Source organism: Flavobacterium piscinae, assembly GCF_004122145.1.
Classification (GTDB): Bacteria; Bacteroidota; Bacteroidia; order Flavobacteriales; family Flavobacteriaceae; genus Flavobacterium; species Flavobacterium piscinae.
The window spans coordinates 115,343-173,013 of the sequence record NZ_SBKQ01000002.1; the positions used below are offsets into that span (position 1 = coordinate 115,343).

At 34.2% G+C, this 57,671-nt stretch carries 46 protein-coding genes (2 of these 46 running past the window's edge); 24 read left to right on the plus strand and 22 right to left on the minus strand.

Annotated features, from left to right (window positions below; translation table 11 throughout):
• The 3 genes in view from fusA to rpsL are tightly spaced (at most 23 nt apart) and all read right to left on the minus strand, a layout consistent with a single transcriptional unit that may run on beyond the window.
• Positions 1-411 carry the start of an elongation factor G gene (fusA, locus tag EQG68_RS02055; protein WP_129463122.1) on the minus strand. 1,746 nt of this gene lie to the left of the window's left edge, so only the first 411 of its 2,157 coding nucleotides appear in the window; its start codon is at positions 409-411; its stop codon lies off the left edge, out of view.
• 11 nt (positions 412-422) lie between these two features.
• On the minus strand, positions 423-899 hold the full coding sequence (gene rpsG, locus EQG68_RS02060; protein WP_129463123.1) for a 30S ribosomal protein S7: 477 nt from the start codon (positions 897-899) through the stop codon (positions 423-425).
• Between the two features lie 23 nt (positions 900-922).
• Positions 923-1,327, minus strand: a complete 405-nt coding sequence (gene rpsL, locus EQG68_RS02065; RefSeq protein WP_129463124.1) for a 30S ribosomal protein S12 — start codon at positions 1,325-1,327, stop codon at positions 923-925.
• Positions 1,328-1,813: 486 nt separating this feature from the next.
• Between rpsL and EQG68_RS02070 the strand changes: the two genes are divergently transcribed.
• The 5 genes from EQG68_RS02070 (at position 1,814) to rlmB (ending at position 10,110) form a co-directional block, all read left to right on the plus strand.
• The gene (locus EQG68_RS02070; RefSeq protein ID WP_246011608.1) at positions 1,814-3,325 is read left to right on the plus strand and encodes a BamA/TamA family outer membrane protein; all 1,512 of its coding nucleotides are present in this window, start codon (positions 1,814-1,816) and stop codon (positions 3,323-3,325) included.
• Between the two features lie 148 nt (positions 3,326-3,473).
• A complete protein-coding gene (locus EQG68_RS02075; protein ID WP_129463125.1) occupies positions 3,474-6,665 on the plus strand; it encodes a SusC/RagA family TonB-linked outer membrane protein in 3,192 nt (1,063 codons plus the stop codon).
• An 11-nt stretch (positions 6,666-6,676) separates the two neighbouring features.
• Complete coding sequence (locus tag EQG68_RS02080) at positions 6,677-8,332, plus strand: SusD/RagB family nutrient-binding outer membrane lipoprotein (RefSeq protein WP_129463126.1); 1,656 nt, start codon at positions 6,677-6,679, stop codon at positions 8,330-8,332.
• 8 nt (positions 8,333-8,340) lie between these two features.
• A complete protein-coding gene (locus tag EQG68_RS02085) occupies positions 8,341-9,312 on the plus strand; it encodes a hypothetical protein (RefSeq protein ID WP_129463127.1) in 972 nt (323 codons plus the stop codon).
• 63 nt (positions 9,313-9,375) lie between these two features.
• On the plus strand, positions 9,376-10,110 hold the full coding sequence (gene rlmB, locus EQG68_RS02090) for a 23S rRNA (guanosine(2251)-2'-O)-methyltransferase RlmB (RefSeq protein ID WP_129463128.1): 735 nt from the start codon (positions 9,376-9,378) through the stop codon (positions 10,108-10,110).
• A 5-nt stretch (positions 10,111-10,115) separates the two neighbouring features.
• On the opposite strand, the gene EQG68_RS02095 is transcribed toward rlmB, so the two are convergent.
• The gene (locus EQG68_RS02095) at positions 10,116-10,871 is read right to left on the minus strand and encodes a rhomboid family intramembrane serine protease (RefSeq protein WP_129463129.1); all 756 of its coding nucleotides are present in this window, start codon (positions 10,869-10,871) and stop codon (positions 10,116-10,118) included.
• Positions 10,872-10,945: 74 nt separating this feature from the next.
• Between EQG68_RS02095 and EQG68_RS02100 the strand changes: the two genes are divergently transcribed.
• Entirely contained in the window at positions 10,946-12,223 is a 1,278-nt protein-coding gene (locus tag EQG68_RS02100; RefSeq protein WP_129463130.1) for a replication-associated recombination protein A, read from the plus strand.
• Here the strand turns inward: EQG68_RS02100 and EQG68_RS02105 are convergent.
• The 7 genes from EQG68_RS02105 to radC form a co-directional block, all read right to left on the minus strand.
• Positions 12,220-12,957 (minus strand): hypothetical protein, encoded by a 738-nt coding sequence (locus EQG68_RS02105; RefSeq protein WP_129463131.1) that lies wholly within the window; start codon positions 12,955-12,957, stop codon positions 12,220-12,222. The two genes, EQG68_RS02100 and EQG68_RS02105, sit on opposite strands and share 4 nt — an antisense overlap.
• A gap of 17 nt (positions 12,958-12,974) precedes the next feature.
• Positions 12,975-13,667: a YjjG family noncanonical pyrimidine nucleotidase gene (locus EQG68_RS02110; RefSeq protein ID WP_129463132.1), complete on the minus strand. Its 693-nt coding sequence runs from the start codon at positions 13,665-13,667 to the stop codon at positions 12,975-12,977.
• Positions 13,668-13,803: 136 nt separating this feature from the next.
• On the minus strand, positions 13,804-14,376 hold the full coding sequence (locus EQG68_RS02115) for a hypothetical protein (protein WP_246011610.1): 573 nt from the start codon (positions 14,374-14,376) through the stop codon (positions 13,804-13,806).
• On the minus strand, positions 14,369-15,745 hold the full coding sequence (locus EQG68_RS02120) for an ABC transporter permease (protein WP_129463133.1): 1,377 nt from the start codon (positions 15,743-15,745) through the stop codon (positions 14,369-14,371). Before EQG68_RS02120 ends, EQG68_RS02115 begins: the two co-directional genes overlap by 8 nt.
• Positions 15,746-16,375: an ABC transporter ATP-binding protein gene (locus EQG68_RS02125; protein ID WP_129463134.1), complete on the minus strand. Its 630-nt coding sequence runs from the start codon at positions 16,373-16,375 to the stop codon at positions 15,746-15,748.
• A 71-nt stretch (positions 16,376-16,446) separates the two neighbouring features.
• The gene (locus tag EQG68_RS02130; RefSeq protein ID WP_129463135.1) at positions 16,447-17,007 is read right to left on the minus strand and encodes a PepSY-associated TM helix domain-containing protein; all 561 of its coding nucleotides are present in this window, start codon (positions 17,005-17,007) and stop codon (positions 16,447-16,449) included.
• A gap of 15 nt (positions 17,008-17,022) precedes the next feature.
• Entirely contained in the window at positions 17,023-17,718 is a 696-nt protein-coding gene (gene radC, locus EQG68_RS02135; RefSeq protein ID WP_129463136.1) for a RadC family protein, read from the minus strand.
• A gap of 97 nt (positions 17,719-17,815) precedes the next feature.
• Between radC and EQG68_RS02140 the strand changes: the two genes are divergently transcribed.
• The 3 genes from EQG68_RS02140 to EQG68_RS02150 all read left to right on the plus strand — a co-directional run bounded on the left by EQG68_RS02140 (position 17,816) and on the right by EQG68_RS02150 (position 22,380).
• Positions 17,816-18,550, plus strand: coding sequence for an outer membrane lipoprotein-sorting protein (locus EQG68_RS02140; protein ID WP_129463137.1), 735 nt, complete (start codon positions 17,816-17,818; stop codon positions 18,548-18,550).
• 69 nt (positions 18,551-18,619) lie between these two features.
• A complete protein-coding gene (locus EQG68_RS02145) occupies positions 18,620-21,700 on the plus strand; it encodes a WD40/YVTN/BNR-like repeat-containing protein (RefSeq protein WP_129463138.1) in 3,081 nt (1,026 codons plus the stop codon).
• A gap of 101 nt (positions 21,701-21,801) precedes the next feature.
• Complete coding sequence (locus EQG68_RS02150; protein ID WP_129463139.1) at positions 21,802-22,380, plus strand: DUF1287 domain-containing protein; 579 nt, start codon at positions 21,802-21,804, stop codon at positions 22,378-22,380.
• Between the two features lie 91 nt (positions 22,381-22,471).
• Here EQG68_RS02150 and EQG68_RS02155 read toward each other — a convergent pair whose 3' ends face one another.
• The gene (locus tag EQG68_RS02155) at positions 22,472-23,827 is read right to left on the minus strand and encodes a UDP-N-acetylmuramate--L-alanine ligase (RefSeq protein WP_129463140.1); all 1,356 of its coding nucleotides are present in this window, start codon (positions 23,825-23,827) and stop codon (positions 22,472-22,474) included.
• A gap of 66 nt (positions 23,828-23,893) precedes the next feature.
• A complete protein-coding gene (locus tag EQG68_RS02160) occupies positions 23,894-24,580 on the minus strand; it encodes a tetratricopeptide repeat protein (RefSeq protein WP_129463141.1) in 687 nt (228 codons plus the stop codon).
• A 140-nt stretch (positions 24,581-24,720) separates the two neighbouring features.
• Between EQG68_RS02160 and EQG68_RS02165 the strand changes: the two genes are divergently transcribed.
• Positions 24,721-31,245 (plus strand): alpha-2-macroglobulin family protein, encoded by a 6,525-nt coding sequence (locus EQG68_RS02165; RefSeq protein ID WP_129463142.1) that lies wholly within the window; start codon positions 24,721-24,723, stop codon positions 31,243-31,245.
• 72 nt (positions 31,246-31,317) lie between these two features.
• Here the strand turns inward: EQG68_RS02165 and EQG68_RS02170 are convergent, their stop codons facing one another.
• From EQG68_RS02170 to hpt, 5 genes are all read right to left on the minus strand, one after another.
• Positions 31,318-33,465, minus strand: coding sequence for a S46 family peptidase (locus tag EQG68_RS02170; protein WP_129463143.1), 2,148 nt, complete (start codon positions 33,463-33,465; stop codon positions 31,318-31,320).
• Between the two features lie 165 nt (positions 33,466-33,630).
• Positions 33,631-34,635: a GTPase ObgE gene (gene obgE, locus EQG68_RS02175; RefSeq protein ID WP_129463144.1), complete on the minus strand. Its 1,005-nt coding sequence runs from the start codon at positions 34,633-34,635 to the stop codon at positions 33,631-33,633.
• Positions 34,636-34,722: 87 nt separating this feature from the next.
• Positions 34,723-35,946, minus strand: a complete 1,224-nt coding sequence (locus tag EQG68_RS02180) for a hemolysin family protein (RefSeq protein ID WP_246011620.1) — start codon at positions 35,944-35,946, stop codon at positions 34,723-34,725.
• Between the two features lie 168 nt (positions 35,947-36,114).
• The gene (locus tag EQG68_RS02185; protein ID WP_129463146.1) at positions 36,115-36,690 is read right to left on the minus strand and encodes an adenylate kinase; all 576 of its coding nucleotides are present in this window, start codon (positions 36,688-36,690) and stop codon (positions 36,115-36,117) included.
• Positions 36,691-36,782: 92 nt separating this feature from the next.
• Positions 36,783-37,313, minus strand: coding sequence for a hypoxanthine phosphoribosyltransferase (gene hpt, locus EQG68_RS02190; RefSeq protein ID WP_129463147.1), 531 nt, complete (start codon positions 37,311-37,313; stop codon positions 36,783-36,785).
• 93 nt (positions 37,314-37,406) lie between these two features.
• Between hpt and EQG68_RS02195 the strand changes: the two genes are divergently transcribed.
• The 4 genes from EQG68_RS02195 (at position 37,407) to EQG68_RS02210 (ending at position 41,818) form a co-directional block, all read left to right on the plus strand.
• On the plus strand, positions 37,407-37,952 hold the full coding sequence (locus tag EQG68_RS02195) for a hypothetical protein (protein ID WP_129463148.1): 546 nt from the start codon (positions 37,407-37,409) through the stop codon (positions 37,950-37,952).
• Between the two features lie 48 nt (positions 37,953-38,000).
• Positions 38,001-39,152: a 5-(carboxyamino)imidazole ribonucleotide synthase gene (locus tag EQG68_RS02200; RefSeq protein WP_129463149.1), complete on the plus strand. Its 1,152-nt coding sequence runs from the start codon at positions 38,001-38,003 to the stop codon at positions 39,150-39,152.
• A 60-nt stretch (positions 39,153-39,212) separates the two neighbouring features.
• Positions 39,213-39,698 (plus strand): 5-(carboxyamino)imidazole ribonucleotide mutase, encoded by a 486-nt coding sequence (gene purE / locus EQG68_RS02205; RefSeq protein WP_129463150.1) that lies wholly within the window; start codon positions 39,213-39,215, stop codon positions 39,696-39,698.
• A gap of 95 nt (positions 39,699-39,793) precedes the next feature.
• Positions 39,794-41,818 carry a M3 family metallopeptidase gene (locus EQG68_RS02210; protein WP_129463151.1) on the plus strand — a complete coding sequence of 675 codons (2,025 nt, stop codon included), beginning with the start codon at positions 39,794-39,796 and terminating at the stop codon, positions 41,816-41,818.
• A gap of 41 nt (positions 41,819-41,859) precedes the next feature.
• On the opposite strand, the gene EQG68_RS02215 is transcribed toward EQG68_RS02210, so the two are convergent.
• Positions 41,860-42,378, minus strand: coding sequence for a DUF3575 domain-containing protein (locus tag EQG68_RS02215; RefSeq protein ID WP_129463152.1), 519 nt, complete (start codon positions 42,376-42,378; stop codon positions 41,860-41,862).
• A 419-nt stretch (positions 42,379-42,797) separates the two neighbouring features.
• Here EQG68_RS02215 and EQG68_RS02220 point away from each other — a divergent pair, with 419 nt between their 5' ends.
• From EQG68_RS02220 to EQG68_RS02230, 3 genes are read left to right on the plus strand one after another with little or no spacing between them, the layout of a single operon-like run.
• The gene (locus EQG68_RS02220; protein WP_129463153.1) at positions 42,798-43,301 is read left to right on the plus strand and encodes a GbsR/MarR family transcriptional regulator; all 504 of its coding nucleotides are present in this window, start codon (positions 42,798-42,800) and stop codon (positions 43,299-43,301) included.
• Positions 43,302-43,355: 54 nt separating this feature from the next.
• The gene (locus EQG68_RS02225) at positions 43,356-43,697 is read left to right on the plus strand and encodes a hypothetical protein (RefSeq protein WP_129463154.1); all 342 of its coding nucleotides are present in this window, start codon (positions 43,356-43,358) and stop codon (positions 43,695-43,697) included.
• Positions 43,670-44,107, plus strand: a complete 438-nt coding sequence (locus tag EQG68_RS02230) for a hypothetical protein (RefSeq protein ID WP_129463155.1) — start codon at positions 43,670-43,672, stop codon at positions 44,105-44,107. Before EQG68_RS02225 ends, EQG68_RS02230 begins: the two co-directional genes overlap by 28 nt.
• A 6-nt stretch (positions 44,108-44,113) precedes the next feature.
• Here EQG68_RS02230 and EQG68_RS02235 read toward each other — a convergent pair whose 3' ends face one another.
• Together EQG68_RS02235 and EQG68_RS02240 are read right to left on the minus strand one after the other, a co-directional pair.
• Positions 44,114-44,884: a hypothetical protein gene (locus tag EQG68_RS02235; RefSeq protein ID WP_129463156.1), complete on the minus strand. Its 771-nt coding sequence runs from the start codon at positions 44,882-44,884 to the stop codon at positions 44,114-44,116.
• 109 nt (positions 44,885-44,993) lie between these two features.
• Positions 44,994-48,341 (minus strand): CotH kinase family protein, encoded by a 3,348-nt coding sequence (locus EQG68_RS02240; protein ID WP_129463157.1) that lies wholly within the window; start codon positions 48,339-48,341, stop codon positions 44,994-44,996.
• Positions 48,342-48,609: 268 nt separating this feature from the next.
• Here EQG68_RS02240 and gcvP point away from each other — a divergent pair, with 268 nt between their 5' ends.
• From gcvP to EQG68_RS02275, 7 genes are all read left to right on the plus strand, one after another.
• Positions 48,610-51,453 (plus strand): aminomethyl-transferring glycine dehydrogenase, encoded by a 2,844-nt coding sequence (gcvP, locus tag EQG68_RS02245; protein ID WP_129463158.1) that lies wholly within the window; start codon positions 48,610-48,612, stop codon positions 51,451-51,453.
• Between the two features lie 47 nt (positions 51,454-51,500).
• Positions 51,501-51,902 (plus strand): group III truncated hemoglobin, encoded by a 402-nt coding sequence (locus tag EQG68_RS02250; RefSeq protein WP_246011612.1) that lies wholly within the window; start codon positions 51,501-51,503, stop codon positions 51,900-51,902.
• Between the two features lie 127 nt (positions 51,903-52,029).
• The gene (locus tag EQG68_RS02255; protein WP_129463159.1) at positions 52,030-53,088 is read left to right on the plus strand and encodes a 3-oxoacyl-ACP synthase III family protein; all 1,059 of its coding nucleotides are present in this window, start codon (positions 52,030-52,032) and stop codon (positions 53,086-53,088) included.
• A 202-nt stretch (positions 53,089-53,290) separates the two neighbouring features.
• On the plus strand, positions 53,291-53,812 hold the full coding sequence (locus EQG68_RS02260) for a class I SAM-dependent methyltransferase (protein ID WP_129463160.1): 522 nt from the start codon (positions 53,291-53,293) through the stop codon (positions 53,810-53,812).
• A gap of 29 nt (positions 53,813-53,841) precedes the next feature.
• Positions 53,842-54,690, plus strand: coding sequence for a glycosyltransferase (locus EQG68_RS02265; RefSeq protein ID WP_129463161.1), 849 nt, complete (start codon positions 53,842-53,844; stop codon positions 54,688-54,690).
• Between the two features lie 82 nt (positions 54,691-54,772).
• A complete protein-coding gene (locus EQG68_RS02270; RefSeq protein ID WP_129463162.1) occupies positions 54,773-55,516 on the plus strand; it encodes an MlaE family ABC transporter permease in 744 nt (247 codons plus the stop codon).
• Positions 55,513-56,277 (plus strand): ABC transporter ATP-binding protein, encoded by a 765-nt coding sequence (locus EQG68_RS02275; RefSeq protein WP_129463163.1) that lies wholly within the window; start codon positions 55,513-55,515, stop codon positions 56,275-56,277. The genes EQG68_RS02270 and EQG68_RS02275 overlap by 4 nt, the downstream gene beginning before the upstream one ends.
• 2 nt (positions 56,278-56,279) lie before the next feature.
• Here the strand turns inward: EQG68_RS02275 and EQG68_RS02280 are convergent, their stop codons facing one another.
• Positions 56,280-57,671: the 3' portion of a T9SS type B sorting domain-containing protein gene (locus tag EQG68_RS02280; RefSeq protein ID WP_129463164.1), read on the minus strand. Its footprint extends 2,088 nt past the window's final position; 1,392 of the gene's 3,480 nt are visible here — the last part of the coding sequence; its start codon lies off the right edge, out of view; the stop codon is at positions 56,280-56,282.

Here is a 57,671-nt window from a genome sequence, read left to right on the forward strand (position 1 = left end):
ATATTGATCAGCAAGTCTCCAGTTCGTTTCAGATTGTGGCTCAACACCATCCACTGCACTAAACAAGAAAACTAATCCGTCAAGTACACGTAACGAACGATTTACCTCAACGGTAAAATCCACGTGTCCGGGAGTATCAATAATGTTAAAGTGATACGGTTTTGATTCCGCAGTTGGTTTTCCTTGATTGGTTGGAAAATTCCACTCACAAGTAGTAGCAGCAGACGTAATGGTAATACCTCTTTCTTGCTCTTGTGCCATCCAGTCCATAGTTGCAGCACCGTCATGCACCTCACCAATCTTATGTGACTTTCCTGTATAAAATAGAATACGCTCCGTTGTGGTAGTTTTACCCGCATCAATGTGTGCAGCGATTCCGATATTTCTTGTGTATTTTAAATCTCTAGCCATTTCTTTATGAATTAAAATCTAAAGTGAGAGAACGCTTTGTTAGCTTCAGCCATTTTGTGCGTATCCATTCTTTTCTTAACTGCTGCTCCTTCTTCTTTAGCTGCTGCTAAAATTTCTGAAGCTAATTTAGCTGCCATTGATTTTTCGTTTCTTCTTCTTGCATAAAGAATCATCCATTTGATAGCATAGGAAATTTTTCTATCCGGACGAATTTGCATTGGAATTTGGAATGTAGCTCCACCCACTCTGCGTGAACGAACCTCTACGTGAGGCATTACATTTGTTAATGCGTCTTTCCATACTTCTAAAGCAGATTTTTCAGCATCTTGCTTTTTTGTTTCTACTATTTCTAAAGCATCATAGAATACTTTGAAAGCGGTAGATTTTTTACCATCCCACATTAAGTTGTTTACAAAACGTGTTACCAATTGATCATTAAATTTTGGATCCGGTAAAAGAGGTCTCTTTTTAGCCTGTCTTTTTCTCATGTCTTTTCTTTAAAAGTTTCTAATTACTTTTTCTTTGCGGGTGCTGCTGGTTGACCTGGTTTTGGACGTTTTGCACCATATTTTGAACGACGTTGCGTACGACCTGCTACTCCAGCAGTATCTAACGCACCACGTACGATATGGTATCTAACACCTGGTAAATCTTTTACCCTTCCACCTCTAACTAATACTATCGAGTGCTCTTGTAGATTGTGTCCTTCTCCCGGAATGTATGCATTTACCTCGTTTCCGTTTGTTAAACGAACCCTTGCCACCTTTCTCATTGCTGAGTTTGGTTTTTTAGGAGTCGTTGTGTAAACACGAGTACACACACCTCTACGTTGAGGACAAGAATCTAAAGCAGCCGATTTACTCTTCTTAGTTATTTGGGCTCTCCCTGTTCTTACTAATTGTTGAATTGTTGGCATAATTAATACTAAAAATTTCTATGTTTTTAAAATTACCCTATTTTAAGGGGTTGCAAATGTAGTAATATTTTTTGGTAAAACAAATCATAATTTATTTATTTTGTTTGAGTTGGGTTTTTTTTGAGTGACTGTGGTGTTGAGTGGCTGAATAGCTTAGTTTTTTGGATGGAAATTGGATGATTGGTGATGGAAGTTTTGAAATTGATTTACAATTGACTTTTGAAATTGATATTTACCAAAGCACTGCCCTTTTTGTTTTGGAAAGCAGGAAAAAGCCTCTTATACCATTTCTAATTTTTTTACGTTACTTTTATCGAAATTAAATTGGCATTGAAAAGGTTTTTGTTTATTCACTTGTTTTTTTTGTTTTTCTGTTTCGGAAAGGCTCAAAATATCTATTTAAATATCAAAGGCTCAACAAATGAAGAAACAAAAAAAATAGACTCGATTGGATATGGTAAACGATTTGTAAATGCAAAGGGCTTGATGGATGAAACTAGACTATTTAGCAAAAAACTTTTTGAATCGGGTTTTTTAGAAAGTGAAAATAAAAGTAATAAAAAAGTAAATGATTCTACTTTTTTGTTTGAATTTCGGTTAGGTAAAAGAACTTCACATATACATATATATATAGGTGAAGAAATAATGGTCTTTTTGAATGATGATTTTAAGGTGGATAATGAATTAATAAAGCTTCCTATTGAAAATGTGGAATTTTTTATGTCAGGGATTTTGAAACGATTGGAAGCAACTGGTTTTTCGTTGGCTCAATTGAAATTAGAAAATTTTAGATCACAAGAAAGTCTGCTTTTTGCCGATTTGATGATTAAATCAAACAAACAACGATCTTTAAATGATATTGTGATAGATGGCTTTGAGAAATTTCCTGAAAGTCATCGAAATAACTTAAAAAAAATGTATGCCAAACAGACATTTAACCAATCGAATTTAGAAAAGTTATATAAAACGGTGGAAGGATTTCGGTTTGTGAGGCAAACGAAGTATCCTGAAATTTTGTTTACACAAGATTCTACCAAAGTATATGTTTACTTAGAAAAAGCAAAGGCCAACCGATTTGATGGTTTTGTAGGCTTTAACAACGACGAAGGTGGAAAAATAAATTTTAATGGTTATGTTGATTTACTTTTGCATAATCTCTTAAATTCCGGAGAACAGTTTTCTATATTTTGGAAAAGCGATGGCAATGAACAAACTACTTTTAATGCGGGTTTGCAAATACCCTATCTGTTTAAAAGTTCGTTGGGATTAAAAACAGAATTACAGATTTTTAAACAGGATAGTACTTTTCAAAACACCCGCACTTCGATTGATTTGGGATATCTTTTCACCTACAACACAAGGGCATATTTAGGCTATCAATCCACCGAGTCAAGTGATATTCAAAACACCAATTCGAGTTTTATTAGTGATTTTAAAAATTCTTTTGTAACCGGACAATTTGAATATACTGATTTTAAAACCGATGATTTTTTGTTTCCGGAAAAAACAGCATTACACCTAAAAGTTGGCTTTGGTAGTCGGGATTCAAAAACTGATTCACAGAGTCAACTATTTGGACAATTAGAACTTAGACACAATGTTTATTTGAATGCAAGAAATATTGTGCATCTCAAATCGCAAAGTTATTACCTCAAAAGTGATGCTTATATTGTAAATGAATTACATCGTTTTGGTGGAATAAATTCTATTCGTGGTTTTAATGAAAATAGTTTACAAGGAAATATATTTTCTTCCATTTTAACGGAATACCGTTATGTTCTTACATCCGGAATATATATCCATTCCATCATTGATTACGGATATTACCAAGACAAAACAACCAATTTTAGTGATTCTATATTGGGGTTGGGTTTTGGTTTTGGACTACTAACCAAAAACGGACTTTTTAATTTGGTTTATGCTAATGGAAGTGTGGGAAATCAAGAAATTAAACTTTCCAATTCGATTGTGCATATTAGTTTTAAGACTAATTTCTAACTAATAAACATCACACACTCTAAACAATTAATTCATTATCAATACATTGAATAATGTATTGATTATTTATGAACATTTTAACAAAAATACTTGTTTGTTTAACATTAATTTATGATTTTTGAAATAACTAACTCAAATTATAAAATTAATGAAACCAAAGAAAAAATTAAAATTAGTTTTTCTGCTAATTTTTCTTGTACAGCTCAGTTTTGGACAAGAAATTACGGTTACAGGAAATGTAACTGACGAAAGCGGACTTCCACTACCCGGTGTTAGTGTTTTTGTAAAAAACACTACAAATGGTACTGAAACCAACTTTGACGGCAATTTTAGCATTAACACGAAAGCAGGTGAAATACTTGTTTTTAGTTATGTTGGCATGTTAAAACAAGAAATTGTTGCCAGTAATAAGAAACTCAATGTAAAAATGACTGAGGATACTGAGGTGCTTGAAGGCGTTGTTGTAACAGCTCTTGGGATAAAAAGAGAAAAACAAGCCGTCGGTTATGCCATTAGTGAGGTTAAATCGGAAGCACTTGAACAACGTTCAGAAGGTGATATTGGGCGGGTCTTAAATGGTAAAGCCTCGGGAGTTTTAATCAATCAAACTAGTGGTTTATCCGGCTCCGGAACAAACATTGTAATTAGAGGATTAAATAGTATAACCGGTTCCAATCAACCGCTATTTATTGTTGATGGAGTACAATTTAGTAGTGACACCAATACTAATGGCGATTTTGTGGATGGAAATAGTGGATCTAGCCGATTTTTAGATTTAGACCCAAACAATATTGAAAGCGTAAATGTTTTAAAAGGATTAGCTGCAGCCACTTTATATGGAAGTCTAGGTAGAAATGGAGTCATTTTAATTACAACCAAAAGTAGTAGCACAAATAAAGGCCCTAAAAAAAATGAAGTAACCATTACACAATCTTACTTTAACAATGAAATTGCTTCACTTCCTGATTATCAAAATAAATTTGGTAATGGTTTTGATCAATCATACGGACTTTTCTTCAGTAACTGGGGACCGGGATTTTATCAAGATGGACTTGGGGGATGGGGTGACCCGAATTCAGGTATTGCCTCTGATGCAACTATAGCTCATCCCTATGACAGAGCTTCATTAGCTGATGCTTTTCCTGAATTTTCAGGAGCTAGATTACCATGGAAACCTTATGACAACGTGAAAGATTTTTTCAGAACCGGTCATGTCTCTAATACTTCTGTAAACTTTAGTGGAACTTCTGATGATGGAAAAGTTTCATATAATGCCAACTATGGGCATTTAAATGATATTGGTTTTACTCCGGGGAATGAATTAACCAGAAACAATATTGGAATTGGAGGTCGAGCTATCCTTTCAAACAAATTCACAATAAGTGGTACATTTAATTATTCCAGAACAGATTTTATAACTCCGCCAGTAGCCGCTAGTCAGGGCTCGGGAGTTGTAGGTGATGGTTCTTCAATTTTTGGTGATGTTTTCTACACACCTAGAAGTATTGACTTGATGGGAATGCCATTTCAAAATCCATTAACAGGTGGGTCTGTATATTACAGAAGTGATAATGGTATTCAAAATCCAAGATGGACAGCGGCTAATTCCTATTCAAAACAAATTACCAATCGTGTATTTGGGAATACTGCCATACAATACAGCTTTAATGAAAATTTAAATTTGATTTACAGAGTTGGATTAGACTTTTACACAGAAAGAAACGAAGTAGCACAAAACAGAGGAGGTGTAACCGGAAATCCGCTTGGTTCATATCGTACATTTGATAATAACAGAACTATTTGGGACCACAACTTAGTTTTGAATGGAGATTACGATTTAACTGAAAAAATTGGAATGACATTTAACCTTGGTGCAACTTCAAATAGAAGAACATACGATAGACAAGGTGTTAATAGTGAAAACCAATTGGTTTTTGGGGTGCTAAGACATTTCAACTTTACAGAACAATCACCAATTCAATTTTATGAAGAACAAAATATTATTGGATTATATGGTCAAGCTGAAATAGATTACAATAATTATGTATATCTTACACTTGCAGGTAGAAATGATTGGGTTTCAAACTTAATAAATAATTCTATTTTCTATCCTAGTGCCAGTTTATCATTTATTCCAACCAAGGCTTTTAATGGAATAACTTCTGATAATGGATTAAACTTTTTAAAATTAAGAGCTGGTTATGGAACTTCTGCGGGATTTCCAGAAGGATATCCTACCTCTAGTATTTTAAGATTAAATTCTAGAACTTTCTTGAACGGTTCTGAACCTGTACCTGGTATTACTTCTGCAACAGAATTGGGGAATCCGGATTTAAAACCGGAACGTTATGATGAAGTGGAAATAGGGTTTGAAACAAAATTCCTAAAAAATCGAGTTTCTTTAGATGTGTCTTATTATAACAGAAATACTAAAAACTTAATTACTGACAGACCTCTACCAGCTTCAACTGGTTTCTTGTTTACACAAACAAATATTGGTCGTGTACAAGGAACTGGATATGAAATTGACTTAGGTATAGATTTAGTTAAAAATGATAATTCGGGAGGTTTTAATTGGTCAATTAACGGAAACTTTACCCAAAACGAAACAGAAGTTAAAGAGCTTACGAGTGATTCTCAAATTATTGTTTACTCCGGTTTCACAAATTTAGGAAATGCGGCTATTGTTGGTCAACCACTTGGAGTAATCGTAGGAAATGCAATTCAACGTGATGAAAATGGAAACTATGTGGTGAATAGTATAGGAAATTATATTGAAGATCCAAACTTATCAGTTTTAGGTGACCCTAATCCGGATTGGGTTTTAAACGTTGGAAACACTATTAAATACAAAAATTTTAATTTTAATTTCTTAATTAGTTATGTTCATGGAGGCGATATTTATTCAGAAACTATTGCAACTTTATTAGGTAGAGGATTGACAACAGATACTGAAAACCGATTAAATACATTTATTTTACCCGGTGTTAATGAAAGTGGCGGGGTAAACGATTTTCAAATCAATGCTTCAGGTTATTATTTTGATAATTTGTTTTCTGGTCCTGATGAAATGAGAATTTTTGATGCATCGGTAATTAGACTTCAAGAAATTTCATTAGGCTATGAAATTCCTAAAAAATGGTTAGAAAAAACATTTTTTGGAGGTTTAAGTTTTACTTTATCTGGAAACAACTTATGGTATGAAGCCATCAACACACCAAAAGGTGTAAATTTTGACCCGAACGTAGCCGGAACCGGAGTTGGTAACGGTAGAGGTTTTGATTACTTAAATGGCCCAAGTTCACGCAGATATGGATTTAGTGTAAAAGCTTCTTTTTAAAAAAATATAATATGAAAAAAATAATAAAAATTTCAAGTGCAATTCTGGCTGTATTTACACTTTTAATAAGTTGTGAAAGTACAGAATTGGATATCATAGATAACCCAAATGGTTTGTCTCCTGAACAATCAGATCCTAACTTTTTGCTTAATGCAGTTCAACTGAATTTTGCAGATGTAGTTCAACGCTACGGTACGACAGCAGGAGAAGTTAGTCGCATTCATTACATGTTTGGCAGAAATTATTTTGCTGCCTATGACCCTTCTTCTTTTGACACAAGATGGGAAGATACTTATCAAGGAACTATTAAAAACATTAGACTTTTAAATCAAGTGACTGTAGACAATGGCTTAACGAAACATACAGGAATGGGACAGGTTTTCGAAGCCTATTTAATGGTAACATTAGTCGACTTTTTTGGAGATGTTCCATATAGTGAAGCGTTTGATATTACAAATTTAAATCCCGCAACTGATTCTGGAGAATCAATATATAATAATGCATTAGGATTATTAGACCAAGCCATTGTAAATTTTGAAACAGATGCACCGGCTGAACCAACCTTTGATTTTTATTATCAAAAAGATTGGTCAAAATGGATTAAACTAGCGAATTCATTAAAACTTAAAATCTATATGCAAAGAAGATTAGTCGATCCTTCCGCAATTTCATCTTTTGAAAGCATAATTGCAGAAGGAAATTATATGACAAATGTTGAGGATGACTTCCAATTCACTTGGGGAACAAACAACACCAATCCAGATACAAGACATCCAATCTATGCGGCAAACTATACGCCTACAGGCGCAGCAGGAGCAAGTGGATATATGTCTAATTGGTTGATGAATCAAATGAAAAACACCAAAAGTGTTGTAGACCCAAGAATGCGATTCTACTTTTATAGACAAGTGAGCGATGTTCCAGTAAGTGAACAGGACTTACGTTGTACAGTTGAACCGATACCAGCTCATTATGCTGCCGGCAATCATGTTTATTGTAGAATTGAAAATAATGAAGGATACTGGGGAAGAGATCATGGAAATGATGAAGGTTTACCTCCTGATGGAACAAAGAAAACAGCTTATGGTCTATACCCGGTTGGTGGAAGATTTGATGATAATTCTTTTGAACAAACTGATTTAAATTTAGGTGCTAAAGGAAATGGAATAACACCAATATTTTTAAGTTCTACCGTTGATTTTCTTAGAGCTGAAGCTGCTTTATTTGGTGGCTCTGGTGACGCAAAATCGTTTGTATTAGCCGGGGTACAAAAATCTATTTCGAAAGTTAGGGCTTTTATTTCTAGAGATATAGACGCAAATACTTCCTTTGTACCAGGTCCAACTGTTGATGTAGCTTATTTAAATGAAGTGGGCACTTTAATGGATAATGCTGTAGGGAATGAACAAAAATTGAATGTTATTGCTAAAGAATTCTTTGTAACTTTGTTTGGAAACGGAATTGATGGTTATAATTTCTATAGAAGAACAGGTGCTCCTACAGACATTCAGCCAAATATTGATCCTAATCCGGGAGATTACATTCGTTCGTTTTTCTATCCCGCTAGTGAAGCAAACACAAATACAAATGTGACACAAAAAGATAATGTAACAACCAGAGTTTTCTGGGATACTAATCCAACTACTGGATTTCCGGTAGGTAACTAAAAAATAAAATGAAAAATAAAGTATTAAAAATAAGTGTTGTTGGGTTACTGACATTCTTTATCGGATGTAGTGATAGTGATAACTCAATAGATGGTATTCTAGACGAAACCACTAGTGGTGCCGTGCTACGAACAATTGATTTGGTGAGCAGTGAAATTGCTCTTGGAGATGATGATGCCGCTTTTACAGTAATTCTTGAAGCACAAGATCGATTAAACGGTGGATTAATGGAAAAAGTCGAAGTGTATGCCAGTTTTAAAGATAATACCGATGACGGTATTGATTATGGTGTAGAAGAAACATTTCTTTACGATTTATTACCAAGTGATTTTGCAACCGGACCAATCGGATTACCCAGAATAACTGTAAATATTTCTCTTGCACAATTACTTCAAGCCTTAAGTGTTCAAGATGGTGAGTTTAATGGTGGAGATCAATTTGAAGTTCGCTTCAAATATTTAACAACAGATGGAAGAACTTTTAGTTGGGAAAACTCAAGTGCGAACATAGTAGGAGGAGCATATTATCGATCTCCTTTCCGATATAATGTTAATGTAACCTGTCCATTTGAATCTAGTTTAGCTGGTACGCATAGTTATGTAACAACCAATATGTCAATTCCAGGTTCAAGTCCTTGTGGAGGAACAGTAAGTGGAACTGTTACATGGTTTGATACAGATGAAGACGGTAATCCATTACCTGAGGGAACCTACAGAATAACCGACTATTCCTTTGGTCTTTTCGAATCATCTTGCTGGTTTGATGATCCTGCCTATGACGATGGTGCAGCTGTAAAATGGTTTTGTAAAAATCTTTTAACACTAGGCTCTGATCAATATGGAGAAACTTGGACTTATGAAATTGTAAGTGTAAATGGAGCTCAAATGACTATTAATTTTGCTAGTACCTACAACGAAACCGGAACAACTGTTTTAACGCGTGAAGGAAACGAACCCTGGCCGGCAATTTTCCAAGATTAAAAAACTATTGTTTTTATTTATAAACCACTCCTTTAAAGAGTGGTTTTTTTATACCTTTACCTCATGGAAAAAGACAATCAAATTTTTGGAATTAGAGCGATCATCGAAGCCATTCAAGCAGGGAAAGAAATCGATAAAGTGTTCTTGCAAAAAGACATTCAAGGCGACTTGATGCGTGAATTAATGAAAGTGATGAAATCACACAAAGTGAATTTTACTTATGTTCCTCTTGAAAAATTAAACCGTCTTACATCCAAAAATCATCAAGGTGCCGTGGCAACAATTGCACCGGTAAACTTTTATGATTTAGAAAATTTAATTTCCAATGTATTGGAAAGTGGAAAGACTCCCCTTTTTTTAATTTTAGACCAATTGTCAGATGCCCGTAATTTTGGTGCCATCATCCGAACAGCAGAATGCACCGGCGTTGACGGAATCATTATTGGTAAACAAGGTGCTGCTCCCGTGAACGGAGACACCGTAAAGACAAGTGCCGGTGCCGTTTTCAATGTACCGATTTGTAAAGTGGAACACATTAAAGATGCCATTTTTTACCTGCAAGGTTCCGGAATCAAAACGATTGCCGCTACCGAAAAAACGGATGATTCAATTTATGATTTAGCATTAAATGAACCTTTGGCAATCATTTTGGGAAGTGAAGACCGCGGCATCAATCCCTCTGTTTTGAAAATTGTAGATGAAAAAGCGAAACTACCTATGTTTGGAACCATTGCTTCGTTGAATGTTTCTGTGGCTTGTGGAGCTTTTTTGTATGAAGTGGTAAGACAAAGAAGATAATTTATTTACTCCTTTTCATTCTCAGGTTTAAATTCATAAAACACATTTTCATCAATCTTGAAAAAAGAATAATCTACCTCTAATTCTTCAGGTTTTGGTGTGTTGACGAAATTTCCTTGCTCATCAAAGTGTTTCATGAACGGATCATTTTCGGGATTGAAATCAGGTTTTTCCCATTCATATCGAATTGGCTTTTTGTATTTTTCGGCTTTATATAAAAGTGAAAATAAAAATCCGGTGATGAATCCGGCCAAATGACCTTCCCATGAAATTCCGTTTTCAACTTCCGGAAAAATGTACCAGACCATTCCTCCATAAAGCATCACAATTACTAATGACAAAGCAACTAGTCGATAATACTGGGTTTGAATTCCTTTGAAAAAGATGAAACTGACCAAAACATAAATCAGTCCACTCGCACCTATATGATAACTCTCTCTTCCTATCATCCACGTCCCAATTCCGGAAAATAAAATCCCAAATACTAAAACTTGGAGTGAAACTTCACGGTAGAAATACCTCAAAACGGCTATTAAAAACAACAGTGGAATCGAATTATTATACAAATGTTTGATGTCTCCATGCAAAAAAGGACTCAAAATTATACCTTTCAATCCGTTTACTGTTCTGGGCAAAATTCCATAACTGCTTAAATCAATTTTAAACCTGACTTCTACCCAAAAAACAATCCACAAAGCCAATACAAAAAACAAGGGCCATGCGATGACGGAAGTTGAAAAAATAAAGGAGTTTTGTTTCATAGTTATACTTATTATCAAAAACACATCCAAAACGAAAATAGTGCTTTTTTGTCAGAAATGAGTATTTTTACACCATGGAAGCACCACTTGCCGAACGCATCCGGCCACAGAATTTATCGGAATACATTAGTCAATTGCACTTGGTTGGCGAACAAGGTTCGTTGACGCATCAAATTGCGAAAGGAATCATTCCGAGTTTAATTTTGTGGGGACCACCTGGCACCGGAAAAACGACCTTGGCACAAATTATGGCTCAGGAAAGTAAACGTCCATTTTTTACGTTAAGTGCCATTAATTCGGGGGTAAAAGACATTCGCGAAGTGATAGACAAAGCCAAAACAAGCGGAGGGTTATTCACTGCCAAAAACCCAATTTTGTTTATTGATGAGATTCATCGCTTTAGCAAATCTCAACAAGATTCTTTATTAGCCGCTGTTGAAAAAGGATGGATTACGTTGATTGGTGCCACCACAGAAAATCCGAGTTTTGAAGTGATTCCGGCATTATTGTCAAGATGTCAGGTATATGTGCTAAATGCTTTCTCAAAAGACGATTTAGAACAATTGTTACACCGAGCGATTGAACAAGACGAGATTTTAAAAACAAAAAACATCACCTTAACGGAAACCGAAGCCCTACTCCGGCTTTCCGGTGGTGACGGAAGAAAATTGCTGAATATTTTCGAATTAATCGTGAATGCAACGGAAGAAGATGCCATTGAAATCACGAATGAAAAAGTGATGCAATTGGTTCAAAAGAACACCGTTTTATATGACAAAACAGGTGAACAACATTATGATATTGTTTCTGCCTTTATCAAATCTATCCGCGGAAGCGATCCAAATGGAGCGGTGTATTGGTTAGCTCGCATGATTGAAGGTGGAGAAGATGTAAAATTCATTGCCCGAAGAATGCTCATTTTAGCTAGTGAAGACATTGGTAATGCAAATCCAACTGCGTTGATCATGGCAAACAATACCTTTCAGGCAGTAACCACCATCGGCTATCCCGAAAGTAGAATTTTATTAAGTCAATGTGCGATTTATTTGGCGACATCTGCCAAAAGTAACGCGAGTTATTTAGCCATTGGAAAAGCCCAACAAATCGTCAAACAGACCGGCGATTTACCTGTTCCATTACACTTGCGAAATGCTCCAACCAAATTGATGAAAGAATTAGGTTATGGTGATGAATATAAAAATGCTCACGATTTTGAAAATAATTTTGTGGAACAGGAATTTTTACCAAACGAAATTCAGAATACTTCATTTTATGAGCCTGGTAATAATGCTCGTGAAAAAGAGTTACGGAATTTTTTAAAAAATAGGTGGAAGGATAAATATGGATATTAAAACTTAATTTCTATTTTTTCTGAAACCACTTTTTCATTTTCTTGGTATTCAAAAAACCAATTCCCATCTTTTAATGAAACAACACCATTTTGATTGCCTTTTTGAGCTAAGAACATTGTTGGACTATCTGTTTTGAATAATTTAAACACTACTTTTGGAGTGGAATCCACCAATTGAAATCCGTTTGAAGTTGGCTGAGCAAATAATAATTTTGAATAATCAGATGTTTCAAAAACCGGTTCAGGAACAGTTGAAATAGGTTTTTCAGCAGTTGAAAAAGATATTGGAGTTTGATCTACAACTTTGGCACCATTGTATTTATAATTTAAATCAAACAAAAAAGTAAATGCATTTTGTAATGCCTCTTGATAAGCCTTTTTATATTCTTTTTCTTTTGTTTTACCGTCTGGACTTTGATAAATAATTTTACCAAAACAATCTTTAAAAACAACATTTAATTTTGTCCAAAACAAATGTTTCCCTTTTACTAAATCAACATTAAGCACTGCACAACGGTTATCACCAACTTCTTTGGGAATATCTGAATTTTCATAAAACGCAAAAAATCCCATTTTTTCCAAATTAAACTTTGTTATGGTGTTTAACCTGTATTGGTTTTCCGTATCAAAATCGGCAAATCTTGTGGGAACCATTACATATTGATAATCATTTAAGTTTTGAGCAACTAGTTGAAAAGCACCCAATATTAAAAATATAAAAACAAATTTTTTCATCTTCAAAATAAATAAAGTTAAAGATAATTCTTTAAGTGTAATAAATTATTTACTTGCGGAAAATTATTTTCAACCGGAATATTAAATTCGTTAAAGAAAATAGCGTCCATTCCGACATTTAATGCACCTTCAATGTCAGCTTCCCAACTATCACCGATCATCACTGATTTTTCCTTATTTGTTTTGGCTAGTTGTAAAGCGTGATTAAAAATAATCGGATTTGGTTTTTTAACACCCGCACTTTCAGAATTAGTGATTGTTTTGAAATACTTTAAGAGGTTAGAATTTCTCATTTTACCATCTTGTACAGACTGAAAACCATTTGTGATGATATGTAAATTATAATTAGGATATAAATAGTCTAATATTTCTGTAGCACCATCATACAAATGATTAAATTTTGGTAAATATTGAATATATTCCTGAGAAAGTAAATGAATAAGATCATCCTTCACAGATTTATTCATTAAATCAAAAACCTCTCTTAAACGTTGGTAACGAAGTTCTTCTTGAGAAATTTTTTCTTCACGATACAATTTCCAAAACTTCAAATTTGTAGGAATATAATACTCCAAGAAATGTTCTAAGTCCAATTCTAACTCATGCTTTTTAAAAATCGTTTCAAATGCTAACGCAGAATTTTTTTCAAAATCCCATAAGGTGTGATCTAAATCGAAAAAAATGTCGGATTTATGTTGAAAGGGTTTCATCTTGTGGTAATTGTGAAAGGTTTATCAATACTATTATTCAACTTCGTAGGAGATTGCTTCGCCAGTTCGCTAAAGCTCGTGTCCTATTTCGACTTCGTCATCTTTCGGAATGACAAAAAAACGAAAAAACTAAGTTTTATTTTCCGCCTTTCACAATCACGGCATTTTCAATGTGATAAATCCAATCGTTCACATCATTATCATTGTAACGAAATGTTCCCTCTAAAGTAACATATTGATCTGTTTTTAGTTTTGGAGTAGCTCCTTTAAACTTGATTCCCATGATGGTTTCCGGACCGGCTTGACCACAGAAAAAACAAGAAGCAAAAACATTTTTACTCAACGCATAAGACACATTATCAATCGGAATAATAAAACCACTCATCACGATTTTCTTTTTATTTTTTGATTTTAATTCAGAGTTGATGATTGGAAACATTACTCCGTCTGGATAATCTTTGTCCGGTTTTTTGATGTATTTAATTATCCCTAACAACTTCCAAGATAAAGTATCGGGTTTTACTTGCGTGAATAAATCGTCTTCAACAAAATCAACTTTTGTGTCAATGGAAGAAATAAATCCTGCTTTTTGAATCGGAATTTCTTCAGTAGAGGTAGTATTAGTAAAAGGATAGTTAACTTCTAATGAAGAATCCAGCACAATAATAACTCCGAATAATAGGATAAAAACTATATATATTTTACGCATTAGCTAATGTTTTTGAGATATTTAATCGATAAGCCTTCACTGCAGGAATTACTGCAGCTAAAACGCCCACAAAGATAGTAACCAAAAATAAAATTCCTTCTTTTTCCCAAATTATTGTCATTGGATTGAAAGCCATTTTAAATTGTTTATCGGTTGTACTTGAAATCATTACTAAAGCTAATCTCCCAAAAAGTGTACCAAAGAAAAAGCCTACTACACAAAGCAATAAACTTTCAAACAAAACCAACCCTAACATTTGAATTCGCGATGCACCGGATACCCGCAACAAGGCAAATTCATATTTTCGTTCTTTTAATCGATTGTACAGGGCAATGAAAATACTAATGCCTGAAATCAACATAATTCCGTAGGCTAAATACTGTAAAGCTTGTAATCCAATACCAAACAATGAAAACAATCTGTTGATTTCAATAGCGGGTAAAGCTGCTTGCATTTTTGTATTTTGAGCTATCATTCTTGGCCAAGAAATGATACCCATTTTGTTTTTAAATTTCACTAAAACTGCTGTAATTTCTTTGGCTTCGTCGTGTTCGTGATCGTGTTCATCACCTTCTTCATGCACGTGGCCTTCTTCGCCGTGAGCGGGATTTTCTGAAACTTCATGGTCGTGGTCATGATTACAGTTTTCATCGTGCACATGCTCATGGTCATGTTCGTCTCCTTCAACATGAATGTGACCTTCTTCGCCGTGGGGTGGATTTTCGTCTTCCGAATGAGCTTCTCCCCCATGATCGTGACCGGAATGCATTTCCCAAACGCTTTCTACCGTGCACAAAATTAAATTGTCAATTACTTTTCCGGTTGGCGAGGCAATTCCAACAACCACATATGCATATTCCTCATGGACATGGCCTTCTTCGGCATCACCGTGTGTTCCAAAAAATTTATCTCCAAGTTTGATGTTTAGTTTTTTGGCAATTTCACTTCCGATTACCACTTCAAAATTCTTTTCAAACACTTTGCCTTCGGAAATGGTTGCTGTATATTTTTTGATATAATCAGGCGTTGTCCCTACAATTTTAAATCCGCGGTAATTATCACCAAAAGCTAACGGAATAGCTGTATCAACAAACGGATGTTTCATCCAAACTTCGGCTTCTTTGTAATCAATATTTCCGGTTGGAGCATCAACCTGATAGACGGAAGAGAGTATCAATTGTAACGGACTTCCTTGTGCACCCAAAACCAAATCAACTCCATCAATATTACTTGAAAATTGTTTTTCAAATTGTTCTTGCAATAAAATCAATAATGAAATTATCGCCACCGAAGCGGTTAACAAAACCAAACTCAACACGGTATTCAAAGGCTTAAACCAAAGGTTTTTCCAAGCTAATTTTGCTATCATTTAGTTTAAGTTTAATTGGTTAGAAAATTTATCTTTTAATCGTTGGTCGTGTGTCACAATTATCAACGATGCTTTGTATTCTTTGGATAAATGAGCTAATAAATCAGCTACTTTTGCTGCATTTTCATCATCTAAACTTGAAGTAGGTTCATCGGCTAGAAGTAATTTAGGTTGGTTGATTAATGCTCTGGCAATGGAAACTCTTTGTTGTTGCCCAACACTTAAATTGGAAGGTAATTTATACATCTGATCTTCTAAATCCAATTCCTTTAATAATGTTTTTGCTTTCTCAGTTGCCTTTTTTCCTGTAGCTAACCAGGATGCCAAAACTACATTTTCAAGCACATTTAATGAAGCCACAAAATGTGATTGTTGCAAAACTAAACCAATATTTTTTCCGCGAAAGCGATCTAATTCTTTTTCAGATAAAGAAGAAATGTTAGTGTCTTGAATAGAAATAGTTCCCGATTTTGGTCGTAATAATCCACCCAAAAGGTGTAATAGGGTGGTTTTCCCTTTTCCTGAATTTCCGGTGATTAATAATGCTTGTGATTCATTATTTTTAATATTAGGAAAAGAAAAATGAGTAGTTTCGTTAAATGAGAAAGTTAAATTTTCTGTATAAATCATTCCTTTTTAATTAGATTCGAAAGATACTGATAATTTAAAAAACGAGTTGTTAATCAATTCTAAAAAATAGCCTAAGATTTTCGCATTCTTTTGGGTCCGTACCAAAGCCAAAATCCGGTGATGGAGAAAAGCATCAAAGCCAAACTCATCACGATAGTGTAAATCAATTTAAAAACGCCCGATTCAAGTCCTAAATAATAATCAACAATTGAACCATCGTGAATTTTTTCAATGACATCGGAACGTCTCAAATCAATCTGTAACAAACTACCGGTAGCACCATCAAGTTGCACCTCATAAAAATTAGATTTAAAAGTAAACTTCACCATTCCTTTATCAGGTCGAACATCTATTCTGTCAATTTCTGATGGATTGGATTCTTTTAAATACTCAGTTATAAACCGATTTGCATTATTTTGTAAACTATCTAAAGGAAGAAAATCACTCAATTCTGCTGAAGTTCCTTTTTTTGATTCGGGTAAAATCATTCCGCCGCTGTGCTTTTTTATTCCCAGAAAAAATCCTGAAACAGCAACAATGAAGAAAAACATGAACAAAAAAGCTCCGGTGGTACGATGTACTTTTCTGAAAATTCTAAGTGTTTTAGCTTGATTTTTTCTGGACTGAGGCACTTTTACTTTCTTAAATTATAATATTCCTTGATCGGCAAAACTGTAATATCCATTTTCAGTAATAATCACATGATCCAAAAGATGCATATCCAATTGTTTTGCTGCTAATTTTACTTTTTGTGTTAATTCAATATCCGAATCGCTGGCTAATAATTTCCCGGACGGATGATTATGCGACAACACGATTGACAGGGCATTGTGTTCCAAAGCCATTTTTAAAACTAATCGAACATCCACCACTGTTCCGGTAATTCCACCTTTGCTCAATTGTGCTTTATGGATGATTTTGTTTGCATTATTCAAATACAAAACCCAAAATTCTTCATGTGGTAATTCGCCAATAATGGGTTGCATGACATCAAAAATTACTCTACTTGAATTTATTTTTACTAATTCTTGCACCTCTTCCAATCTTCGTCTTCTGCCTAGTTCAGTAGCTGCGATGATAGAAATTGCTTTTGCTTTACCAATTCCTTTAAATTCTGTGAGTTGCTTAAGTGATAATTTTCCTAAAATATTTAAATTGTTTTGCACTTGAGCCAAAATGCGTTTGCTTAAATCAACCGCACTTTCATTTCTGTTGCCGGAACCAATGATAATGGCTAAAAGTTCAGCATCACTGAGTGCTGATTTTCCTTTAAGCATTAACTTCTCTCTGGGCTTATCGTCTTCTGCCCAATATTTTATTGAAAAAGGGTTGTTTTGTTCCATTCTGTATGGCTTTTAAAAATTATTAGTGCAAATAAAGTTTTTTTTGTAACATAATTACTAATTTTAAGACTTATTTTAAAAACTAAAAATTTTAACAATGAAAAAATTAGGAATCGCATTCGGAATTATGCTCTTTGTTTTTGGTGGTTTTACAACTCATGCACAAACAGCTGATGAAATAATTAACACTTATATTACAAATATTGGTGGTGCCGATAAATTTAGAAGTTTGACCGGAACAAAAATGGAAATGAATGTAAACTACCAAGGAATGGAAATTCCGGTGGAACTTGTTCAATTGAAAGGTGGAAAAATGTATTTGAAAATTAATTTTCAAGGACAAGAAATTACTCAAATGGCATTTGACGGCACCACGGCATGGTCAACCAATTTTATGACAATGAAAGCAGAAAAAATGGAGTCTGAAATGGTGGAAAACATCAAACAAGAAGCCGGAGATTATCCTGATCCATTAATTGATTACAAATCAAAAGGGTACACAGCAGAATACCTAGGGAAAGAAACCAAAGAAGGAACTGAGTGTTACAAAATAAAACTTACCAAAAAACCACAAATGGTTGATGGGCAAAAAGTGGACAACATCGTTTTCTACTATTTTGATACTGAAAATAATGTTCCGATTTTAACCGAAGCTGAAATTAAATCAGGTCCGATGAAAGGACAAATGTCAACTACAACCATGAGCGATTACCAAGAAGTAGAAGGAATGTACTTTCCTTTTTCAATGAACCAAGGTGGTCAACCCATGAAAATTAAAAAAGTAACCTTGAATCCAACGGTTGACCCAAGTGCTTTTACATTCAAAGAATAATTCAATCACAATCATACAAAATCCCCTTATTAATTTTAGTACGGGGATTTTTTTTAACCAAGCGAACATATGAAAAACATTCTCAAATTATTTTTAACAGTTGGTTTGATTTCGTACTTACCATCACAAGCTCAGGAAGAAATTATTCTGAAAGGAAAAGAATTGTTTGGTGATTTATCCGCCAGACAAATTGGACCGGCTATCATGAGTGGTAGAATTTCGGATATTGCCAATCATCCCACCAACAACAAAATTATTTACATCGGAGCTGCCGGTGGTGGCGTTTGGAAAAGTTCCGATGGAGGAGCTTCTTTCTCTCCTATTTTTGACAAACACATACAATCCATCGGTTGCGTAACCGTTGACCCGAATAATCCGGACAATACAATTTGGGTGGGAACCGGAGAACCTTGGACCAGAAATAGTGTTTCCATTGGCGATGGAATTTACAAATCTACTGATGGTGGTTTGAATTGGAACAATATGGGTTTACCCAAATCCGATCGTATCACCTCCATTATTGTTGACCCCAGAAATAGCGATGTGGTATGGGCAGGCGTTTTAGGAGCTCTTTGGGGTGATAGCGAAGATCGCGGAATTTATAAAACTACCGATGGTGGAAAAACCTGGAACAAAACATTTTATGTTGACCAAACCACCGGTTGTGCCGATTTGGTTATTGACCCATCAAATCCTGACATTATGTATGCCAGTTTTTGGGAATTCAGAAGAACGGCTTGGTCATTCAATTCGGGAGGCAACAATTCTGCCTTATACAAAACAATTGATGGCGGAAAAACGTGGAATAAAATTCACAATGGCTTTCCAAAAGGTCAGTTAGGGAGAATTGCGATAGGTGTTGCTCCTTCCAATTCGCAAATTTTATATGCAGTTTTAGAGACGGAACAAGACAAAGACAAAGGTTTATATCGTTCGGATGATTCCGGTGCGACATGGAAACATTTGAACAGTGATTTTGAATTGGTTGTTCGTCCTTTTTATTTTTCAAGAATTACGATTGATCCACGAAATCCTGATATTCTATATAAAGGTGGATTAAGAGGTTCGATTAGTCGTGATGGTGGAAAAACATTCAAACCGCTAGGTAATATGCACGCTGACATTCATGATATTACGGTTGATTTGCATGACAGCAACCGAATATATGTAGCAACAGATGGTGGTTTGTACAGAAGTTGGGATTCTGGAAACACCTTAGATATTGTTAAGAATTTGCCACTTTCACAATATTATCATTTGAGTTTGGACAATGAAGAACCGTATAATATTTATGGTGGATTACAAGATAACGGTTCATGGTATGGTCCAAGCAAGAGCGATGGAGGAATCGAAGCTCGCGATTGGCATAGCGTTGGTTACGGTGACGGTTTCCGTGTTTTGAAACATCCCACCAAAAAAATTATCTACAGTGAAATGCAAGGGGCCGAAAATATTTGGCGATATAATTTAGAGACTAAAGAACTCAAAACGATTCAACCACTTGCTGTAAAAGGCGACCCGAAATTACGTTTTAATTGGAATACACCAATTGTAACCGGAATTCATAATCCGGACAGAATTTATGCCGGTAGTCAATTTGTGCATGTTTCGGATGATATGGGACAAACTTGGCGGAAAATTTCAGGCGATTTGACAACCAATGATCCAACTAAAACCAATACTGAAAAATCAGGCGGTTTATCTGTGGATAATTCGGGTGCTGAAAACCATTGTACCATTTTTACCATTGCTGAATCACCATTAAACAAAGAAATTATTTGGGCCGGAACCGATGACGGAAATGTTCAAATTACAAAAGATGGTGGAAAAACATGGTCAAATGTTACGGCCAACTTAAAAGGTTTACCCAAAAACACGTGGTGTTATCATATTGAAGCCAGCGTTTTTAATGAAGGAACTGCTTATGCTGTTTTTGATGGTCATTCTAAAAATGATTATGCAACTTATGTATATAAAACTTCTGATTTTGGAAAAACGTGGACATCCATCGCAACTGCCGATATTGATGGTTTTGCCAGAAACATACAAGAAGATTACAAAAATCCGAACCTCTTGTTTTTAGGTACAGAAAAAGGACTTTACATTACTGTTGATGGCGGAAAAAATTGGTCGAAATTTGAAAATAATATGCCGGCTGTGGCTATTCATTACCTTGATTTACATTCCAAAACGAATGATTTGGTGATGGCTACACACGGAAGAGGAATTATTATTTTGGATGATGTGAGTCCGCTTCGTCAAATTACTCCAGAAATTTTGAAAAAAGATGTTCATTTCTTCGAGATGAAACCGTTCGCCATTGAAGAGCAATCCAGTTTTGGAGGAACAGCTTCTGAATTAGAGTTTGTTGGTCCAAACCCAAATACAGCAGCTCAAATTGTTTATTATTTGAAAAAGCGTCATACGTTTGGTAAGATGGAAATGGAAATTCAAGATTTAAACGGTCATAAAATTGCTTCATTAATTCCTGGAAAACAAAAAGGTATTAACATTGTTACTTGGAATTTCAACACCAAAAATCCTAAAATAGCAACAGCCAAAACATTAAGTTATGGAGGATTTACTTCACCAAGAGTTCCCGAAGGCACTTACAAAGTTGTTTTAACAAAAGGAAATGATACGTATACACAAGAATTTAAAGTGGTTAACGATCCTAAAAGTGTTATTTCAGCTGCGGAGAGAAAAAAACAAGCCGAAACTACAAAAATGCTTTTTGATAAAAATGAAGAGTTAGCTTATATGGTTTATGAGTTGGATGAAATGATTGCTTTGAATAAAAAAATCATGGAAAAAGATGCCAAATCAGCAAAATCAAACGGTAAAATTGATTCAGAATTTAATTCTTTAAAAAACACAATGGTTGTAACTACAGGCGACATGTATGTAGGTGCCGCTGAACCGCAATTACGTGAAAAATTAAGTGCTATTTACGCAACAGTTGCTTCACAATTTGATGCTCCATCACCTTCACAAATTGCCAATATTGAGAATATCATGGATCAATTCAATACCGCAAAAAGCGGATTTTCAGATTTAAAATCAAAATATAAAAACAAATTAGTAGGTCAAGCAACCAAACTTCAAATTCCATTTGCTTTAAAATCATTTGAAGAATATTTAAAAGAATAATTTTATAAATTCATTTTTCAAAAAATGCTTCTTTGCAAAAAGAGGCATTTTTTTTGTACTAAATTGTAAGTGTATTTCGTTATCAATAAAATTTAATTTGTATGAAATTCAATCTGTCCATTTTCCTTTTTCTTCTATTACCAATAAATCAGCAGACATTTTCTTTAAAATTATCCAATGCGGCTTTAGAATTGACAAAAGACAAAGTGACTTATGATCCTTCTTATGTTGGTATTAAATACCCAAACGGTGATGTGCCCAAAGACAAAGGTGTTTGTACGGATGTGATTATTCGAGCCTATCGGAAATTAGGAATCGATTTGCAAAAGGAAGTACACGAAGATTTAAAGGCCAATTTCTCCAAATACCCAAACTTAAAAAAATGGGGGCTAAAAAAACCGGACACGAATATCGATCACCGCCGAGTTCCTAACTTGGAAGTATTTTTTGAACGGAAAGGTGAAAAATTAGTAGTAACTCAAAACCCTTCCGATTACAAAACAGGCGACTTAGTTACTTGGATGATTAACGATAAACTTCCGCACATTGGAATTGTTACACACAAAAAATCATCCGATGGCAAACGCAATTTAATTGTACACAATGTGGGTGGTGGACAAGTTTTGGAGGATTGTTTGTTTAGTTGGAGGATTGTGGGGCATTTTCGTTATGGAGGATAATGTGGAAATGTGCCAATTAGTCAATATGTCAATTAATACTGTTAATTAACCATCATTGACTAATTGACTAATTGTCTAATTGACTAATTGTCTAATTGACTAATTGCTTCACCTCCTCAAAATCCAACCCGCCATAATTTCCGGAACTCATCAACAATAAAGCAGAATTATCCAAATCAGTTGAAAATAAAAAGTCTTTAAATTCGGTTGGATTGGTATAAATAATTAAATCATTTCGTTTGAACGATTGTGCGATTTGAACGTAGGTTACTTCTTCCAATTGTTTGATTTTAACCGCATCAGGTGAATAAAAAACTACAGCAACATCGGCGGCATCCAAAGCTCCTTCGTATTCTTTTAGAAATTCAGCATTTAAACTGCTGTAGGTATGTAACTCTAAACACGCTACTAATTTTCTATCCGGATATTGATTTTTAACCGCTTTGGTTGTGGCTGAAACTTTACTAGGCGAATGAGCGAAATCTTTATACGCAACTTTTCCTTTTCCCTCAGCGATTTTTTCTAAGCGTTTTGATGCTCCTTTAAAACTGGGAATGGCTTCGTAAAAATCAGCTTCATCTACCCCCATATTTTGGCAAATCCATTTGGCTCCGGCAAGGTTGTTCAAATTATGAGCACCAAATACTTCAATCGGCATTGGTCCTTCCGGAGTTTCTAAATAAGTTGTTCCATTTTCAACGGAATAATTTGGCGTTTGATACGGTAATCTTCGGATGGTGTTGGTGGTTTCTTCGGCTACTCTTTTTACCGTTTCATCTTCTTCATTGTACACCAAAATACCACCTTTAGTAATTTGATTGACAAAAATTTCAAATTGTTCTACATAATTTTCAAAGGTTGGAAACACATTAATATGATCCCAAGCAATTCCGGAAAGTAATGCAATATTGGGTTGATACAAATGAAATTTTGGTCTTCTATCAATCGGAGAAGACAAATACTCATCCCCTTCCAAAACGATAAAATCATTTTTTTCAGTGAGATGCACCATTGTATCAAAACCTTCCAATTGTGCACCTACCATGTAATCCACTTCAATATTATGATAATGCATGACGTGCAAAATCATCGAAGTAATGGTCGTCTTTCCGTGTGAACCACCAATTACTACGCGGGTTTTATTTTTAGACTGTTCGTATAAAAATTCAGGATAAGAATAAATTTTCAAACCCAATTCTTTTGCTTTCAACAATTCAGGATTATCAGCTTTAGCATGCATTCCGAGGATAATCGCCTCAATATCTGCTGTGATTTTTTCAGGAAACCAACCCATTTCGTTCGGCAATAGTCCGAATTTTGCTAAACGTGATTTGGAAGGTTCAAAAATAGCATCGTCACTACCGGTAACGTGATATCCTTTGTGATGTAAAGCAAGTGCTAAATTGTGCATGGCGGCTCCGCCGATGGCGATAAAGTGGGTTCTCATTTTTTGTTGTCTGTTGTCGGTTGTCTGTTATCTGTTAACGGATAACCGACAACAGATAACGGTTCACTATTTTTCAAATTTCTTTTTTAACTCTATTGCTTTTTGGGGTTGTTTTAATTTGTTTAGGTACAAATCGTATAATTTTTGAAAAGTTGTTTTAGAATTTCCAATTTCATGTGCTTTTTTAAAATTCGCTTCCGCTTTTGCATATCGTTTAAAGTATTCATCAATATGTCCTTTGGCTAAAAAGCCATCCACTTTTGACAAATTCATCAACTCATCGGCATACTTTTGAGCTTTCGTTTCGCTACCGCCTACAATTCCGGGTAATTCGATATATAGCATTACGAGTGCCCACCGGGATTCGATATGTTTTGCATCGAGTTTTACTGCGGCTAAAAAAGATTGTTCAATTTCATCTATCATTCCTAAAGCTTTGAATTTGTTAGATTCTTTGGCTTTCATTCCCAATGCTCCACCATATTTATAATGAAAATTTGCATTTTTTGGAAATTGAAATTTTATCTTTTTGTAATACAAAATGGCTTCGTCCCAATTTTTTTCTTTTCCCGCTATATCGCCTAAATACTCTAACGTTTTGGTATGGTTTGGATTTGATTTCAAGTAATTTTCAAACAAAATTTTTGCATCCTCAAATTTTTGCTTTTGAAACAATTGCTCAGCTTTTTCAAAATCTGAATTGGACATCAATTGAAAGGATAAGAATAAAAAAATAAGTTTAAATGCCGTCATTAATTTAATTTGATATCAAAAATAAGGAAATGTTTTTGCGTTTCCATTTAGTTGTACAAATTTTAAGTATTTTAGTAATTATTTTTTTGTCAAATCCAACCTTTGAAGCCTTTTTTTACTCTATTTAAGAAAATCACTTTATGCGTAAATCAATAACTCTTTACTTCCTTTTCATTTTATCCTTTTCATTTGGTCAACATTTTGACGAACAATGGAAAGAAGTTTACAAACATGAATTAGAAGGAAAAATCCAATCTGCTCAAAAAGAAGTTCAGGAAATTTATAAGAAAGCCAAAAAGAAAAAAGATGAAGTTCAAATCGTTAAATGCATTTTCTATTTGTCAAAATTTGAGCAAGTTTTTGATGAAAAAGCTCAATCGACGATTATTTCAAATTTAAGAAATGAAATTAAGGATGCTAAACCGGTTTCAAAAGCACTACTAAACTATATTTATGCTACTATTTTACAAGATTATTATGAACGCTATTCCTATACTATTGATGAAAGAACGGCATTAGCCAATCAAAAAAGTACTGATTTTTTATCATGGACATCGATTGATTTTACTTCTGAAATTGATGAAAAAATGAATGCTTGTTTGCAAGATGAAAAACTTCTACGTGCTACACCGCTCGAATCTGTCAAAGAAATTTTTGAAATCTCACCCAGCACCGATGCTAAAAATTATAATTTATATGACTTTTTAGTTGAAAAAAGTATTGAATATTATAAACCAAAAATTAAAAGCTGGGATATTAGAAATATAAAAAACGAATCTGATTTATTTGAAAACCTTTACGCTCCATCAACCACTTTTATTGAATATAAATTATCAACATTAGTTAATGAAAATCTAAAAAGGTTACTTGGTATTTTACAAGAAAATGAACGTTACTACTTGTCTAATAACAAAGAAAAAGCGGATTTTGCATATTTTGAACGATTAAAATACGTTCACTCTATATATGGTGATAATTCTATTTATGTTAGTAAAATTAAACTTTTGGAAACCAAAACTACAAACTCCTTTTTAAAACAATCGTTAAGAGTTGAACGCATAAAAAACTACTTTAATCAAACCTCTAAATACACTAGTACCAATAAATATAAAGAAGCACTTGTATTAATTGATACGGTATTAAATACAAAAATAAATCTTAATGCTTTAGCAGAAGCTGAGTCGATTCAAAATCAAATACTAAGGAAATCCCTATCAATAAATTTACAAAAGATTACATATCCTAACCAAAATAATCGTGCGTTAGTTGATTTTAAAAATGTAGATTCGATTAAAATCAGTTACTATCGCTTTCCTGTGAAATTTAATTATTTAATTGATAATTCTCTTTATTATGACCGTGAAAGTAACCAAAGAAAAAACAGAGATTCCATAATTTTTGATTTTAAACTAAAAAACAAACCTGAAAAAAGCTATACGCTGAAATTACCTTCCAAAGGCGATTTTTTAAATTATTCAACAGAAATTCTATTAGAAAGAATGGATGTTGGTAATTACTTAATCTTTATGGAAACATTAAATGATACAATTGAAAATAAAATTGCATTTGCTTATGAAAACCTACAAGTAACAAACTTTTCAATTGTTGAAGATTTTGATGAAAAGAGTAATTCAATTTATATTTTGAATCGAAAAACCGGACAACCAATAAAAAATGTAAGTATAAAAAATGAGGATGAAACTATTTACACTAATAAAGAGGGCAAAGCTCAATTTAAACTAAAAACGCATATTAAAAATAAAGTTTATAATAATGATATTTTAATCATTAAAGAAAATGATACATTACTAAAAAAATACAATAGGAAATTTATTTATGATAAAGTTGATGAAGAGTACGAAAACTTTGATGCCAAAGTCATGGTTTATTTTGACCGTGCCATTTATCGTCCCGGACAAAAAATGTATTATAAAGGGGTTTTGATTCAAAATAAAGACAATGTAAAAAGTGTTGTCCCTTATGTAAGTGTTCGGGTTGAAATTAGTGATGTCAATGAAAACATTTTAAAAGAATTTGATGTTCAAACTAATGAATTCGGCTCTTTTTCCGGCGAATTTGATATTCCAAAAAATGTATTAACCGGCGATTTTTTTATCACTATAGATGAACCTGATGACTATGAAATTGATACAAAATACTACAAGAAAAAAGAAGGTGAACACAAATTTTGGGATTATGTAGATTTTTATGATGAACGTTTCAACTTTAAAGTTGAAGAATATAAAAGACCAACTTTTGAGGTAAAATTTGATGAAATCAAAGAGAATTATACGATTGGCGATACAGTGAAAGTTAGAGGAAATGCAAAGGCATTAGCAGGTAACAATTTGACTAATGCTAAAGTTGCTTACACGGTTTCAAAAAATACAACTTCAAAAGAAAGTTATTATTCAAGTGACGATGATTTTATAATTGCAGAAACGACTACCGATGAAAATGGAAATTTTAGCATTCACTTTCCTGCTGTAGAGGAAGATGTTTCTAATGACAGCATACTACTGATTAGATACACTATAAAAGCAGATGTTACTGACATTCAAGGAGAAACGAGAAGTGCTTCTAAATCTCTCCGAGTTGGAAAAGAAATGTTAGAATTAAAAATGATTTTAAAAGACAAACTATTTAAAGAAGATGAAAATAAATTAATCATTCAAAGTACCACTCTTAATAATCATCCTTTTGAGACTAAAGGAGAAATTAAACTATATGAAATACAAAAAAAGAGCTTTTTAAAAAATCGCCTTTTTGGATTTCCTGAGATTCAAATGCTCAATAGAAGTGAATTTGAAGAGCTTTATCCATACGAACCTTTTGACCAATCGGATACTGAAACAAAAGAAGTTCTGGTTAAGTCAATTTCTTTTGATACCAAAAAAAGTAAAGATGTTTCCTTGGATTTTTTAAAGTCATTTAAAACCGGATATTATAAAGTAATTGCAGAAGCGTTTGATAAAAAAAATAATCTTATTAAATCCGAAACTTATTTTATCCTTGACTCAAAAGAAAAACCTTACTCACATGACGAATTGTTTACTTTCAAAGATATTTCTAAATCAAATGATAATTTTTTTGAAATAGAAATTAAATCTGTGATTCCTGATTTATGGATAACTACTCGATATTATGATGATGATAATAACATAAAAAATGAGCAAGTAGCACAATTAAAAAACGGGAAAACAAGTTTTAAATTTAGTAAAAAAGCGGATTACAAATCCGATGTACATTTTCATTTTTCCACCATTTGGGAGAATACTTCAGATGAAAAGATACATACTATTAAAAAAGAAACCATTAAAAAAAGCTTAAATTTTGAAATCATTAGTTTACGCAATAAAATTGAACCCGGTAGTCTTGAAAATTGGTCTTTTAAAATTATTGATCAAAAATTAGAATCTGAGGTTTTAGCTAGTATGTATGATAGCTCTTTAGATCAGTTTGCAAAACAAAATTGGTCTTCCGTTTATTTTAGTGAATATGCAAATCAACCCTATTATCCGAAATTTCAATTTACAAATAACAGTTATAAAACATTTGAAAATTTTAAACGAGATTTTATATTTCAATCTCAATATAATAAAAACCCTCAAATCAATTGGTTTGGTTTTAACTTCAATGAGCCAAAAAATAGTCATGTTTTAAAAACCTACCTTACTAAAATTAAACCAATTACAGAAACACCTAAAAATGCGAAGTATGTATCAGGAATTGTCTTAGATGATTTTGGGTTACCGCTTCCGGGAGCTTCGATTGTAATTAAAGGCACAAACCGAGGAACTACAAGTGATTTCGACGGGAATTTTAGTATTGAAGCAGTTAAAGGTGAAATTTTAGCAGTTTATTATGTAGGAATGAAATCAGAGTTCGTTCATATTGAAAAAAATAAAAGTTATGAAATTATCTTGGAAACAGATGCAATGTTGGATGAAGTAGTTGTTGTTGGATATGGTTCAACAAAAAAAGAATTGTTAACCAGCAGTGTTTTATATGTCGAAGCATCAATTGAAACAATTTCAGATGAAAACGAAGAGATTTTAAAAACTCTACTAGGTCAAGCAAGTGGAGTTACTGTTTCTCCCGGTAATGGAAAACCAGGCGGCTCTTCCTTTATTAGAATAAGAGGAGTTGGTTCCTTAAACACTAGTAATGCACCGCTCTATGTGATTGACGGAGTGGTTGTTGAAAATTATGACCATGAATTGTATGTCTCTGATATTGCCAATATTAGTATTTTAAAAGATGCTGCGACCTCTGCATTATACGGTTCTAGAGCTGCTAGTGGTGTTGTAATCATCACGACTAAAAACACCTTAAAAGAATTAGCTCAAGTAAAAACCCGCACAAATTTTAACGAAACAGCCTTCTTTTATCCACATCTCAAAACAGATAGCGAAGGAAAATTTAGTTTTAATTTTACAAATCCGGAGTCATTAACAAGTTGGAAATTGCGTTTGTATGGTCATAATAAAAAAGCAGAATCCGGCTATTTTGAATCGACTATAATTTCCCAGAAAGATGTGATGGTTCAAACGAATATGCCACGATTTGTGCGTGAAAAAGATACCATTTCTATTTCTGCTAAAGTGGTAAACATGACCAACGAAACCAAATCCGGAATTGCTATGCTAATGCTATTTGATGCAACAAATATGAAAGCAATCGACAGCATCGCATTAAACACCAATAACACACGAAATTTCGATTGTAAACCAAAAGAAAGTGTTCCTATAACTTGGAAAGTTACTATTCCTGAAGGTTTGCAAGGTATTCAATATAAAATTGTAGCAAAATCGGGAAATTTTTCAGATGGTGAAGAAAATATTCTTCCTGTTTTGAGTAACAAAATTCTCGTTACCGAAAGTATTCCAATTTGGGTGAAAGGAAATTCGAAGAAAGAATATGTTTTTGAAAACTTAAAAAACAATACTTCAAAAACTTTAAAAAATCATCAATTTACGTTGGAATATACTTCCAATCCAAATTGGTTGGCATTGCAATCACTTCCTTATTTGATAGAATTTCAGCATGAATGTGCCGAGCAGACTTTTTCACGGTATTATGGAAATTTCATTGCCACAGAAATCATCAACAGTAATCAGAAAATTGCTAGTTTATTTGAATCATGGAAAAATAATCCAACATCTATTTCAAAATTGAATCAAAATGAAGAACTCAAATCCATTGTTTTAAATGAAACACCTTGGCTTTTGGATGCTGAAAGTGAAGAATTGAAAAACAAACGATTGGCTTTGCTCATGGATTTGAATACGATGAAAGAATCGCAAGAAAGTACATTCAAAAAGTTAGAAGAAAAACAATTATCTAGTGGGGCTTTTCCTTGGTTTGATGGTGGTGATGAAAATATGTTTATCACCCAACACATTATTGCCGGACTAGGCCATTTAGAAAAATTATTCCCCGAAAGTAGTTCTAAATTTAAAAAAATCACAACCAAAGCCATTCCAAATCTTGATGAAAATTTCATCAAAAACAGCACTTTAAAAAACGAACGCATTAATTATTATGCTTATTCCAATTTACATTATTTGTATGCAAGAAGTTTTTATTTGGAAAAAATGCCTACTTCAAAGAAAATTGACTCAATTATTAAAGTTCAAAAAATTGAATTTAAAGCAAATTGGTTACAGTATTCTTTATACAAAAAAGCACTTTTGGCTATAACGATGCATCGTTTTGGAGACAAAAAATTTGCTGAAAAAATCATTACTAATTTAAAAGAAACGGTTACAAGAAACAATGATTTTGGCATGTATTGGATTGAAAATAAAAACGGATATTATTGGTATCAATCGGCAATAGAAACACAAGCTTTGCTAATTGAAGCTTTTGTTGAAATTGAAAAAGATAAAAAACACATTGATGAAATGAAAGTTTGGTTACTCAAACAAAAGCAATTACAAAATTGGCCAACTACCAAAGCCACAACAGAAGCGGTTTATGCATTATTATTACAAGGAAGCGATTGGACAAATAGTAAAGACAACACCAAATTTAAAATTGGTAATGAAAAAGTGTTGACCAAAAAATTATCTGAAAATGAAAAAGAAGCCGAAACCGGTTATATCAAAATGAATTGGAATGCAAAGGAAATTACTAAAGAAATGGGTTCTATTTTGGTTGAAAACAAATCGTCGGTGGCTGGATTTGGTGGTTTGTATTGGCAATATTTTGAGAACTTGGAAAACATCAAATCAGACAGTACCGCTGTGTTATCCATTACAAAAAATGTATACAAAAAAGTGAAATCCTCCGCTGGAGATAAACTAGTTGAATTGAGTAAAGAAACATTAAAACCAGGTGATTTAATTACGATTAAATTAATTTTAAAAACTGAAAATGATCTGGAATTTGTTCACTTAAAAGATTTGAGAGCTTCGAGTTTTGAACCTGTTGATGTGATTTCTAAACATGAGTGGAAAGGTGGTTTAAGTTTTTACAGAAGTACAAAAGATGTTGCTACACACTTTTTCTTTGACACGATTAAGAAAGGAACTTATGTTTTAGAATATGATGTTCGTGTCAATCATTCCGGTAGTTTTGTTGGCGGAATTTCAACCTTGCAAAGTATGTATGCTCCTGAATTTTCTGCTCATTCCTTCAGTACAAAAGTAAAAATAGAGTAATCTCGAAATTCAATAATAAAAAAATCTGCTCCATTTCTGAAGCAGATTTTTTAATTGAATTAATAATAAACCTTATTTAACGATAGTTAACTCGTCAATAATGTGTTTTGCTCCGGCATATTTTTCGATAATGAATAATACAAATCGGATATCTACATTAATTGTTCTTTGTAAATTTTTGTCAAAAATAACATCTCCTGCCATCGCTTCAATGTTTCCGTCAAACGCTAATCCGATTAATTCTCCTTTTCCATTCAATACCGGAGAACCAGAATTTCCACCGGTAATATCATTATCTGAAAGGAAATTGACCGGCATATAACCCGCTTTGTCGGCATATTGACCAAAATCTTTTTTGTTGTACAAATCAATTAAAGGCTGTGATAAATCAAATTCAGGATCACCTGCTTTGTGTTTTTTCACCATACCTTCTAAAGTTGTATAGTTATTAATTTTGGCATCATTTCTTTTGTCTACCGGTAACGCTCTCACTTTTCCATAGGTTAAACGCAATGTAGAGTTAGCATCCGGATATAAAATCGGGCTTAATTTTGATTCCCTCAAACCAGCCACTAATTTTCTGAAACCGGCTTGGTATTTTTCCTCAGCAGCTTTCAACTCATCAGACTTTTTATTGTAATGATCTAGCAAATCGGAAGACAATTTGTACAATGGATCATTTTTAATCAATTCTTCATTTGGTAATTCTAAAAAAGCTAACAATCGTTCTTTAGATGAGAAGATACTTAAATCGATTGCATTTGCTGCATAACTTTCAAAATTGGTGTTATCCTTTACCAAGGCTTCTACACTAGGAGCCAACATATATCCTTTAGCTTTGGCAGCATATAAACCTAATTGCCCAGCCAAGACATCTTTTTCAGCAGGAATGTACAAACTTTCAAAAGTACCTTCAATCATTTCTACTAAACGAGCTTTCATTTGAGTTCTCTCATTGGCCTGTGCTTTGGCATAATTAGTTAATTGATTACCCATTCGAGCAGGCATAACTCCAAAAGCAGAACCACGTAACATAGTCATTAAATAATTATCGTGTTTTGCTTTTTCGTTAGTTAGTGCATAATAGGCATTAATGTCTTTGATTACATTTCCATATTGTTCTTTATTGGCTTTTTTATTGGCCCAAGCATCAAATTTTTTCTCTACTTTTCGTTTTGAATCAGCTGTTTTAAATTTAGATAATGCATCAATCATTCCTTGTCTATTCTTCCAATAATTTGCAATTTGTGCATATTTTGATGCATATTGTAAACGGACAGCATCATCTTTATCCATGTGCGTTTTCATTTTGTCCATTGACATTTTTGAACCTTCCACCCAAGCCGGATAAGCAAATTTTACGTTTTGCTCGATCCCTTCTGCCGGCATCCAACGGTTAGTGCGTCCCGGATAACCTAATATCATGGCAAAATCATTTTCCTGAACTCCTTTTAAACTGATTGGCAAATGGTGTTTCGGTTTTAAAGGCACATTGTTTTCTGAGTATTCAGCCGGATTACCGTTAGCATCAGCATACACTCTGAATAATGAAAAATCTCCGGTATGACGAGGCCATTCCCAATTGTCTGTATCACCACCAAATTTTCCGATACTTTCAGTTGGTGTTCCTACCAAACGAACATCTTTATAATCTTCATAAACAAAATAGTAATATTCATTTCCTTGAAAAAACGAACGTACAGAAACCGTATACTTTCCACCGCCATCGTTTTCTTTTTGAATTTTTGAGATTTCTTTATTGATAATCGCTTCACGTTCAGCCTCAGTCATTTTATCATTTACCAAACTTAAAATTCTTTTCGATACATCATCCATACGAACGAAGAAACGAACATATAAACTCTTTGGTTTTAATTCGGCTTTGCGGTTTTGAGCCCAAAATCCGTCACGTAAATAATTACTTTCCGGTGAAGATAACTCAGCAATCGCATCATAACCACAGTGATGATTGGTTAACACCAAACCGTCTTTGGAAATCATTTCAGCTGTACAACCGCCATTGAACTGAACAATTGCATCTTTTAAACTGGAATTGTTGATGCTGTAAATTTCTTCAGCCGTTAATTGCAATCCCATTTTTTGCATATCACGATGGTTTAGACGTTGAATATGCATTAAAAACCACATTCCTTCGTTAGCAAAAACTGTTGCCGGAGCAAAGGCAATTAATGCTACAAAACTTAAAATAATTTTTTTCATTTTTTGATTCATTTTTACTGTTTGCGAATATACTTTTTTTTGTGTTTTCACCCTTGTTTTTTGACTTAAAAACTACAACGTTATCGTATTTTTTAACTTAATTTTTAGAATTCCATAAAAAAAGCACCCTATTAAGGATGCTTTTGTAAGAAATATTTAATTTTATTATTCTTCATTTAACATTTTCCAAAGCATATCTTTCAATTCTTGTAAACCTTGTTGAGCAACCGAAGATATAAAATGATACTTCACTCCTTTGAACTCTTTTTTCATTTGTTTTTCGAGTTCAGCTTTTAGCTCATCATCTAACATATCACATTTAGAAACCACTAAAATTCGGTCTTTATCTAACATTTCCGGATTGTATCGTCGAAGCTCATCCAACAAAATTTCGTATTCTTTTTTAATATCCGCTGCATCTGCTGGAACTAAAAACAATAAAATAGAATTCCGTTCAATGTGACGCAAAAAGTAATGCCCTAATCCTTTTCCTTCGGCAGCTCCTTCAATAATTCCGGGAATATCTGCCATTACAAACGATTGAAAATCGCGGTAAGCTACAATTCCTAAGTTTGGTTTTAAAGTGGTAAACGGATAATCAGCAATTTTGGGTTTTGCGGAAGTCATGACTGAAAGTAAAGTTGATTTTCCTGCGTTTGGAAAACCGACTAATCCAACATCGGCCAATACCTTTAATTCTATAATAATATCGACTTCTTTCACCGGCATACCGGGTTGAGCATAGCGAGGCGTTTGATTAGTTGCTGAACGAAAATGCCAGTTGCCTAAACCGCCTTTTCCACCTTCGGCTACAATTTTTACCTCATCATGCTCAGTGATTTCAAACAAAATTTCTCCGGTTTCCTGATCACGAACAACGGTACCCAGTGGCACTTCAACAAATTTATCCTCACCATCGTGACCCGTACTTCTTGAACTTCCGCCATCGCCACCATGTCCGGCACGAATGTGTTTCACAAATTTAAGGTGGAAAAGCGTCCATAAATTTTTATTCCCTTTCAAATATACATGACCGCCACGACCACCGTCACCACCATCTGGACCACCTTTTTCAATGAATTTTTCCCGGTGAAGATGTGAAGAACCCTTCCCTCCTTTTCCGGATGAAACATATATTTTTACGTAGTCTACAAAATTTCCTTCTGTCATAGTTTTGTTTTCTGTTGTCGGTTGACAGTTATCTGGAAATAAGTTTAATCAATTACTTACTGATTACTGCCAACTGATAACTATTTTTTATTCTTTTAAATTTTTGATTAGAATTTTATCAATCTTCACTCCATCCATATCAATCACTTCAAATTCCAATTTGTTCCAAATTAATTTTTGTCCTTGTTTGGGAATATCGCCTAATTCTGTTATCATGAAACCACTCACAGTAGTCACTTCATAATCATTAATGTGCTCATCCATGTCAAAATAAGTAAGAAAATCATGTAATGAATAATGACCGTCAACCAACCAAGAACCATCTTCTCTAACTACCAATTGAAATTCTTCTTCATAAAAATCAGACGCATTTCCAACTAAAGCTTCCAAAATATCATTTAACGTAATTATTCCTTGAAAAACGCCATGCTCATCAACTACTAAAGCATAATGAACTCTGGATTTTTTAAACATTTCCAGAGCTTTGTATGCTGAAGTATGTTCAATAAAATAAACCGGTTCTTTGATCATTGATTTTAAATCGAAACTGCCTTTTTCAAAATTCAAAAACAATTCTTTTAACGAAACGATTCCAATGATTTCATCTAAATTTTCATGACAAACCGGGTAAAAAGAATGTAAATCATTCAATACTTTATTTTTCAACTCTTCAGGCGAATCATCCAATGATAAATAATCAACCGATTTTCGATGGGTCATGAGCGAATTTACTTTTCTGTCGCCTATGTGGAAAACTCGTTCCACAATATCTTGTTCAATTTCCTGAACTTCACCCACTTCGGTCCCTTCTTTGATAATGGCTTTGATTTCTTCTTCCGTTACTTTTCCATCAGCTGTGGGTTTGATGCGAAATACATCCAAAATAAATTCCGTTGAAATAGTTAAAAGCCAAATGAACGGAGCGGTTATCTTTGAAACAATTTTCATCGGGACAGCGACTGCTTTTGCAATTGCTTCCGGATAATTTAAACCAATTCGTTTAGGAACTAATTCTCCCAAAACAAGTGAAAAGAAAGTTAAAATTACGACCACAATTCCCACTGCAATTGAATCGGCATATGGTTTTAGCATTTCAAATCCGGCTACAAAATTTTGAACATCAGTGGTAATTTTATCCCCGGAATAAATACCGGTTAAAATACCAATCAGTGTTATTCCGATTTGAACAGTCGATAAAAACTTATTGGGTGAATTGGCTAGATCCAATGCAACTTTAGCGGCAGGATTCCCTTTTTTGGCAGCGGTTTCCAAACGATTTTTTCGTGCAGAGATTAACGCAATTTCCGACATCGAAAAAACACCATTTAATAGAATTAAAAATAAAATAATTATAATTTCCATTTGTCTATTTTAGCAAAAAAAGAGCAACATTTCCGTAAAACCGGGTGTAGCTCCTTTTAATTTTGCAAATATCTAAAAAAAACGGCACTTTTTAGTGCTTTTTCAGATAAATAAGATTTATTTCAAGTTATCGAACACCAAATTCAAACGTTCGGTTACCTCAGCAATTGTTCCAATTCCATTTACAGCATGAAATTTATCTTGCTTTTTGTAATATTCCATTAATGGAGCTGTTTTTTCGTTGTATTCTTGGTAACGATTTCTGATTTTTTCCTCGTCTTGATCGTCTGGTCTTCCGGAGGTTTTTCCTCTTTCTAATAAACGTTGCACTAAAATTTCATCATCAGCTTCCAAGGCAACTGTAGCAGTTATTTCTTGATTTTTTGTAGCTAAAAAAGCATCCAATGCTTCTGCTTGAGCAATAGTTCTCGGAAACCCATCAAATAAAAAACCGGCAGAATCTGGATTTTTATCTACTTCGCTTTGTAACATTTGAATGGTCACTTCATCCGGCACTAAATCGCCTTTATCCATAAATGTTTTGGCTAATTTACCTAAATCAGTATCATTTTTAATATTGAAACGAAAGATATCTCCGGTAGATAAATGCGTTAAATTGTATTTCTCTTTTAAAAATTCAGCTTGTGTGCCTTTTCCTGCACCCGGTTTTCCGAAAAGAACGATGTTAATCATAAAAATTTATTTGCTTGTTGATTGCTAATTGTTGATTTTTGAATTTGTTGTACTTCAAAATTCAATATTCGTTAATCTTAATTCGTTAATAATTACTCTGCAAGTTGATAAACGTCCGGTAAATTTCGACCTAAACCGTCGTAATCCAGTCCGTATCCCACTATGAATTTGTTTGGAATTCGAATACCTACATAATCAATCTTGATTTCTTTTTTATAGGCATCAGGTTTCAAAAACAAAGTGGCGATTTTGAGATGCTTTACCTTTTTTTCTTTAAAAATGGCTTTTAGTTCTTCGATTGTATTACCGGTATCGATGATATCTTCCACAATAACAACTGTTTTTCCTTCCAAACTTTCATTTAAACCAATCAATTGTTTGACGTGATTTGTGCTTTGAGTCCCTTCATAAGAGGACATTTTCACAAAATTAACTTCACACATACCTCGGTATTTTTTCATCAAATCAGATAATACCATAAAAGCTCCGTTCAAAACGCCAACAAAAACCGGTACTTCATCAAAAAAATCATCATCCATTTGCTTTGCCAAATTGGAGATGGCAAAGTCAATTTCTTCTGATGAAATAAAAGGTTCAAATGTTTTATCGTGAAGATGTATCATGTTGTGTTTTTTAGTAAGCTGCAAATTTAAGGAAGTCCTGAGTATTAAGAAGTAAGAAAAGTAACTTTTTTGCAAAATTGATATATTTACCAAATGAAATCGAAATTGTATCAAAAAATTGAAGCCGGAACAGCTCATGTAAAAAGTAGAGTTACGATTAGTAATCTAGCGATGAAGAGCGATGAAAATTTACAGGAGCTCATTGAAATAGCTTTTGACATTCACCATGAATTGCATGTAAAAGCTTTTTGGAGTTTGGATTTGGTGGGTGAAAAAAAATTGAAATTACTTGTTCCTTATTTGGACGCATTTTGTGAAGTTTTACCTAAAATAAAAAATGACTCTTCTTTACGTCCTGCCACCAGAATAGCGATGTTTTTAGCGAAAAGCAATCATCGAAAAAATGGTATAAAATTATCGCAAGAACAAGAACATATCTTGATTGAAGCCTTAATTGACCGATTGATTCAAGATGAAAAGGTGGCAGCCAAAGCCTATGCTATGAAAGCCTTATTCGTTTTTGGAAAAAAATATAACTGGATTTACGAAGAATTAAAACCTATTTTAAGTCAGGATTATTCAAATCATTCTGCCGGGTATAAAGCGGCGGCTAAGAATATTTTGAAACGACTGAAATAACTTTTCAATCAATAAATTGTTACTTATCTTTGCCCAAACAACAACACAATGAACTATTTTTCATCCGATTTTAAATTAGGCATTTTGGGAGGAGGTCAATTAGGCAAAATGCTTTTGGCTGAAACGCGAAAATTTGATATTCAAACCTTTGCGTTGGACCCAAGCAAAGATGCTCCTTGCCAGTTTGGAACTCATTATTTTGAAGTTGGAAATTTACTTGATTTTTACACGGTTTATCAATTTGGCAAAAAAGTAGATGTTTTAACCATTGAAATTGAAAATGTCAATTTAGAAGCTTTAGATCAATTGGAAGCAGAAGGAAAAAAAGTATTTCCCTCGCCAAAGACTTTACGAAATATCCAAAGCAAAATCACGCAGAAAAAAATATATCTGGAAAATCATATTCCGACAGCAAATGCCTTGCTTTTTGAATCGAAAGGAGATTTAGAAGCACAAAAAGAAAAATTGACATTTCCTTGTGTTTGGAAACAAGATAGATTTGGGTATGATGGGTATGGAGTAAAAATTCTGAAATCCGAAAAAGACCTAACTGATTTACCTGAAACACCATGCCTAATTGAAGAAATGATTCCGTTTAAAAATGAATTGGCAGTTATTGTCGTTCGCTCCGTTTCCGGGGAAGTGAAAACCTATCCGGTGGTGGAAATGGAATTTCATCCCGAAGCCAATCAAGTGGAATATGTGATTTGTCCGGCTCGAATTGACGAAAAAGTGGCTATAAAAGCCCAAGAAATTGCTTTGAAAGTTTCAGAAGTTTTCAATCATGTGGGATTGTTAGCCGTGGAAATGTTTCAAACCATTGATGATGAAATATTAGTCAACGAAGTCGCTCCACGACCGCACAACTCAGGACATTACAGCATTGAAGCCAGCTATACGTCGCAATTTGAAAATCATTTGCGTGCCATTTTAGATTTACCTTTGGGAAATACCGCTAGCAAAGTTGCCGGAATTATGGTAAATTTGGTGGGTGAAGAAGGATTTTCCGGACCCGTTGTTTATCAAAACATTGAAAAAATCATGGCAATTGATGGAGTAACACCTCATATTTACGGCAAACGAGAAACCCGACCTTTTCGAAAAATGGGACATGTCACGATTGTGAACGAAGATATGACGGAAGCCAGAAAAGTGGCGGAAGAAGTGAAGAATAGTATTAGAGTGGTTAGTCGCAGTTAACAGTCGCAGTTGGCAGTTAAACCGAATTAACTTGAAACCTTAAACCTGAAACAAAAACCAATGAGCAAAGTAGCCATCATCATGGGAAGTATATCCGACATGCCGGTCATGCAGGAAGCCATCGACATTTTAAAAGGATTTGACATCGAAACCGAAGTCGATATTGTTTCGGCACACCGAACACCTGAAAAATTGTTTGATTTCAGTAAAAAAGCTCACACGCGAGGCATTTCGGTAATTATAGCCGGAGCCGGTGGTGCGGCACACTTACCGGGAATGGTGGCTTCGATGTCACCGTTGCCTGTGATTGGCGTTCCGGTAAAATCAAGCAATTCGATTGATGGTTGGGATTCCGTTTTGTCAATTTTACAAATGCCTGGCGGCGTTCCTGTAGCAACAGTCGCGTTGAACGGAGCCAAAAATGCCGGAATTTTAGCCGCACAAATTATTGGAAGTCATGATAAATGTGTGTTAGATAAAATTATTTTTTATAAAGAAAGTTTGAAAGAAGCGGTTTTAAACGCTTCGGAAGGATTGAAAAAATAAAAATAACATTAAGAAAATAAGGGTTTTCCATTAAGAGTAGTAAGCCTTAATGAAAACCCTTAAACTTTCTTAATTCCTTAATGTTAAAAAAAGAAATGAAAACACTTACTCAAAATTTCGAAACCAAACATAACACCGCCCCTTTTTCGCAAATACAATTAGCCGATTACAAAACGGCTTTTGAAGCTACGATTGCACAAGCAAGAGCGGAAATCGATGCTATTGTAAACAATACCGATGTTCCTTCTTTTGAAAATACGATTGAAGCATTAGATTTTTCAGGAGAATCTTTAGACCGATTGTCGTCGATTTTCTTTAATTTGAATTCGGCTGAAACGTGTGATGAAATGCAAAAAATCGCTCAGGAAGTTTCGCCGATGTTGACCGAATTCAGCAATGATATTGCCTTGAATGAAGACTTATTCAAACGAATAAAAGCCGTTTATGATCAAAAAGATAAACTGATTTTAACCACAGAACAAGCGACTTTATTAGATAAAAAATTCAAAGGTTTTTCACGAAATGGAGCTTTGCTTTCGGAAGAAGATAAATTAAAATTACGTGAAATTGATACCGAATTAGCCAAGTTAAAATTAACCTATGGCGAAAATGTATTGGCCGAAACCAACAACTATCAATTACATATTACCAACGAAGCCGATTTAAAAGGTTTGCCCGATGGTTCCAAAGAAATGGCGGCCAGTTTAGCCAAATCAAATGGATTAAACGGCTGGGTTTTTACGTTAGATTTTCCAAGTTATTTACCGTTTGTGACGTATGTGGATAACCGTGAATTGCGAAAGGAAATCGCCATTGCGGCCGGAAAAAAGGCCTTTCAAAACAATGAATTTGATAATAAAGAAAATGTCAAACGCATTGTAGAATTGCGTCATAAACGAGCCAATTTATTGGGTTATGAATCGCATTCACATTTTGTGTTGGAAGAACGAATGGCTCAACATCCTGATAAAGTGAAAGCGTTTTTGAATGATTTGTTGGAAAAAGCCAAACCGGCTGCTCTAAAAGAATTTGCCGAATTAACTGCTTTTGCAAAAGAACTTGACGGAATTGAACAATTGGAAAAATGGGATGGAGCCTATTATTCTGAAAAATTGAAACAAAAATTATTCAGTTTGGATGATGAATTGTTGAAACCGTATTTCCAATTGGAAAAAGTATTGAATGGTGCTTTTACCATAGCCGAGAAATTATTCGGTATCAAGTTCAAAGAAGTTTTTGACATTGACAAATACCACAATGATGTGCAAACTTTTGAAGTGTTAGATTTTCAAGATGAATTAGTGGCTGTTTTTTATGCTGATTTTTTCCCGAGAAAAGGAAAACGAAACGGAGCTTGGATGACTTCATTTAAACCTCAACACATTAAAAATGGCGTGAACGAACGACCACATGTTTCCATCGTTTGTAATTTTACGCCACCAACGGAAACGAAGCCTTCACTCCTCACCTTTAATGAAGTGACGACTTTGTTTCACGAATTTGGTCACGCGTTGCATGGTATGTTGGCGAACACGACGTATCCGAGTTTATCCGGAACTTCGGTTTATTGGGATTTTGTGGAATTGCCGAGTCAAGTGATGGAAAATTGGTGTTATGAACCCGAAGCCTTGGCCTTGTTTGCCAAACATTACCAAAGTGGCGATGTGATTCCGCAACATTTTGTAGAAAAAATAAAAGAAAGTGCGAGTTTCTTAGAAGGAATGGCGACTTTGCGTCAGTTGAGTTTTGGACTTTTAGACATGGCATATCACGGAAAATCACAAACGATTGACGATGTAAAAGCATTTGAAAAAGCAGCATTTGAAGGCACTTCTTTGTATCCGGATGTGGAAGAAAATTGTATGAGTACGTCGTTTTCACATATTTTTCAAGGTGGTTATTCGTCGGGTTATTACAGTTATAAATGGGCGGAGGTTTTGGATGCCGATGCGTTTGCCTACTTTCAGGAAAAAGGCATTTTTAATCATGAAGTAGCCACCAAATTCAAAGACAACGTTCTTTCAAAAGGCGGAACGGAATTGCCGATGGAATTGTATAAAAAGTTTAGAGGTCAGGAACCGAAGGTTGAGGCTTTGTTGAAGAGAGCTGGGTTGGTTTAGTTCATTCCTCTAACAAAGATAAAACTTAAGAAGTTGACTTATTAAAAGGCATATCCAAAAGACACACCAGCAGAAGGCATAATATCTGGACTTTTATTAGTTACTGAAGAACCTAAATATACATCTGGTGAATCAACCGTTCTGTATCCAAGAGAAACAACAAATTCAAGAGTAAAGTTTGAATCGAATATCCATTGACTTCCTCCTGTCACTCCATAAATTCTAGTTTTATATTCATTATCATTTTTATCTGTTGTATTTATAAAATTCACTGAAGGCCCTAAATGCCAACCCGTTAACTTAGGTTTTGATGAAGAAAAATAATATCTTCCTTCAAATGAATAAGCTAAACCAGTAGTAAACTCGTTATTTTCCGCTGGAGTGGATATGAATGTAAAACCGTATCCTGCTTGTGCAGCTAAAGAAAAATGCTGAGACAAAGACCTTTCATACTGTATCCCTGCATTACCAAAGACAACACTAGCTTTTACGATATTCTCTTGAGCATTTAAACTTGTAAATCCCAATAACAAAACAAATGATAAAATAATTTTATACATAATAAAAATTTTTTTACAAAAAAAGAAAAATAAATACTATTAACAAAATAATTCTTCACAATTTAATTATTTTTCAAGCCAATATATTCTAAAATTATTAAAGTTCATTAAAAATTAAAATCGAACTTTTCTATTTTGTATTCACTTTTAAATCTGTTGTTTATCATATTTAATAACAACTAATTATCCTGATTTTTTTGATGAATAAAATTTAATTTAATATTCATTAAACTTGAGTTTTAGCACTTCCCCGCGTTAAGGATTGCAGTGGAAAGCCCACAGAGAGGAGGAACGACGAACGAGGACTTGTAACGGAAAGCCTGACCCGTAGCTTGCGAAGGGGAACGCCCAAATTAAAATTTTTAAACAAACTTTCATTTTTTTTTGAAACTTTAAAAACTTTTACATATCTTTGTGGCATGGAATTCAAAGAAGCAAAAAATAAATTCGTTCAAACCTGGGGAGCTTTAGGTTCGCAATGGGGAATTAACAAAACCATGGCTCAGATTCATGCGTTGTTGATGGTTTCGCACGAACCGATTTCGATGGAAGACATTATGGACGAATTGCAAATTTCACGTGGAAATGCATCGATGAATTTACGTGCGTTGATGGACTGGGGAATTGTATACAAAGAATACAAAGCCGGCGAACGCAAAGAGTTTTTTACTGCCGAAAAAGATTTAGACGAGTTGGCCGTGAAAATTTCGAGAGAACGCAGCAAACGTGAAATTAAGCCGGCGTTGAAAGTCTTGAAAGAAGTTTCAGCCATCGAATCAGACGGAACAGCAGCCGAAAAACATTTTGTAGATCAAACAACTAAATTGTATGATTTTGTATTGAAAGCCGACAATGTTTTGGATAAAATTACCGAATACAAAGACAATTGGTTGGCCAAATTGGTGGTGAAAATTATGAGGTAAATTTTTTTAACAACAACTTTCATTTTTTTCTGAAAGTTTAAAATAATAGATAAGATGAAATATTTGAAAATTTTGAATACGGTGGCGATTGGAATACCGATAGTTTTAGCTTTTTTGGGAATTTTTGACGAAGGAATGTTGATGTATGCTTTAGTCTCTACAATGGTTACCGGATTTATTCAAGTGATTGTTGGGATATTATTTTGGATTAAAGAATGGAAAAATTATTTGATCATCAGTTATTTAGTTGGTGTGATACTATTTTTTATGGGAATTTCACTCACTAAATATGATAGTTTTTGGATAATGCCACCAATTTTTTGTGTATTTATCTATCACTACTTGTTTACTCTCAAAAAAATTAAATTATGTCTATTACTATCTCAAACTGGCTAATTATACTAAGTGGAATCGGTCAAATTTTCACCGCTCTAATTTATCCTTACATCCGTCATCAGGTTTTTGATTGGTATAATGATGTGAAACAACTCAAACCATTGAATCAAGAAATTGCAAAAACGTATGGACGATATATTCAAGGCTTAAACTTTTCTTTTGGATTGATAGCCATTTTATATACTGATGAATTGAAAGAACAATCTGCTTTAGCAGTTGCCTTAACCGGATTAATTGCAGCCTATTGGGTGGGAAAAGTAGCGACTCAAATTGCATATTATCCGATGTATGACATTCCGAAACGTAAATTATTCAAATTCGGAAGTTATGGAATGAATACATTGTTTGTGCTATTTGCGATTGTGAATTCTGCTTTGTTTGTTCATAATTTGAGTGGATACTACTTCTGAATACTTTTAGGTGAAAACCAATAGTAACCACCAACATATCGGCACACTTTCCACCCAAAAAGACGTGTAATATTTATCTCTTTTTAGAGTAGTAAATCCGATAAAAAGTGCTGTTATGACAGCGATAATAAGTGTTGAAACTTCAATCTTTTCTTTGAAAAACTCCAATAAAACAAAAGGCAACAATAGAATAATCCCGAACCATTTCGTTTTAAAAATTCCGAAACGTTGCGGAAGGGTTTTCATGGAGTCATCATCGGTTTCACTGTCTAAAATTTCAAAAGGAATCATCAACGCAATGACAATTAGAAACCGTTGAAACAAAACAATTTTTTCTTTATCTGAAAAAAAATCTTGCTGAATAATCAGTGCATAAACCGTAATGGCTGTTACACAAAAGCTGACTAAAAACAACTTCCAAAAACCAAATTTTCGCAAAAACGGATATAACGCAACCATCAAACCTATTTTGATGAAATAAATTTGTGTGGAACTATTCATCTGCAGAAAATAGAAAATCACAGCAATAATGGATAGAAAAGTCAGTCCAATTATATAGCGATTTTTGTTGAAATCTAAATTCCCTTTTTGAAACGATTCAAAATATTTTAAAAAATTATAACCCACGATTGTTCCGAAAAAAATGGCCCTTTCAAGATTCTTATCTGTTGAAAGTTGAAGCGAAATTTCAGTAACCTCAACCAGTGCATAAATTGCTAAAGCGACGTGTAACGAAGATTGGATGTAAAAATCGATTATATTTTTAAGAAGCTTCAAAATTGAAATTGTATTTTTTATGCAAGTAACAGCTTTTTGCTGAAAATGCCATAAAAAAAAGGAGTTTGAATGAACAAACTCCTTTTTAATTTTTGATATTTAAATCAACTTAACGTTTCACAATTTTCTTGGTTTCTGATTTTCCTTCAGAATTCAATTGTAACAAATAAATGCCACTTTGTAAATCGCCAATGTTGATTTGTTGATTTTCTAAGTTCCCAGATTTGATTATTTTTCCATCAATACTAAAGAAATTATAGGTTACTTCATTATAAGAATGATTTATATTTATTATTTCTGAAGCTGGATTTGGATAAACCTTGAAGCTTAAACTTGTGTTTTCCGGAATACTCAATGTCATCTCAACACCTTTTGCACTGAAGTTATTAAACGTAACACGATCACCATTATCAACCGTTAAATTATCACCATAAAAACGAAGTCTAACTTTAAAATCAGCATTGTTATTTGCTGCTACTATAGCTGAAAAATCAGTTTCAAACAAATGATAATCTGCTGTTAACGGCAAGGTTGGATTAGCTAAACCGGCATTTGTAAAAGTTGAACCATCCGTAGAATAGTCAATCACAATTCCCTCTGCCGCATTTTCATTTTTAGAAGCAAATCCAAAGACAATATCTTTAAAACCCACCGTTGAAAAACTAAATACTAATGTGTTTTCTAAGCCTTCATTTTGAAAAGGTTGTTTAATTTGTAAACCTCTCATATTAGCAGATGCAAAAGGTAAATCGTTATTCGCTTCCGGAATGTAATTGATATCCGTTGGACTGTTTCTTCTTTCCATCGACGCTTTTCTCCAGTTTGGATGTGAATTATCAAATGGATAACCTACCAAACACGATTCATAGTTCAAAACACCCTCTGTTCCTACTTCAAAAGTGGAATTTACTGAAGTAAGTGGAGTATCATTAGCTAAACTACTATCCATCATCCAAAAATAAATGGGCTCTTGTGTTGCCGGTTCTTGAGAAGGAATAAAATTTGCCGTCACTGAAAAATCTCCCGTTGGTGTGTAGGTAATTTGTGCTTCAGTACTATCCACATCGCCACTCCAATGACTAAACGTGTAACCTTCCAAAGGAATCGCTGTTAACGTTACCGGAATATTGTGGAAATAAATCCCTGTCCATGGATATGGATTTACTGAAACACCTGGAGTCTCTGAGGTAATATTTATAGTATTAATTTTCACATAACCATTTGTATCATCATTTACATCTAATGTTGCATTAATATCATTTGAAATTCCAAACTTGGCACGAATGTGTTCTCTTTGAAAGGTCGGTCTGTCTAAAGCGAATGTTTCCACTACATTTTGACTTTCTAACCACCAAGCAAAACTGTAAGGAGCTGCCCAACGATTGTATTGTTGTGCAATTTCCGGTTCAATAACTGCAGCAAATTGATTGGATAAATCAATTACTCTTTCAGGCAAAAAGAACGTATTCATCATATCGGCAAAACGATTGATAAAACTTAATTCAAACGCTTCATTCTCTAATAATCGTCGCAAAATTAGAGTCGACCATTCCGGGTTTGGCCATTCAGTTCCACCAGTGGCTGTAGCAAATTCTAACGTATTGTGATCATTAATATCCAACATCAAACCAAAGCCGGCATCGGTATCTTTAATAGCAGTTCTCCATCTACCGTCGTTCCCGTAAGGAGCATCAGGCTCATAATCAGCTGTTTTCTTTCTCCAAAACAATGTATTCCAACCAGGCCAATCTGTGTTTTGAACAAAAATATTCGTAATAAAATAATCCCTGAAATTTTCTACATCCATTTGGGTGTTGATGTAGTCATAATTTGAATTATCTGCTAAAGAATTATTTTCTAAAAAGGAAAACATATCCAAAAAGTGTTCGTCACTTCCTTCGTCAACTTCATATGCATCACCAAGAATTTCAATATCCTCTTCTACAATTCCATATTTTCTTTCAAAATAATGTCTGTCTAATCGCTCACGAATATTTAGCATTCCCCAATATTCACCATTTAAAAAGATTACCGAAGGTTGATAAGCTTGGTTATCTAAACCTGTTTTTTCTACTAATTCATGTGTAAATGCATCTTTATAATAGGTGTTGAAAAAATCATTTCCGGAATTTCTCAAAACTAATCTTTTGTAACTGTTATAATTCTCATTTGGAAAAATAGGATAATTAAATGTACTTGCTCCCAGTTCTGAGCGAGCGTATAATCTTAGGGATTTATGTTGAAAAGCTCTTGTTCCCCCTCCATTAATTCTAATACCAACTTGTTGGTTTAAAACCTGATTTCCATTCACAAAATAGTTAAAGTGTCCAATTTGTTCTGTTGTCTCTCCGGAACGATCATAATTTGCCTCGGCATTAAACAATGCAGGAGTGTCAGGATTAGCTAAACGCCAATTATCAAAATCTTGTCCCGCAACATAAATTCCATCATTATAGTCAAAAAATTTATTCTCATCAAGACTGATTGATATAACCGGAATTGAAAAACGATCAGTTCCTTCTGGAGAAACAAAATAACTTTGCGTAACAATATTACTTGTTAAAGCTCCTGTTTTATAAGCTCTTGCACGCACAACCGTTCCTTTAAAAATATTAAAATCAGGGATGTAATAGGAAGGATCTTCATCATACGTTGATGAAATGGTTGAAATATCATTTGGCTCACTGGTTCTATCCACAATAGTCAATGGTGCAGCATACTGCATTGATTGGAAACTTTTTGTTAAAAAATTCTCCGATGGTAATTGACCCGCTTCAAATGGATATTCGTTTTTATATTGATACGTTGTACCTCCTAAATTATCGAGGTTTGGATCAGAACCGTCAGTTGTGTATATAATTGTTACAGAAGGATCCGGGTGACTTATCGTTAAATTAAAACTTTCTGTATAAAAACCTCCGTTTACGGAAAAAGTTGGTGGTTCCAATACATCGGAGTAGCCTATAGAAGTGTTGTTAGATGCTCCCGGTGTTGGTTCCGGAAAAAAAACAAACACAGGCGAACCATCTGTTTGTCTTCCGTAGGTAAAGTTTTGAGGTACTATGACAGCCGGATAACTGTCTTCAATTTCACCGTTGGGTTTGGTGAGTGTAATCACTTCACCACCTGAACTTATTTTAAAATTGGTATGAAGAGGAAAATTGATGTCAGTTCTGTTTTTTGAAGAACACCAAACCAATAAATGTTCTCCCGGTTCAATCCAATAAGCAGGAAAAACCCACTGATACGGATTCGAAGATAAATCGGTTAAACCATAGCCCTCTAAATTGATGGCTTCGGATCCTGTATTATACAATTCCACCCAATCTTCATAACTATCGTCCTCATCGGTAATTACCGTTGTGTTAGATGTAATTATTTCGTTAATCACAACATTTTGAGCACTTAACTGAAATAGAGTTAAAAACAAAAATGCTATAAGAGTAATTTTTTTCATAATTTGAGATCATTAAATTTTGAACGAAATTAGATAACAATTTAACACAATAGTAACATTCTCGTTATATTACATTTAATTGTCGTTAAACGACAGAAAATTATTTTTTTGTTGATTCAAAAAACATAAAAACATAAAAATTTGTTGATAAACTATACTTTTGGTTGAAAAATTCTAAAAATATTAGCCGTTGTTTAACTAATAATTACAAGACTAATAATTACTTTTGTGTGCTAAAAATCAACACCCATTTACCTCAAAATAATAAATGAAAACAGATGCATTTGCTTTAAGACATTTAGGTCCACGTGAGAGCGACTTAAATCACATGTTTAAAACCATTGGAGTTGAAAGTTTTGAACAACTAATCTACGAAACCATACCGGATGATATCCGATTAAAAAAAGACCTCAACTTAGAGCCAGCCATGACCGAATATGAATATTCCAATCATATTCAGGAATTAGGAAAAAAAAATAAAGTTTTTAAATCATACATCGGTTTAGGATATCACCCTACTATTATTCCGGCTGTAATTCAACGTAATATTTTCGAAAATCCGGGATGGTATACTGCCTATACTCCTTATCAAGCCGAGATTGCTCAAGGACGTTTAGAAGCTATTTTAAATTTTCAAACTACCGTTATTGAACTTTCAGGAATGGAAATTGCTAATGCTTCGCTCTTAGACGAAGGTACAGCAGCAGCAGAAGCGATGGCTCTTTTGTTCGATGTTCGTTCGCGTGACCAAAAGAAAAATAATACAAATAAATTCTTTGTATCTGAAGAAATTTTACCACAAACGCTGTCGGTTCTACAAACACGTTCTACCCCCATTGGGGTGGAATTGGTTATAGGTAACCATGAAAAATTCAATTTTTCCACAGAATTTTTCGGAGCCATTTTACAATATCCAGGAAAATATGGTCAAGTGCATGACTATTCAGGGTTTATTTCTAAAGCTAAAGCACAAGATATAAAAGTAGCTGTGGCAGCCGATATTTTATCTCTAGTAAAACTGACTTCCCCCGGTGAAATGGGTGCCGATGTGGTAGTGGGTACTTCCCAACGATTTGGAATCCCGATGGGCTATGGTGGACCACACGCTGCCTTTTTTGCTACCAAAGAAGAATACAAACGTTCCATGCCCGGTCGAATTATCGGAGTAACTATCGATACTAACGGAAACCGTGCGTTGCGAATGGCATTACAAACACGTGAACAACATATCAAACGTGAAAAAGCAACTTCTAACATTTGCACGGCTCAGGTTTTATTAGCCGTTATGGCCGGAATGTATGCTGTCTATCACGGTCCGAAAGGCTTAAAATATATAGCTGATAAAGTGCATGCTTCAGCAGTTACGTTGGCTGACGCACTTAATAAATTGGGGGTTTATCAAACCAATACTTCATTTTTTGATACCATTGCTGTTAAGGCAAATGCCACCAAAGTAAAGGCAATAGCCGAAAAACAAGAGGTAAATTTCTTTTATGTGGATGGAGAAACTATTTCTATCTCATTAAATGAAACCACTTCTGTTAAAGACATCAACCAAATCATCTCGATTTTTGCTGAAGCTGTTGGGAAAGAATATGTAGCAATTAGTCAGTTAGTAAATGAATCAATGGTTCCGGAAAATTTGGAAAGAAAATCAACTTTCTTGCAACACGAGGTGTTCAACAACCATCATTCTGAATCGCAGTTAATGCGGTATATCAAAAAATTAGAACGCAAAGATTTATCTTTAAATCATTCTATGATTTCATTAGGTTCATGCACCATGAAATTAAACGCTGCAGCCGAAATGCTACCTTTATCAATGGCAAATTGGAACAGTATTCATCCTTTTGCTCCCATCGAACAAGCCGAAGGTTATCAAATCATGCTAAAAAAATTAGAGCAACAATTAAATGTGGTAACCGGTTTTCAAGGGACCACTTTGCAACCCAATTCGGGAGCTCAAGGCGAATATGCAGGGTTAATGACCATTCGAGCTTATCATATGTCTAGAGGTGACCATCACAGAAATGTATGCCTGATTCCGGCTTCGGCTCATGGAACCAATCCTGCTTCTGCGGCAATGGCAGGAATGGAAATTATCGTAACCAAAACCATGGAAAACGGAAATATTGATGTGGAAGACTTACGAGAAAAAGCCATTCAACACGCAAGTAATTTGTCCTGCTTAATGGTCACTTATCCTTCTACACATGGTGTGTTTGAAAGTGCTATTCGAGAAATTACGAAAATTATTCACGATAATGGTGGTTTAGTATATATGGATGGAGCCAATATGAATGCCCAAGTAGGATTAACCAATCCGGCAACCATAGGAGCAGATGTTTGTCACCTCAACCTACACAAAACCTTTGCAATTCCTCACGGAGGTGGCGGACCTGGCGTTGGCCCTATTTGTGTGAACGATAAATTAGTACCCTTTTTGCCCACCAATCCTATCATACCCACCGGAGGAAGCCAAGCTATTTCTGCTATTTCTGCTGCTCCATACGGATCAGCGTTAGTTTGTTTAATTTCTTATGGTTACATCACAATGTTGGGTGCTGAAGGGTTGAAAAATGCAACTCAGTATGCCATTTTGAATGCCAATTATATGAAAACACGTTTGGAAAACCATTACCCAATTTTGTACGCTGGTGAAATGGGAAGAGCGGCACACGAAATGATTTTAGATTGCAGAGCGTTTGAAGAAAAAGGCATCAAAGTAACTGATATTGCAAAACGTTTGATGGATTATGGTTTCCATGCTCCTACAGTTTCTTTTCCGGTTGCCGGAACTTTAATGGTAGAACCTACCGAATCGGAAGATTTAGCAGAACTAGATCGTTTTTGCGACGCAATGATTTCCATTAGAAAAGAAATTGAAGCAACTACAAAAGAAGATACCAATAATATATTGCGAAATGCTCCACATACTTTAGCCATGCTAACTACCGATTCTTGGACGTTCCCTTACACAAGAGAACAAGCTGCTTTTCCGTTGGATTATATTGCAGAAAACAAATTTTGGCCAACCGTGCGTCGTGTAGATGAGGCTTATGGTGATAGAAATTTAGTGTGTAGTTGTGCTCCGATTGAAGCATATATGTAATAAATAGGTTTCAAGTTTCAGGTTTCAGGTTTATTCAACTTGAAACTTTGAAACTTGAAACAAAAATGATTATGCCCGATATTCAAACCCAAAATGATCTTTATCTTATTGTAGATGAATTCTACAAAAAACTTTTATCAGACGAGCGAATCAGTTATATTTTTACAGATGTGGTGAAAATTAAAATTGAGGAGCACTTACCTATTTTGGTTACGTTTTGGTCACAAGGTATTTTAGGAACCGGTGGCTATACCAAAAACCTCACCCAAATTCATTTAGACATTAACGAAAAAGAATATTTGTCACCCGAACTGTTCACCATTTGGCTTAGCCATTTTAATAATAGTGTCGACGAAAATTTTAAAGGCCAAAAAGCAGAACAAATTAAAACCCAAGCACTAAGCATTGCCACCGTTATGCAAATAAAGATATCGCAGAAAAAGAGCTAAAAATTATGAGTAGTATAATTTTTAATCGGTAAATCGATATAATTCATAATAATCACCATAAGAATAGTTTTATTTGACCCATTTACGTTTATTATTGATAATTTCGCTTACTATACCACAATTTAATATGAATATCAAAATAACCGGATCGGGGAGTTATATTCCAACACAAACAATAACTAATTTAGATTTTGCACAGCACCACTTTCTCAATAGCGATGGTTCAACATTTGCTCAATCAAATGAAGTGGTTGCCGAAAAATTTCTTGAAATTACCGGAATTCGGGAACGAAAATACGTTTCTGACGATCTAACCACTTCTGACATTGCCTTTATTGCCGCTCAAAAAGCGATTGAAGAGGCCAAGATTGATGCGGAAACACTGGACTACATTATCCTAGCCCACAACTTTGGCGATGTAAAAAAAGGAGCCATACAATCGGATATTTTGCCAAGCTTGGCTTCACGTGTCAAACACAGTTTAAAAATAAAAAACCCCAAATGCGTGGCTTATGATGTGCTTTTTGGCTGCCCTGGCTGGATCGAAGGAATCATTCAAGCACAAGCATTCATCAAAGCAGGAATGGCCAAAAAATGCCTTGTGATTGGTGCCGAAACACTTTCCCGTGTGGTTGACAGACACGATCGCGACAGTATGATTTACTCCGATGGTGCCGGTGCAACTGTGGTTGAAGCTACTGATGAAGAAGGTGGAATTTTGGCACATGCCACTGCTACATTCACTTATGATGAAGCCTACTACCTCTTTTTTGGTGATTCATTCAACAAAACACATGACCCAAACGTTCGATACATCAAAATGCATGGTCGAAAAATATATGAGTTTGCCTTAAGTCAAGTCCCCAAAGCTATGAAAGAATGCCTTGATGAAAGTGGCGTTTCGATTCAAGACGTAAAAAAAATTCTTATTCATCAAGCCAACGAAAAAATGGATGAGGCCATTATCGATCGTTTTTATAAACTTTATCAATTGCCAACTCCTGAAAACATTATGCCAATGAGCATACATTATTTAGGCAATTCCAGTGTGGCCACTATTCCAACCTTATACGATCTCATCCTTAAAAATCAAATAGAAAACCAAAAACTGAACAAAGGCGACATAGTCATTTTTGCCTCGGTGGGTTCCGGGATGAACATTAATGCAATTGTATATAAAATGTAATTTTTAAGTAGCTGATCCTGCTTTCCGTTACAAGCTTGTTGGCAAAAACTGTTTTTTCTAAGCAGCTTCAAGAGCTTCTGCAAGTCGCTTTGCTTCTGCAAGAAAAAATCAGTTTTTGCTGTACAAGGCTTTCCACTTCAATCAGGGCTATAACGTGCCAACATCAAATAATTTAGTACATTTGTGTCACGAAAACCAAATCATGTACGAAAAAACATTTCCTAATAAACGATTCAAAATCACACTTGAATTTTTAGAAAAACACCTTTCTAAATCGGAAACCATTTTAGATTTAGGGGTAGAAAATCCGTTTTCAAAAATCATGATTGAAAAGGGTTTTTCAGTTAAAAACACGAAAGGTGAAGATTTAGACATCGATCAATCAACCTTACAAAACGAAAGTTATTCTGTAGTTACTGCTTTTGAAATTTTCGAACATTTGCTCAATCCGTTTACAGTTTTACAAAGTGTAAAATCGGATAAAATTTTTATTTCTATTCCGTTACGCCTGTGGTTTTCTTCAGCTTACAGAAGTAAAACCGATATGTGGGACCGCCATTACCATGAATTTGAAGATTGGCAATTGGATTGGCTGTTAGAAAAAAACGGTTTTACTATTGTAGATTTTGTAAAGTTTACACATCCAACAAAAAAATTAGGTTTTAGACCATTGTTACGGTATTTTACCAATCGGTATTATTTGGTTTATGCGGTGAGAAAGTGATTAGTGAATAGTAATTAGTGAATAGTCAAATGCGATATTACATCATCATCCCTACCTTTAATGAAGAAAAATTCATTTCACTCACTTTACAGTCGTTAGTGGAACAAACCGTTTTACCTTCTAAAGTGGTGGTGGTGAATGATGGTTCAACGGATAATACAGCTGAAATTGTTCAATTGTTTGTAGAAAAACATGCTTTCATTACCTTAATTAACAAGACTTCCGAAGCCGTTCATCTTCCCGGCAGTAAAGTGATTCAGGCTTTCAACAAAGGTCTAGAAACCATTGATGACAAGTATGATTTTATTGTAAAAGCTGATGCTGATTTAATTTTTCCACCCCATTATTTTGAAACCATAAGCAACTATTTTCAATCAGACAATCGAATTGGAATGGCCGGTGGTTTTTGTTATATCGAGAAAAACGACGAATGGATTCTCGAAAACTTAACTGACAAAGACCATATTCGCGGGGCAATAAAAGCCTATCGAAAAGAAACTTTCAAGCAAATTGGCGGGTTAAAACCCGAAATGGGTTGGGACACGGTAGACGAATTACTTTGTAAATTTTTCAATTGGAAAGTTGTTACAGATAACTCATTACACGTCAAACATCTCAAACCTACCGGAGCAAATTACAATCAAGCTGCACGATTCAAACAAGGAGAAGCCTTTTACCGTTTGGGTTATGGTTTTTGGATAACCGCAATTGCTTCGTTAAAACTAGCTTTACTAAAGAAAAAGCCTTTCTTGTTTTTCGATTATATTCAAGGTTTTTGGAAAGCAAAATCTGTAAAAAAACCATTATTGATCACTGCAGAACAAGCAAAATTCATCAGGAATTATCGATGGAAAAAAATAAAGGAAAAAATTTTTTAAGCAATCATTTCATTAATAATTCTGTTTTTATAAAACAGAAAATCTAAAACTTAAAACCGAAACTTTTTCCTATTTTTGCTTTATGCTAAAAATGCTTACACATATCGGAAAGTATTTCCTGATGCTCAAAGAAGTCTTCAACAAACCCCTTAAATGGAGTGCGATGAAGAACTTAATTTTTAAAGAAATCGATGATTTAATCATTGGCTCTTTGGGAATTGTGGCATTCATTTCCTTTTTCGTAGGAGGTGTGGTTTCTATTCAAACCGCTTTAAACCTTACTAATCCATTAATCCCAAAATACCTTATTGGTTTTGCTACCAGACAATCTGTTATTTTAGAATTCGCCCCTACTTTTATTTCCATTATCATGGCAGGAAAAATGGGTTCGTTTATCACTTCAAGTATAGGAACTATGCGGGTTACAGAACAAATTGATGCGTTAGAAGTCATGGGTGTAAACTCGTTGAACTACTTAGTTTTTCCAAAGATTATCGCTTTACTTTTATACCCGTTTGTCATCGGAATCAGTATGTTTTTGGGTGTTTTAGGTGGTTGGATGGCAGGAGTTTACGGTGGTTTTACTTCCAGTGATGAATTTATCATGGGATTACAAACTGAGTTTATCCCTTTTCATATAACCTATGCCTTTATAAAAACAATGGTTTTTGCAATAATTTTAGCAACTATTCCCTCCTATCACGGCTATTACATGAAAGGTGGAGCATTGGAAGTGGGTAAAGCAAGTACCGTTTCTTTTGTATGGTCATCGGTAGCAATTATTTTGTCCAATTACATTTTAACTCAATTATTGTTAAGCAAATGATAGAAATTAAAAACATAGAAAAATCATTTGGCGAAACAAAAGTTTTAAAAGGGATTTCCTCCGTTTTTGAGACAGGAAAAACCAATTTAATTATTGGTCAAAGTGGTTCCGGAAAAACGGTTTTATTAAAGTCACTTTTAGGAATTCACACACCAGAAGTAGGAACTATTTCATTTGATGGAAGAATATATTCTGAATTAAATGCTGACGAAAAGAGAGCTTTACGAACAGAAATCGGAATGGTTTTTCAAGGAAGTGCTTTATTTGACAGTATGACTGTGGAGGAAAATGTTGGTTTCCCGTTGAAAATGTTTACTAATCAAACCCCAAAAGAAATTCAAGATCGAGTTGATTTTGTTTTGAAAAGAGTGAATTTAATAGATGCTCATAAAAAGAAACCTTCTGAAATTTCAGGAGGAATGCAAAAAAGAGTTGCCATAGCCAGAGCTATTGTAAACAAACCAAAATACCTTTTTTGTGACGAACCTAACTCAGGATTAGACCCAAAAACCGCTATTGTAATTGACAACCTTATTCATGAAATAACAGTTGAATATAACATTACTACAGTCATCAATACCCATGACATGAACTCTGTGATGGAAATTGGAGAAAAAATCATCTTCCTCAAAGAAGGAATTTTAGCTTGGGAAGGCACGAAAAAAGACATCTTTAAAACGGACAACGAGGCCATTGTTGACTTTGTTTACTCGTCTAATTTGTTCAAAAAAATTAGAAAAGCACAGAATAAGGGTGAATAAATCTATTCAGTAGTCATTAAGTAAACCCAACCTGTTCTTCCTTCTCCGTTATCAAATTCAACATAATAATAGTACGTTGCACTTGGCAAAAGGTTCCCTTTTTTATCTTGTCCACGCCACTGATTAACATAACCATCCATTTCAAATACGATCATACCATATCGATTATATATTTTTACTTTAAGGTTTTCGCCTAAATCCGATAAATCAAAGGTATCATTAAGTCCGTCACCATTAGGAGAAAGTCCTTTTGGAATGGCACAAATTGTTTTAGTAATATCAATAAATTCTTCTGCAGAGCAACCAAATTCATTGGTAATTGTTAAGGCATAAATTCCTTTTGCAAGTCCGGTTATATCAATCGGATTTTGAGAACTTGTAAAACCATCTGGTCCAATCCATGAAAAAACCAAATTAGGATTATTAAGTATTTGACTTGAATTGGTAGCCGTGACCATCATTCTGTCATTAATACAAAGATTTTCCAAACTAAATTCAGGCACTTCACTAACAAGTACCTCAACGGATGAGGGAGTTGACGGACAACCATTTTTTTCAATTGAAACCGTATATGTTCCATTATTTGCTGAAGAAATGGAATTGATGATAGGATTTTGTTCGTTTGATGAAAATCCGTTTGGTCCCTCCCAATTATAAACCGCATTCAGAATTGTTGTGGCAAAAAGCTGAACTGAATCACTTTCGCAAATTAGTGAATCGACAGAAGCAATTGGATTATCTGGTATTTCTAGTATAGTTATAGTTACAGATGACTCATCAAAAGAATCACAATTTCCTTCCACCCTATAGCTAAATTGATATTCTCCGTGACTCAAATTTGAGGTATCCCAATTGCTTTCATTTAGAGTTCCGCTTGTTGTAATCTCCGTCCAAACTCCTGTGGTAGAAAAAGTTCCAGTTAAAAATGTAAACAAATCTAAAGTGGATTGTGGTCCACAAAAAGTTACTGAAGATCCTTCTCCTGCTTCGGGTAATAGATCAGTTGAATTAATTTCAAACTCTAATTCTAAGTTTATACAACTACTTGGATTATTCGGATTGGTGATTAGAACGTGGTAAATTCCATTATGAATATCAGGTGAAAAATTTGGAATTTCAAGTACGTTTGATGTACTAATAATTGGCAAAACATTATCATTGAACCACCATTCATAAGTTAAAAATGAGAAATTTGGAATTGATAATATAACCGTTTCGCCAGTGCAAATGGATGAAGTTGTAATTTCAAAAACAATCGATTCTGAAATTTCAAATTCACTGTTTCTTAAATTTCCACAACTATCTTCAATTTGAAAAATATAAATCCCGGTTTCTAATGAAAAGAAAGTAGATGAGTTACCATTTTCAATCAAAAAGGGCTCGCCATCTTTTTC

What these genes read in the sequence shown, in the direction of transcription:
- EQG68_RS02215 (WP_129463152.1), bottom strand. Translation starts at nt 42,378, where the DNA reads ATGTATAAAATTATTTTATCATTTGTTTTGTTATTGGGATTTACAAGT.
- EQG68_RS02180 (WP_246011620.1), bottom strand. Translation starts at nt 35,946, where the DNA reads ATGTCGGAAATTGCGTTAATCTCTGCACGAAAAAATCGTTTGGAAACC.
- EQG68_RS02085 (WP_129463127.1), top strand. Translation starts at nt 8,341, where the DNA reads ATGAAAAATAAAGTATTAAAAATAAGTGTTGTTGGGTTACTGACATTC.
- purE (WP_129463150.1), top strand. Translation starts at nt 39,213, where the DNA reads ATGAGCAAAGTAGCCATCATCATGGGAAGTATATCCGACATGCCGGTC.
- EQG68_RS02075 (WP_129463125.1), top strand. Translation starts at nt 3,474, where the DNA reads ATGAAACCAAAGAAAAAATTAAAATTAGTTTTTCTGCTAATTTTTCTT.
- EQG68_RS02260 (WP_129463160.1), top strand. Translation starts at nt 53,291, where the DNA reads ATGTACGAAAAAACATTTCCTAATAAACGATTCAAAATCACACTTGAA.
- rlmB (WP_129463128.1), top strand. Translation starts at nt 9,376, where the DNA reads ATGGAAAAAGACAATCAAATTTTTGGAATTAGAGCGATCATCGAAGCC.
- EQG68_RS02100 (WP_129463130.1), top strand. Translation starts at nt 10,946, where the DNA reads ATGGAAGCACCACTTGCCGAACGCATCCGGCCACAGAATTTATCGGAA.
- rpsL (WP_129463124.1), bottom strand. Translation starts at nt 1,327, where the DNA reads ATGCCAACAATTCAACAATTAGTAAGAACAGGGAGAGCCCAAATAACT.
- EQG68_RS02185 (WP_129463146.1), bottom strand. Translation starts at nt 36,690, where the DNA reads ATGATTAACATCGTTCTTTTCGGAAAACCGGGTGCAGGAAAAGGCACA.
- hpt (WP_129463147.1), bottom strand. Translation starts at nt 37,313, where the DNA reads ATGATACATCTTCACGATAAAACATTTGAACCTTTTATTTCATCAGAA.
- EQG68_RS02225 (WP_129463154.1), top strand. Translation starts at nt 43,356, where the DNA reads ATGAAATATTTGAAAATTTTGAATACGGTGGCGATTGGAATACCGATA.
- EQG68_RS02270 (WP_129463162.1), top strand. Translation starts at nt 54,773, where the DNA reads ATGCTAAAAATGCTTACACATATCGGAAAGTATTTCCTGATGCTCAAA.
- gcvP (WP_129463158.1), top strand. Translation starts at nt 48,610, where the DNA reads ATGAAAACAGATGCATTTGCTTTAAGACATTTAGGTCCACGTGAGAGC.
- EQG68_RS02155 (WP_129463140.1), bottom strand. Translation starts at nt 23,827, where the DNA reads ATGAGAACCCACTTTATCGCCATCGGCGGAGCCGCCATGCACAATTTA.
- EQG68_RS02140 (WP_129463137.1), top strand. Translation starts at nt 17,816, where the DNA reads ATGAAAAAATTAGGAATCGCATTCGGAATTATGCTCTTTGTTTTTGGT.
- rpsG (WP_129463123.1), bottom strand. Translation starts at nt 899, where the DNA reads ATGAGAAAAAGACAGGCTAAAAAGAGACCTCTTTTACCGGATCCAAAA.
- EQG68_RS02125 (WP_129463134.1), bottom strand. Translation starts at nt 16,375, where the DNA reads ATGATTTATACAGAAAATTTAACTTTCTCATTTAACGAAACTACTCAT.
- EQG68_RS02080 (WP_129463126.1), top strand. Translation starts at nt 6,677, where the DNA reads ATGAAAAAAATAATAAAAATTTCAAGTGCAATTCTGGCTGTATTTACA.
- EQG68_RS02120 (WP_129463133.1), bottom strand. Translation starts at nt 15,745, where the DNA reads ATGATAGCAAAATTAGCTTGGAAAAACCTTTGGTTTAAGCCTTTGAAT.
- EQG68_RS02095 (WP_129463129.1), bottom strand. Translation starts at nt 10,871, where the DNA reads ATGAAACAAAACTCCTTTATTTTTTCAACTTCCGTCATCGCATGGCCC.
- radC (WP_129463136.1), bottom strand. Translation starts at nt 17,718, where the DNA reads ATGGAACAAAACAACCCTTTTTCAATAAAATATTGGGCAGAAGACGAT.
- EQG68_RS02105 (WP_129463131.1), bottom strand. Translation starts at nt 12,957, where the DNA reads ATGAAAAAATTTGTTTTTATATTTTTAATATTGGGTGCTTTTCAACTA.
- EQG68_RS02210 (WP_129463151.1), top strand. Translation starts at nt 39,794, where the DNA reads ATGAAAACACTTACTCAAAATTTCGAAACCAAACATAACACCGCCCCT.
- EQG68_RS02230 (WP_129463155.1), top strand. Translation starts at nt 43,670, where the DNA reads ATGTCTATTACTATCTCAAACTGGCTAATTATACTAAGTGGAATCGGT.
- EQG68_RS02160 (WP_129463141.1), bottom strand. Translation starts at nt 24,580, where the DNA reads ATGACGGCATTTAAACTTATTTTTTTATTCTTATCCTTTCAATTGATG.
- EQG68_RS02220 (WP_129463153.1), top strand. Translation starts at nt 42,798, where the DNA reads ATGGAATTCAAAGAAGCAAAAAATAAATTCGTTCAAACCTGGGGAGCT.
- EQG68_RS02255 (WP_129463159.1), top strand. Translation starts at nt 52,030, where the DNA reads ATGAATATCAAAATAACCGGATCGGGGAGTTATATTCCAACACAAACA.
- EQG68_RS02265 (WP_129463161.1), top strand. Translation starts at nt 53,842, where the DNA reads ATGCGATATTACATCATCATCCCTACCTTTAATGAAGAAAAATTCATT.
- EQG68_RS02275 (WP_129463163.1), top strand. Translation starts at nt 55,513, where the DNA reads ATGATAGAAATTAAAAACATAGAAAAATCATTTGGCGAAACAAAAGTT.
- EQG68_RS02150 (WP_129463139.1), top strand. Translation starts at nt 21,802, where the DNA reads ATGAAATTCAATCTGTCCATTTTCCTTTTTCTTCTATTACCAATAAAT.
- EQG68_RS02170 (WP_129463143.1), bottom strand. Translation starts at nt 33,465, where the DNA reads ATGAAAAAAATTATTTTAAGTTTTGTAGCATTAATTGCCTTTGCTCCG.
- EQG68_RS02115 (WP_246011610.1), bottom strand. Translation starts at nt 14,376, where the DNA reads ATGCGTAAAATATATATAGTTTTTATCCTATTATTCGGAGTTATTATT.
- obgE (WP_129463144.1), bottom strand. Translation starts at nt 34,635, where the DNA reads ATGACAGAAGGAAATTTTGTAGACTACGTAAAAATATATGTTTCATCC.
- EQG68_RS02195 (WP_129463148.1), top strand. Translation starts at nt 37,407, where the DNA reads ATGAAATCGAAATTGTATCAAAAAATTGAAGCCGGAACAGCTCATGTA.
- EQG68_RS02070 (WP_246011608.1), top strand. Translation starts at nt 1,814, where the DNA reads ATGGATGAAACTAGACTATTTAGCAAAAAACTTTTTGAATCGGGTTTT.
- EQG68_RS02145 (WP_129463138.1), top strand. Translation starts at nt 18,620, where the DNA reads ATGAAAAACATTCTCAAATTATTTTTAACAGTTGGTTTGATTTCGTAC.
- EQG68_RS02240 (WP_129463157.1), bottom strand. Translation starts at nt 48,341, where the DNA reads ATGAAAAAAATTACTCTTATAGCATTTTTGTTTTTAACTCTATTTCAG.
- EQG68_RS02165 (WP_129463142.1), top strand. Translation starts at nt 24,721, where the DNA reads ATGCGTAAATCAATAACTCTTTACTTCCTTTTCATTTTATCCTTTTCA.
- EQG68_RS02110 (WP_129463132.1), bottom strand. Translation starts at nt 13,667, where the DNA reads ATGAAACCCTTTCAACATAAATCCGACATTTTTTTCGATTTAGATCAC.
- EQG68_RS02200 (WP_129463149.1), top strand. Translation starts at nt 38,001, where the DNA reads ATGAACTATTTTTCATCCGATTTTAAATTAGGCATTTTGGGAGGAGGT.